This window comes from Streptomyces sp. ActVer (assembly GCF_027270795.1).
Lineage (GTDB): Bacteria > Actinomycetota > Actinomycetes > Streptomycetales > Streptomycetaceae > Streptomyces > Streptomyces umbrinus_A.
This window is the reverse complement of the sequence record NZ_JAPWHT010000014.1, coordinates 1-50364: the sequence shown is the minus strand read 5'-3', so window position 1 is coordinate 50364 and position 50364 is coordinate 1. Positions and strand designations below refer to the sequence as shown.

The 50364-nt window shown below is 69.4% G+C and carries 50 protein-coding genes; 19 read left to right on the top strand and 31 right to left on the bottom strand.

What is annotated here, in order from left to right:
* The 3 genes from O3Q52_RS04390 to O3Q52_RS04380 form a co-directional block, all read right to left on the bottom strand.
* On the bottom strand, positions 1-620 hold a 620-nt coding region (locus tag O3Q52_RS04390; RefSeq protein WP_269647449.1), incomplete at its 3' end, for an FAD:protein FMN transferase.
* Positions 621-643: 23 nt separating this feature from the next.
* Positions 644-1348: an FMN-binding protein gene (locus O3Q52_RS04385; RefSeq protein WP_269647447.1), complete on the bottom strand. Its 705-nt coding sequence runs from the start codon at positions 1346-1348 to the stop codon at positions 644-646.
* Positions 1349-1358: 10 nt separating this feature from the next.
* Positions 1359-2699, bottom strand: a complete 1341-nt coding sequence (locus O3Q52_RS04380; protein WP_269647446.1) for a ferredoxin reductase family protein — start codon at positions 2697-2699, stop codon at positions 1359-1361.
* 153 nt (positions 2700-2852) lie between these two features.
* On the opposite strand from O3Q52_RS04380, the gene O3Q52_RS04375 reads away from it, so the two are divergent.
* Together O3Q52_RS04375 and O3Q52_RS04370 are read left to right on the top strand one after the other, a co-directional pair.
* Complete coding sequence (locus O3Q52_RS04375) at positions 2853-3551, top strand: response regulator transcription factor (RefSeq protein WP_269647445.1); 699 nt, start codon at positions 2853-2855, stop codon at positions 3549-3551.
* Entirely contained in the window at positions 3548-4978 is a 1431-nt protein-coding gene (locus tag O3Q52_RS04370; RefSeq protein ID WP_269647444.1) for a HAMP domain-containing sensor histidine kinase, read from the top strand. The genes O3Q52_RS04375 and O3Q52_RS04370 overlap by 4 nt, the downstream gene beginning before the upstream one ends.
* Positions 4979-5048: 70 nt before the next feature.
* On the opposite strand, the gene O3Q52_RS04365 is transcribed toward O3Q52_RS04370, so the two are convergent.
* Both O3Q52_RS04365 and O3Q52_RS04360 read right to left on the bottom strand, forming a co-directional pair.
* Complete coding sequence (locus O3Q52_RS04365; protein WP_269647443.1) at positions 5049-6494, bottom strand: family 43 glycosylhydrolase; 1446 nt, start codon at positions 6492-6494, stop codon at positions 5049-5051.
* 51 nt (positions 6495-6545) lie between these two features.
* A complete protein-coding gene (locus O3Q52_RS04360) occupies positions 6546-7982 on the bottom strand; it encodes a family 43 glycosylhydrolase (RefSeq protein ID WP_269647448.1) in 1437 nt (478 codons plus the stop codon).
* A 402-nt stretch (positions 7983-8384) separates the two neighbouring features.
* Between O3Q52_RS04360 and O3Q52_RS04355 the strand changes: the two genes are divergently transcribed.
* Entirely contained in the window at positions 8385-13583 is a 5199-nt protein-coding gene (locus O3Q52_RS04355) for a family 43 glycosylhydrolase (protein ID WP_269647442.1), read from the top strand.
* 58 nt (positions 13584-13641) lie between these two features.
* Here the strand turns inward: O3Q52_RS04355 and O3Q52_RS04350 are convergent, their stop codons facing one another.
* Positions 13642-14094, bottom strand: a complete 453-nt coding sequence (locus tag O3Q52_RS04350) for a VOC family protein (RefSeq protein WP_269647441.1) — start codon at positions 14092-14094, stop codon at positions 13642-13644.
* A 103-nt stretch (positions 14095-14197) separates the two neighbouring features.
* Between O3Q52_RS04350 and O3Q52_RS04345 the strand changes: the two genes are divergently transcribed.
* Complete coding sequence (locus O3Q52_RS04345; RefSeq protein ID WP_269647440.1) at positions 14198-14782, top strand: TetR/AcrR family transcriptional regulator; 585 nt, start codon at positions 14198-14200, stop codon at positions 14780-14782.
* A 108-nt stretch (positions 14783-14890) separates the two neighbouring features.
* Here the strand turns inward: O3Q52_RS04345 and yjfF are convergent, their stop codons facing one another.
* From yjfF to O3Q52_RS04310, 7 genes are all read right to left on the bottom strand, one after another.
* The gene (gene yjfF, locus O3Q52_RS04340; protein ID WP_269647439.1) at positions 14891-15928 is read right to left on the bottom strand and encodes a galactofuranose ABC transporter, permease protein YjfF; all 1038 of its coding nucleotides are present in this window, start codon (positions 15926-15928) and stop codon (positions 14891-14893) included.
* Positions 15928-17019: an ABC transporter permease gene (locus tag O3Q52_RS04335; protein WP_269647438.1), complete on the bottom strand. Its 1092-nt coding sequence runs from the start codon at positions 17017-17019 to the stop codon at positions 15928-15930. Before O3Q52_RS04335 ends, yjfF begins: the two co-directional genes overlap by 1 nt.
* Positions 17016-18554, bottom strand: coding sequence for a sugar ABC transporter ATP-binding protein (locus O3Q52_RS04330; protein ID WP_269647437.1), 1539 nt, complete (start codon positions 18552-18554; stop codon positions 17016-17018). The genes O3Q52_RS04335 and O3Q52_RS04330 overlap by 4 nt, the downstream gene beginning before the upstream one ends.
* Positions 18555-18734: 180 nt before the next feature.
* On the bottom strand, positions 18735-19745 hold the full coding sequence (locus O3Q52_RS04325; RefSeq protein ID WP_269647436.1) for an ABC transporter substrate-binding protein: 1011 nt from the start codon (positions 19743-19745) through the stop codon (positions 18735-18737).
* A gap of 156 nt (positions 19746-19901) precedes the next feature.
* Positions 19902-20948 (bottom strand): LacI family DNA-binding transcriptional regulator, encoded by a 1047-nt coding sequence (locus O3Q52_RS04320; RefSeq protein WP_269647435.1) that lies wholly within the window; start codon positions 20946-20948, stop codon positions 19902-19904.
* A gap of 944 nt (positions 20949-21892) precedes the next feature.
* Positions 21893-23314: an IS3 family transposase gene (locus O3Q52_RS04315; protein WP_269647434.1), complete on the bottom strand. Its 1422-nt coding sequence runs from the start codon at positions 23312-23314 to the stop codon at positions 21893-21895.
* 17 nt (positions 23315-23331) lie between these two features.
* Positions 23332-23664: a transposase gene (locus O3Q52_RS04310; RefSeq protein ID WP_269647433.1), complete on the bottom strand. Its 333-nt coding sequence runs from the start codon at positions 23662-23664 to the stop codon at positions 23332-23334.
* Between the two features lie 75 nt (positions 23665-23739).
* Between O3Q52_RS04310 and O3Q52_RS04305 the strand changes: the two genes are divergently transcribed.
* The gene (locus O3Q52_RS04305) at positions 23740-24147 is read left to right on the top strand and encodes an NUDIX hydrolase (protein ID WP_269647432.1); all 408 of its coding nucleotides are present in this window, start codon (positions 23740-23742) and stop codon (positions 24145-24147) included.
* A 34-nt stretch (positions 24148-24181) separates the two neighbouring features.
* Complete coding sequence (locus O3Q52_RS04300) at positions 24182-24946, top strand: 3-deoxy-manno-octulosonate cytidylyltransferase (RefSeq protein WP_269647431.1); 765 nt, start codon at positions 24182-24184, stop codon at positions 24944-24946.
* 110 nt (positions 24947-25056) lie between these two features.
* Here O3Q52_RS04300 and O3Q52_RS04295 read toward each other — a convergent pair whose 3' ends face one another.
* From O3Q52_RS04295 to O3Q52_RS04285, 3 genes are read right to left on the bottom strand one after another with little or no spacing between them, the layout of a single operon-like run.
* A complete protein-coding gene (locus tag O3Q52_RS04295; RefSeq protein WP_269647430.1) occupies positions 25057-26292 on the bottom strand; it encodes an MFS transporter in 1236 nt (411 codons plus the stop codon).
* Between the two features lie 7 nt (positions 26293-26299).
* Entirely contained in the window at positions 26300-26764 is a 465-nt protein-coding gene (locus tag O3Q52_RS04290; protein ID WP_269647429.1) for an ArsI/CadI family heavy metal resistance metalloenzyme, read from the bottom strand.
* A 28-nt stretch (positions 26765-26792) separates the two neighbouring features.
* Complete coding sequence (locus O3Q52_RS04285; RefSeq protein WP_269647428.1) at positions 26793-28160, bottom strand: NAD(P)-binding domain-containing protein; 1368 nt, start codon at positions 28158-28160, stop codon at positions 26793-26795.
* 108 nt (positions 28161-28268) lie between these two features.
* Here O3Q52_RS04285 and O3Q52_RS04280 point away from each other — a divergent pair, with 108 nt between their 5' ends.
* Complete coding sequence (locus tag O3Q52_RS04280; protein WP_269647427.1) at positions 28269-29324, top strand: NAD(P)/FAD-dependent oxidoreductase; 1056 nt, start codon at positions 28269-28271, stop codon at positions 29322-29324.
* Between the two features lie 49 nt (positions 29325-29373).
* Complete coding sequence (locus O3Q52_RS04275; protein WP_269647426.1) at positions 29374-29751, top strand: helix-turn-helix transcriptional regulator; 378 nt, start codon at positions 29374-29376, stop codon at positions 29749-29751.
* A gap of 180 nt (positions 29752-29931) precedes the next feature.
* Here O3Q52_RS04275 and O3Q52_RS04270 read toward each other — a convergent pair whose 3' ends face one another.
* Complete coding sequence (locus O3Q52_RS04270; RefSeq protein WP_269647425.1) at positions 29932-30480, bottom strand: DinB family protein; 549 nt, start codon at positions 30478-30480, stop codon at positions 29932-29934.
* Between the two features lie 66 nt (positions 30481-30546).
* Positions 30547-31530 carry an organomercurial lyase gene (merB, locus tag O3Q52_RS04265; protein ID WP_269647424.1) on the bottom strand — a complete coding sequence of 328 codons (984 nt, stop codon included), beginning with the start codon at positions 31528-31530 and terminating at the stop codon, positions 30547-30549.
* 85 nt (positions 31531-31615) lie between these two features.
* Here merB and O3Q52_RS04260 point away from each other — a divergent pair, with 85 nt between their 5' ends.
* Positions 31616-32014, top strand: a complete 399-nt coding sequence (locus O3Q52_RS04260) for a heavy metal-responsive transcriptional regulator (RefSeq protein ID WP_269647423.1) — start codon at positions 31616-31618, stop codon at positions 32012-32014.
* Here the strand turns inward: O3Q52_RS04260 and O3Q52_RS04255 are convergent.
* From O3Q52_RS04255 to O3Q52_RS04225, 7 genes are all read right to left on the bottom strand, one after another.
* Positions 32001-32999: a bile acid:sodium symporter gene (locus O3Q52_RS04255; protein WP_269647422.1), complete on the bottom strand. Its 999-nt coding sequence runs from the start codon at positions 32997-32999 to the stop codon at positions 32001-32003. The two genes, O3Q52_RS04260 and O3Q52_RS04255, sit on opposite strands and share 14 nt — an antisense overlap.
* A gap of 63 nt (positions 33000-33062) precedes the next feature.
* Positions 33063-33368: a hypothetical protein gene (locus tag O3Q52_RS04250; protein WP_269647421.1), complete on the bottom strand. Its 306-nt coding sequence runs from the start codon at positions 33366-33368 to the stop codon at positions 33063-33065.
* The gene (locus tag O3Q52_RS04245; RefSeq protein ID WP_269647420.1) at positions 33365-34156 is read right to left on the bottom strand and encodes a MerR family transcriptional regulator; all 792 of its coding nucleotides are present in this window, start codon (positions 34154-34156) and stop codon (positions 33365-33367) included. Before O3Q52_RS04245 ends, O3Q52_RS04250 begins: the two co-directional genes overlap by 4 nt.
* 34 nt (positions 34157-34190) lie before the next feature.
* The gene (locus O3Q52_RS04240; protein WP_269647419.1) at positions 34191-35255 is read right to left on the bottom strand and encodes an ArsO family NAD(P)H-dependent flavin-containing monooxygenase; all 1065 of its coding nucleotides are present in this window, start codon (positions 35253-35255) and stop codon (positions 34191-34193) included.
* Positions 35252-35503 carry a DUF2180 family protein gene (locus tag O3Q52_RS04235; protein ID WP_269647418.1) on the bottom strand — a complete coding sequence of 84 codons (252 nt, stop codon included), beginning with the start codon at positions 35501-35503 and terminating at the stop codon, positions 35252-35254. Before O3Q52_RS04235 ends, O3Q52_RS04240 begins: the two co-directional genes overlap by 4 nt.
* Positions 35503-36612 carry an ACR3 family arsenite efflux transporter gene (gene arsB / locus O3Q52_RS04230; RefSeq protein WP_269647417.1) on the bottom strand — a complete coding sequence of 370 codons (1110 nt, stop codon included), beginning with the start codon at positions 36610-36612 and terminating at the stop codon, positions 35503-35505. Before arsB ends, O3Q52_RS04235 begins: the two co-directional genes overlap by 1 nt.
* Complete coding sequence (locus tag O3Q52_RS04225; protein ID WP_269647416.1) at positions 36609-36917, bottom strand: helix-turn-helix transcriptional regulator; 309 nt, start codon at positions 36915-36917, stop codon at positions 36609-36611. Before O3Q52_RS04225 ends, arsB begins: the two co-directional genes overlap by 4 nt.
* A gap of 92 nt (positions 36918-37009) precedes the next feature.
* On the opposite strand from O3Q52_RS04225, the gene O3Q52_RS04220 reads away from it, so the two are divergent.
* Genes O3Q52_RS04220 through trxA form a run of 3 tightly spaced genes read left to right on the top strand, consistent with a single transcriptional unit; the run spans position 37010 to position 38758 of the window.
* Positions 37010-37423, top strand: a complete 414-nt coding sequence (locus O3Q52_RS04220; RefSeq protein WP_269647415.1) for an arsenate reductase ArsC — start codon at positions 37010-37012, stop codon at positions 37421-37423.
* Positions 37420-38400, top strand: coding sequence for a thioredoxin-disulfide reductase (gene trxB, locus O3Q52_RS04215; protein ID WP_269647414.1), 981 nt, complete (start codon positions 37420-37422; stop codon positions 38398-38400). Before O3Q52_RS04220 ends, trxB begins: the two co-directional genes overlap by 4 nt.
* A gap of 34 nt (positions 38401-38434) precedes the next feature.
* Positions 38435-38758: a thioredoxin gene (gene trxA / locus O3Q52_RS04210; RefSeq protein ID WP_269647413.1), complete on the top strand. Its 324-nt coding sequence runs from the start codon at positions 38435-38437 to the stop codon at positions 38756-38758.
* Between the two features lie 90 nt (positions 38759-38848).
* Here trxA and O3Q52_RS04205 read toward each other — a convergent pair whose 3' ends face one another.
* From O3Q52_RS04205 to O3Q52_RS04180, 6 genes are all read right to left on the bottom strand, one after another.
* The gene (locus O3Q52_RS04205; protein WP_269647412.1) at positions 38849-38992 is read right to left on the bottom strand and encodes a hypothetical protein; all 144 of its coding nucleotides are present in this window, start codon (positions 38990-38992) and stop codon (positions 38849-38851) included.
* Between the two features lie 989 nt (positions 38993-39981).
* Positions 39982-40878, bottom strand: coding sequence for a DUF5655 domain-containing protein (locus tag O3Q52_RS04200; protein ID WP_269647411.1), 897 nt, complete (start codon positions 40876-40878; stop codon positions 39982-39984).
* Positions 40879-41146: 268 nt separating this feature from the next.
* Positions 41147-41779: an isoprenylcysteine carboxylmethyltransferase family protein gene (locus tag O3Q52_RS04195; RefSeq protein WP_269647410.1), complete on the bottom strand. Its 633-nt coding sequence runs from the start codon at positions 41777-41779 to the stop codon at positions 41147-41149.
* On the bottom strand, positions 41776-42510 hold the full coding sequence (locus tag O3Q52_RS04190) for a cation transporter (RefSeq protein ID WP_269647409.1): 735 nt from the start codon (positions 42508-42510) through the stop codon (positions 41776-41778). The genes O3Q52_RS04195 and O3Q52_RS04190 overlap by 4 nt, the downstream gene beginning before the upstream one ends.
* A complete protein-coding gene (locus O3Q52_RS04185) occupies positions 42510-42845 on the bottom strand; it encodes a helix-turn-helix transcriptional regulator (protein ID WP_269647408.1) in 336 nt (111 codons plus the stop codon). Before O3Q52_RS04185 ends, O3Q52_RS04190 begins: the two co-directional genes overlap by 1 nt.
* Positions 42846-42953: 108 nt before the next feature.
* On the bottom strand, positions 42954-43976 hold the full coding sequence (locus O3Q52_RS04180; RefSeq protein ID WP_269647407.1) for a cation diffusion facilitator family transporter: 1023 nt from the start codon (positions 43974-43976) through the stop codon (positions 42954-42956).
* 306 nt (positions 43977-44282) lie between these two features.
* Here O3Q52_RS04180 and O3Q52_RS04175 point away from each other — a divergent pair, with 306 nt between their 5' ends.
* The 7 genes from O3Q52_RS04175 to O3Q52_RS04145 all read left to right on the top strand — a co-directional run.
* Positions 44283-44954: a hypothetical protein gene (locus O3Q52_RS04175; protein ID WP_269647406.1), complete on the top strand. Its 672-nt coding sequence runs from the start codon at positions 44283-44285 to the stop codon at positions 44952-44954.
* An 85-nt stretch (positions 44955-45039) separates the two neighbouring features.
* Complete coding sequence (locus O3Q52_RS04170) at positions 45040-45627, top strand: copper resistance CopC family protein (RefSeq protein ID WP_269647405.1); 588 nt, start codon at positions 45040-45042, stop codon at positions 45625-45627.
* Complete coding sequence (locus O3Q52_RS04165) at positions 45617-47722, top strand: bifunctional copper resistance protein CopD/cytochrome c oxidase assembly protein (RefSeq protein ID WP_269647404.1); 2106 nt, start codon at positions 45617-45619, stop codon at positions 47720-47722. The genes O3Q52_RS04170 and O3Q52_RS04165 overlap by 11 nt, the downstream gene beginning before the upstream one ends.
* Positions 47719-48378 carry a thioredoxin domain-containing protein gene (locus O3Q52_RS04160; protein ID WP_269647403.1) on the top strand — a complete coding sequence of 220 codons (660 nt, stop codon included), beginning with the start codon at positions 47719-47721 and terminating at the stop codon, positions 48376-48378. The genes O3Q52_RS04165 and O3Q52_RS04160 overlap by 4 nt, the downstream gene beginning before the upstream one ends.
* Before the next feature lie 19 nt (positions 48379-48397).
* Positions 48398-48970, top strand: coding sequence for a carbonic anhydrase (locus O3Q52_RS04155; RefSeq protein ID WP_269647402.1), 573 nt, complete (start codon positions 48398-48400; stop codon positions 48968-48970).
* Between the two features lie 42 nt (positions 48971-49012).
* On the top strand, positions 49013-49477 hold the full coding sequence (locus O3Q52_RS04150) for a DUF3093 domain-containing protein (RefSeq protein WP_269647401.1): 465 nt from the start codon (positions 49013-49015) through the stop codon (positions 49475-49477).
* Between the two features lie 78 nt (positions 49478-49555).
* On the top strand, positions 49556-50364 hold an 809-nt coding region (locus O3Q52_RS04145; protein ID WP_269647400.1), incomplete at its 3' end, for a hypothetical protein.

Below are 50364 nucleotides of genomic sequence, written 5' to 3'. Positions count from 1 at the left end.
GCGAACGCCGCGGTCGCCGTCGCGTCCGCCTCGGTCAGGGAGGGGGCCACGACGGTCAGACTGAGCAGTCCGGTCGCCGGACGGCCGGTGCGGCCGTCGAGGATGTGGTCACCCCGCTCGTACCGCCCGGAGGTCGCCACCGCGCCGTCGGTGATCTCCAGGACCGCGCACAGCCGGTCGGCCTGTTCCGGGTGGCGCACGCCCACCCGCCACGGACGGCCGGCGGAGACCACATCGCCGCCGGCGTTCAGGCAGAACGTCGTCACGCCCTCGGCGAGCAGCAACTCGGCGGCCCGCTGCACCGCCCAGCCCTTGACCATCGCGCAGGGGTCGAGGCCACGGCCGGGCAGCCGCACCTGGAACGCGCCCCCGCTGGCGACCCGGTACTCCTCGCACAGGTCGAGCACCTCGACGAGGTCCGGGCTCAGCTCGTGGGCTTCGAGCTCTCCCCGGCCCAGCCGGGACACCTCGCTGTCGGCGATGAACGGGCTGAACCGCGCGTCGACCTCGCGCAGCCACGCGAACACCCGGTCCGCGGCCACGGACGCGCTCCCGTCGGGGTCGGCGTCGTCGATCCGCAGGGAGATCGGCAGCCCCATGATGTGCTCGACGCGACGCACTTCCTCAGCCGTTGACATCGCGATCAGCCCTTCGCGTCTATGGCGGCCTGGAGGGACTCGACGTACCCCTCGCTCGTGATCGTGGCGCCCGAGACCGCGTCGATGTCGGAACTCTGGGCCTCCAGCGTCTCCGCTATCAGCTTCGGCACGGCGGCCTTCGTCTGCGGGTGGTTCGGCTGCTGCAGCATCCGTACCGCGTCGATCTTGTCGCCCTCGAAGGTCACCTCCACCTGCACGGTGCCCTTCTCGGTGCCGACGGCCGAACCCGCGACGACCTGGGAGGCGGCGGCCGAGGCGGACGGCGAGGAGGAGGACGAGGAAGACGCCGGCTTCGCGTCGATGGCCGCCTGGAGGGACTCGACGTACCCCTCACTGGTGATCGTGGCGCCGGACACCGCGTCGATGTCGGCGCTCTGCGCGGTGAGCGTCTCCGCTATCAGCTTCGGGACCGCGGCCTTGGTCTGCGGGTGGTTCGGCTGCTGCAGCATCCGTACGGAGCTGATCTTGTCGCCGTCGAAGGTCACCTCGACCTGGACGGGACCCTTCTCGGTCTTGATGGTCGAACCCGCGACGACCTGGTTCGAGGCACCGCCCGACGAGGACGTTGAAGGTGCCGAGGCGGGTTCGGCGACCTCCGTGGTGGACGACGTGTCGGTCGAGGGCGCGTAGCGCCACACCGGGATCAGACCCGCGACGGTCAGGACCAGGACAGGAATGGCTCGTTTCACGGTGTCTCTCTCATCCCGCCAGGCTGAAGCGCTCGAAGTGGATCTGCTGCTTGGGCACGTTCAGCTCGCGCAGACTGCCCAGCACCGCGTTCATCATCGGAGGCGGCCCGCACAGGAAGACGTCCCGGTCGCCGATGTCCGGCACGAGCCGTACGAGCTCGTTCGGCGCCAGCTTGTCGGGGCTGACCGGCCCGGACACCAGGTGCAGCTCGGCGCCCTTGGCCTGGGCGAGCTCCCGCAGCTCGTCGTAGAGAACCGCGTCCCGGTCCGTGGACACCCGGTAGATGACCACCGCGTGCCCTTGCACCTCCTCCAGCAGGGCCCTGATGGGGGTGACACCCACACCACCGGCGATGAGCACGGACTCCGGCCGGGTGCGGTGCATCGCGGTGAAGGCGCCGTACGGGCCCTCGGCGAAGACCCGCGTACCGACCTTCAGGTGCCGCAGGCCCGCGGTGCCGTCACCCGCCGTCTTGGCGGTGAGCCGCAGCGTCCGGCCGTCCGGCGCCGCCGACAGCGAGAACGGGTTGGCCTGCCACCACCGGTCCCTGGTCAGGAACCGCCACAGGAAGAACTGGCCCGCGCGCGCCGGCAACCGGTCCAGGTCGCGCCCCGTCATGTAGATCGACACGACACTGTCGGACTCGGGGACCACGGCCGAGACCCGCAGCTGGTGGCGCATGTTCCGCCACAGCGGCAGCACCAGCCGGCCCAGGACGACCGCGCCGAGCGCCACGCCCCACACGCCGTACCAGTACGCCGTGGCGAAGGAGGACGCGGTGAAGGTCGTCCCCACCGCCACCTGGTGCGTGAAGGCCAGCACGACCGCGACGTACGTGTAGAGGTGGATGAAGTGCCACGTCTCATAGGCCAGCCTTCGGCGGGCGTAGCGGGCCGAGACGCCGCCGATCACGAGGATCAGCACCAGCGCGACGACGGCGCGCAGCACGCCCTCGACGGTCTCGGCGAGATCCACGAGCTGACTCACCGGGTCCATGCCGGAGGAGTCGGCGTAGCCGAAGGTGATGAACACGGCGTGGCCCAGCAGCGTCCAGAGCAGGCCGAAGCCGACCCAGCGGTGCCAGGAGGTCAGCCGGTCCATGCCGATGCGGCGGTCGAGCCACGGCAGCCGGGCGACCAGCAGCAGCTGGAAGGCCATCAGGAGCGCGCCGTACAGGCCGAGGAGCCGGCCCATGACGATGAGGGCGTTCGAGGCGAACCCGGCCTGGACGAAGAACACGGTCACCACGGCTACGTTCACGGCCAGCACGCCGCACAGGCCGGCGCGGGCCACCACCTTGGGGCGCACGGCCGCGGGAGGTGGCGGAACGGTCGTCTGGACAGTAGTCACGGGGTCGGCAACTCCTTGATCGGGTCCTGGGACTCCGAGCCTGCCTGGCGGGAGCTGTCGTTTTCCTGTCGGTCAACTTTCAAGTTTTTATCGATGTGGAGTCGGGGGGCCCGCGACTATGGCGTCATGAGGCACGTGAAGCACTATGGGCACGTGGAAAAAGTACGACTTCTCGTCGTGGACGACGACCCGCCCATCGCCGACCTGGTCGCGACGGTCGCCCGCTACGAGGGCTGGGAGGCGGTGACCGCGAACTCCGGCGAGGAGGCGCTGCACCGTGCCGCGGACTTCCATCCGGACATCGTGGTGCTCGACCTCATGCTGCCCGGGCTCGACGGCTTCGCCGTGCTCGACCGGCTGCGGCTGTCCGGGACGATGGTGCCCGTGGTGTTCCTGACCGCCCGGGACGGCGTGGCCGACCGGGTCGCGGGCCTGACCAGGGGCGGCGACGACTACCTGGTGAAGCCGTTCGCGGTGGAGGAGCTCATGGCCCGGCTGCGGACCGTGCTGCGCCGCAGCGCGGGACCGGCCTTCCAGCGGTCGGTGCTGAGTGTCGCGGACCTGACCATGGACGAGGACACCCGCGAGGTGCGCCGCGGCGACCGGCTGCTGACGCTCACCCCGACCGAGTACGAGGTGCTCCGCTATCTGATGCGGAAGTCTCCGACCGTGCTCACCAAGGCGCAGATCCTCGACCATGTCTGGGAGTACGGCTTCGGCGGCCGGTCGAACGTGGTGGAGCTGGTCATCAGCCGGCTGCGCCGCAAGCTCGACGGCATCGACGAGGACGGGGCGCCGCTCATCCACACCGTGCGGGGCGTCGGATACGTGGTGCGACAGGTCGCCGAGTGATCCGCCGCTTCAGGGAGACCTACCGCAGGCTGCGGCTGGGCACCCGGCTGGCCCTCGGCATGGGCGTGCTCTCACTGGTCGTGTTCGCCGTCGTCGGGGCGTCGCTGTCGATGTACATGCGGGGCTATCTGGAACGCCAGCTCAACGACCAGATGAAGCTCGTCCAGATCACCCAGTCCAAGGACGTCACGGCGTACGGCACCGTGCAGGGCAAGCCGTACTACGGCTGGTACACCGCCTCGTACGAGGTGTCGGCCGGCTCTGCCGTCCTCCGCAAGCCCGCGGACGTACCGGCGGACGCCGACGAGCTCGCCACCGTCGCCGAGGCGCTGCAGGCCTCGGGCCACGACCCGCTCTTCCGCACCGCGCACATCAAGGGGAAGGGAACGTACCGGCTGCGTGCCTGCGAGGCCGAACCCGGGGTGGTCCTGGTCACCGCGGCGCCCATGGACGGCATCGAGGACACCATGGACCAGCTGGCCACGGTCCAGGTCGTCGCGTTCGCCCTCGCGCTGGTCGGGCTCGTGGTGTTCGGCCGCGCGGTGCTGCGGCGGGGCCTGAAGCCGCTCAGCGACATGGCGCACACGGCCCGCGGCATCACCTCGCACGACTTCACCGACTCGGCGCGGCTTCCGGTGCGCGCCGACCGCGGGAACGGCGGCCCTGAGGTCGAGGAGCTGCGCACCGCGTTCAACACCATGCTGGAGCACATCGACGACTCGCTGGCCGTCCGCACGGAGGCGGAACAGCGGCTGCGCCGGTTCGTCGCGGACGCCTCGCACGAGCTGCGAACGCCCCTGATGTCGGTACGCGGCTACGCGGACCTCTTCCAGTACGCGGCGGCCAACGAGCCCGAGGAGCGGGAGAAGCACCTGGCCCGGCTGCGTGCCGAGGCGGCCAGGATGGGTGTGCTCCTGGACGACCTGCTGCTGCTCGCCCGGCTGGACGCCGCCGAGGTGGAGGCACCGGTGCGGCTGGAGGACGCGGATCTGGCGGAGCTGGTGCGCCAGGCCGCGGAGGCCTTCCGCGCGGCCCGCCCGGACCATCCGCTGACCGTGGCCACCGGTCCCGGTCCGGTGCGGCTGCGCCTCGACGCCCTGCGCATCCGGCAGGTCCTGGACAACCTCCTCACCAACGCCGCCGTCCACACCCCTGCCGGTACGAAGGTGTCCGTCGAGGTGTCGGTCGTGGCCGACGCGGCGGTCGTCCGCGTCACCGACTCCGGTCCCGGCATCCCGGCCGCCGACCAGGAGCACGTCTTCGACCGCTTCTTCCGCATCGACAAGGCCCGCAGCCGCGACCGAGGAGGCAGCGGCCTGGGCCTCGCGGTCGCCCGCTCCCTGGCCCAGGCCCACGCCGGCACGATCACCCTGACAAGCGGCCCGGGCGCGACGACCTTCACAATGAGGCTTCCCTTGGCCCCCTAAGGGGCGCGGGGAACTGCGCGACCAGCCACGAACGGCCCGCACCCGGCGCCCCACGAACGAGCCCCCCGGCCTACTCGGCGTAGAACGTGGCGTCCGCCTTCGCCGTCGTCGTATCGGCCGGCTGCGTCACCAGCAGATAGTTGTAGTGCCGGACATAGCTGCCCGCCACGTTGTACGACTCGAAAGAGACGCCCGCCGACGCGTCGGCCAGCCCCGCCCGCCGATAGAAGCTCGCGTCACCCTTGAAGGCCGTACTCCCGTCACTCTTGTCCACCCACACCTCACCGTTGCTCCGGTGACGGAGGTAGTACCCCGGGAAGTTCGCCGATTCCAGGGAGACGGTCCCCGTGCCGGCAAGCCCGGTCACGACACGGAACTGCGAGTCCGCGAGGTTGGTGACGTTCGGCTCGATCTTCGCCCGGTACTCCCAGTGCCGGATGAACCGGTCGGGGAAGTTGTACGAGGAGAAGCGGACCGGCGTGACACCGTCGGCCACGGGGATGCCGAGGTTGGGCGTGCCGTCGGCGTTCCAGTACAGCTTCTGGTAGCGGGTACGGCGGTTGGGGTCGTTGAGCGGGTCGCCGCTGATGTCCTTGTAGTTGCGGTCGTGGTAGACGAGGATGTCGGACTTTCCGTCCTCGGACGTGGTGAAGGTGTTGTGGCCCGGACCGTACTGGCCGGTCGCGTCGTTGCTCTTGAAGACCGGAGTCTGGGTCTTCGTCCAGGAGGCCGGGTTCATCAGGTCGGCCGTGCTGTTGGCGGTCAGCAGGCCGAGGCAGTAGTTGGCGTCGGTGGCGCTGGCCGAGAAGGTCATGAAGACCTTGCCGTTCCGCTGGATGACGGCCGGTCCTTCGTTGACACGTTGGCCGACGGTCTCCCAGGAGAGCGTCGGGGTGGAGATTCGCGCCGGGGTGCCGCTGATGGTCCAGGGGTTGGACATCGGGGCGAGATAGATGCTGGTTCCGGTGCCGACCGCCGGGTCGTTCTGCGCCCAGCTCAGATAGCGGGTGCCGCCGACGGTGAAGGTCGTCGCGTCGAGCGAGAAGGTGTCCAGCGGCAGGGCGATACGGCCCTTCTCGGTCCAGGTCCCGGTCAGCGGATTGGCGGCGCTGGTCTCCAGGACGTACGGCCGGATCTTCCAGATGTCGTTGGAAGCACCGGCGGCGAAGTAGACGTACCACTTGCCGTCGATGAAGTGAATCTCCGGCGCCCAGATGTGCGCGCCCATCTCACCGCTGGCGTGCTTCGTCCAGATCGTCGTCTCGGCGGCGGTGGACAGGCCCTGGAGCGTGGTGGCCCGCCGCATGACGATCCTGTCGTACGCGGGCACGGTGGCGGTGAAGTAGTAGTAGCCGTCGGTGTGTTTGAAGATGTGCGGATCGGCGCGCTGTTCGGCGATCGGATTGGTGAAGGTGACGGCGGGCGAGGCGGGGGCGGCGGCCTCGGCGATGCCGGAGGCCAGGGCGGCCAGGGTGACGAGCAGCGCCGTGACCACCCTTGCGATCGTGCGTCTCACTGAGTTCCTCTCGATCACGTCGAATGCGTCACATCACGTCGAACGCGCCGGTCATGTCGTCGGCTTGAACTGCCACTGCTGGCAGGTGTTGTTGAGCCAGGACCACTGGCGCACGTCGACGCCGTCGGCCGTGCCGCAGTTGGCGACGTCGGCGACCTTGCCGGTGCTCTCGTTGACGATCCGCACGTAGTCGCCGGTGGCCGTGTGGACGAGGCGGTACTTCTGGCAGTTGTTGTTCAGCCAGGACCACTGGGCGATGTCGGTTCCGTCGGCGGCGGCGCAGCCTGCGGTGTCCATGACCTTGCCGGTGGCCACGTTCACCAGCCGGCTGGTGTCGTTGCCCTGGTCCTCGATCCGCCACTTCTGGTTGGCGCCGCCGGTGCAGGTCCACTGGAAGATGTTGGCGCCGTCCGCGGTGCTGCCACCGGCCACGTCCAGGCACTTGCCGCTGTTGCGGTTCACGAGGGTGTACGCCGTCGGGGTCGCCGCGGTCTCGGCGGACGGGCAGGGAAGGGTGGTTCCGAGGGCGACGGGGGTGCCGAAGTTGGGTGTGCCGTCCGCGTTCCAGGTGAACTTCTGGGCGCGGGTGGTCCGGCCGTTGCCGCAGCCGCCGTTCGCGGTGTTGTTGCCGTGGTAGACGATCCAGTTCTCGGTGCCGTCGGGCGAGGTGAAGAAGCCGTTGTGGCCGGGGCCGTAGACACCCGCCGCGTCGTTGCGCTGGAAGACGGGGGTCTGCTTCTTCGTCCAGGAGGACGCCGACAGCGGGTTGGTGCCGGTCAGTTCGAGCTGGCCGAGCTTGTAGTCCGCGGTCTGGCAGTGGCTGGCGGAGAAGGTGAGGAAGGTGCGGCCGTCGTGGTACAGCGGCTCGGGCCCCTCGTTGACAGCGCCGCCCGAGGTCTCCCAGCTCAGCGTCGGGCTGGAGATGACGCTGAAGGTGGAACTGCTCAGCGTGTACGGGTTGCTCATCGGCGCGATGACCAGGCTCTGCGTACTGCCGTTGATGAATCCGCTGCCGACCAGGTACAGGCTGTTGCCCTGCTTCAGCACACTGGCGTCGATGAGCCAGCCGCCCGGAGTGAGGTTGGAGCCGGTGAGCTGGTTCTTGAAGGTGTACGGGCCCATCGGGTCGGTGCCCGCGCTCTCCAGGACGTAGGTGCGCTGGGAGTCGCAGCAGGCGACGCCGCTCTGCCCGGCGGAGTAGTACAGGTACCAGCGCCCGTCGAAGAAGTGCAGTTCCGGGGCCCAGAAGTTGGTGTTCCGGGTGGAGGTGGTGTCACTCCACACCTGGACGCTGGGGGCCACGGACAGACCGGCCAGGGTCGGCGACTTCCGCATGGTCAGCACACCGGTGAACGACGTGGTGACCAGGTAGTAGTTGCCGTTGTAGTACTCCAGCCAGGGGTCGGCGCCCTTCTGCGCCTTGACGGGGTTCGTGTACGGCCGCCCCTCCACGGCCGTGGCGGGCTGCGTGGCGACGGAGGCGAGCATCACGATCAGCGCTGCCACGAGGGTGCACCAGTGACGGGCACGGAACACGGCGGATCCCCTTCCGATGAGCACTACGTTCGTGGCGTTCGAAATCCCGTACAGCGTGCGTAACTTCGACCAGAAGATAAGTACGCACGAGGTAAGCGTCAACGCTTCTGACACGTTTGATTCCGGTCGGCTTTCCGTGACGTAAAACCACGAACGTCACGCGGACCTACGGGTGTTACGCAAAGCCTCCAGCTGTTCGACCTGCCGGACATTGTTCGGAACCCCTTGACGCCCCCGTTCACACCGCTTCACACTCTCGCAACGCGACGTCACACACGCGAAACGGCACGAGCCCGCTGCTGAGACCTCGCGGTCCTTTCCTTCCGGCATGTCTCAGCAGAGGAAGTTGAAACGATGCGACTCGCGAGACCCCGTAGCCGTACAAGACGTTGGGCAGGAGGGCTCGCCGGACTGACCACGGCCTCACTGCTCCTCGGACTCGCCGGGCCCGTCGCCCCCGCCAACGCGGCCGAGAGCGCGGACATCACCGACGGCCTGGCCCTCTGGTACAAGCTCGACGCCGCCTCCGGCACCACGGTCGCCGACGCCTCCGGCAACGGCCGGACCGGCACGGTGAACGGCACCGCCACCTGGTCCGACACCGGCGAGGGGCTCTCGTTCAACGGCTCCGACACCTACGTCAAGGTGCCGGACAACATCATGAGCGGCATGAACTCGATCTCCGTCTCGATGGACGTGAAGGTCGACTCCGCGCAGAACACCCCGTACTTCATCTACGGCTTCGGCAACACGAGCGGCTCCGCGGGCAACGGCTACCTCTTCACCACCGGCAGCACCTTCCGGACCTCCATCGCCTCCGGCAACTGGTCGACGGAACAGACCACCCAGCCCTCCCCCGCCCGCGCCATGACCCGTGCCGTGTGGAAGCAGGTCACGTACACCCAGACGGGCAACACCGGTGTCCTGTACGAGGACGGCGTCGAGGTGGCTCGCAACACCGCGGTCACCATCACGCCCGGCTCCATCGGCTCCGGCACCACGACCGCCAACTACATCGGCAAGTCGGTGTACCCGGGCGACAAACTCTTCAAGGGCAGCATCCGCGACTTCCGGGTCTACGACCGGGCGTTGGCCGGCTCGGAGGTCGAGCAGCTCTCCCTCCCCGTCGCCACCCGGGGCGTCGCCGACGACAAGGCCGCCCTCGCCCTCGGCGACACGAGCGCCGTCGTCGCGGACCTGACCCTGCCCACCACCGGCACGGCGGGCGGCTCCTCGATCAGCTGGAAGAGCGACACCCCCACGGTGGTGTCGGACTCCGGTGCCGTAACCCGCCCCGCCGCAGGTGAGCCGGACGGTCACGCGAAGCTCACCGCGACCCTGAAGAAGGGTTCGGTGACGGACACCAGGACCTTCGACGTCACGGTCCCGGCCGCTTTCGACGACGACACGGCCACCGAGCAGGCCGCCGAGGCGCTGAAGGTCGACAACCTCGACGACGTGCGCGGCAACATCACTCTGCCGTCGACCGGTTCGTACGGCACGAAGGTCGGCTGGACCTCCGCGAAGCCGGACGTCGTCTCCGCCGACGGCATCGTCCGCCGCCCGGCACACGGCGACGGCGGTACGACCGTCGAGCTGACCGCGACCGTCACCAAGGGCGACGCGCAGGCGACCCGTGTCCTCACCGCGAAGGTGCCCGAACTCCCCGCCGAGGCGCCCCTCAAGGGCTATATGTTCAGCTACTTCACCGGCGAGGGCACCTCGGACGGCGAGCAGCTGTACGCGGCCCTGAGCAAGGGCGACGACCCGTTGAAATGGCGGGAGTTGAACGAGGGCAAGCCCGTCCTGACCTCCACGCTCGGTGAGAAGGGCCTGCGCGACCCGTTCATCATCCGCTCCCCCGAGGGCGACAAGTTCTACCAGATAGCCACCGACCTGAGGATCTACGGCAACGGCAACTGGGACGCGTCCCAGCGCACCGGCAGCAAGTCCATCATGGTCTGGGAGTCCACCGACCTGGTCCACTGGACCGACCAACGCCTGGTCAAGGTCTCCCCCGACTCGGCCGGCAACACCTGGGCACCCGAGGCGTTCTACGACGAGAAGCTCGGCTCGTACGTCGTCTTCTGGGCGTCGAAGCTGTACGACAACGCCGAGCACTCGGGCGACACGTACAACCGCATGATGTACGCGACCACCCGCGACTTCCGTACCTTCAGCGAGCCCAAGGTGTGGATCGACCGCGGCTACTCGGTCATCGACTCCACGATGATCAAGCAGGGCGACACCTACTACCGGCTGTCGAAGGACGAGCGGAACAACTCCTCGTCGACCCCGAACAGCAAGTTCATCTTCCAGGAGAAGAGCGACTCGATCCTCGACGAGTCCTGGGACTTCGTGGCCGAGGGCATCGGCAAGGGCGCGATGAGCGCCGCCGAGGGACCGCTGGTGTTCAAGTCCAACACCGAGGAGAAGTGGTACGCGTTCCTCGACGAGTTCGGCGGCCGCGGCTACATCCCCTTCGAGACGACGAACCTCGCCTCCGGCAGCTGGACCCCGTCCACCGGATATGACCTTCCGTCAAAACCACGCCACGGCACGGTACTTCCGGTCACGCAGGCCGAGTACGACCGGCTGCTGAAGGCGTACCAGCCGGACCAGGTCGTCGAGTCGGTCGAGGACGTCAAGGTGACTACGGGCATCGGTGAAGCCCCGGTTCTGCCGGGGACGGTCATCGCCGACTACGCCGACGGCGTCAAGCGGCCCGTCTCCGTCACCTGGGACGACGTCCCCGCCTCGGAGTACGCGCAGGCCGGCACCTTCACCGTGAAGGGCAGCCTGCCCGACGGCGCCGCGCTCAGGGTCGAGGCCGAGGTCACGGTCTCGGCTCAGGGCCCCGACGTCCCCGCAGACCTGGTCCTGCGCTACGGCTTCGACGAGACGGACGGAAGCATCGCGCGTGACTCCAGCGGCCGCGGCTACCACGGCACATACGTCCGTACGCCCGACTTCGGGACCGGCGTGGACGGCGGCTCGTTCAAGATGTCCGGCGGTTCGAGCAGTTCGACCACCTCTCCGTACGTCAGGATCCCCAACGGCGTGCTGAAGGGTGCCGACAGCGCCACCGTCTCCACGTACGCGAAGTGGAAGGGCGGGGACAACTTCCAGTGGCTCTTCGGTCTTGGCCCGGACAGCGACAAATACCTCTTCGCCAGTCCGTCCAACGGCGGCGGCAAGCTCTTCTCCGCGATCACCAAGGCCACTTGGTCGGGCGAGAAGCAGATGACCGGCGGCTCGCAGCTCACCCCCGGGAAGTGGCAGCACGTCACCGTGACCGTGAACGGCGCGACCGAGACCGCGATCCTCTACGTGGACGGCGTCGAAGCGGCCCGGGCGACCGGCGTCACCATCAAGCCGTCCGAGCTGTACGACGCGTCGAAGGGCTACTCCGGCTACATCGGCAAGTCGCTCTACTCCCCCGACCCGTACTTCGGCGGCGAGGTCGACGACTTCCGCGTCTACAACCGGGCGCTGTCGCCCACCGAGGTCCTGGAACTGAGCGGGAACACGACCGGGATCGCCACGGCGACCCACCCCGCTCTCAAGGTCGACGCGATCATCGACGACGCGGCCGGCAAGGTCACTCTCCCGCTCGCCGAGGGCAGTGATCTCACCGCCCTGGCACCGGAGTTCGGCCTCGCCCACGGGGCGTCCATCAGCCCCGCGTCCGGCTCGCTCCACGACTTCACCCAGCCCGTGAAATACGAGGTCACCGGCTCGGACGGCAAGAAGCGCACCTGGACGGTCCGGGCCCTGGAGATGAAGAGCCCGGTGCTGCCGGGGCTCAACGCCGACCCGAACATCACGAGGTTCGGCGACACCTTCTACATCTACCCGACCACGGACGGCTTCCCGGGCTGGAGCGGCACGCAGTTCAAGGCGTACTCGTCGAAGGACCTGGTGCGCTGGGAGGACCACGGCGTCGTCCTCGACCTGGGTCCGGACGTCAGCTGGGCCGACAGCAGGGCCTGGGCCCCGGCGATCGAGGAGCGGAACGGCAAGTACTACTTCTACTTCTGCGCCGACGCGAACATCGGTGTCGCGGTGTCCGACTCGCCCACCGGCCCGTTCAAGGACGCGCTGGGCAAGCCACTGCTGAAGGCGGGCCAGTATCCGGGCCAGATGATCGACCCGGCGGTGTTCACGGACGACGACGGCACGCCGTACCTGTACTGGGGCAACGGCAGGGCGTACGCCGTCCCGCTGAACGACGACATGGTCTCCTTCGACGCGTCGAAGGTCACCGACATGACTCCCAGCGGCTACAACGAGGGCACCTTCGTCGTCAAGCGCAAGGGCACCTACTACTTCATGTGGTCGGAGAACGACACCCGGGACGAGAACTACCGCGTCGCCTACGCGACCGGCTCCTCGCCCACGGGCCCCTGGACCAAGCGGGGCGTGATCCTGGAGAAGGACCTGTCCCTGGGCATCAAGGGCCCCGGCCACCACTCGGTGGTCAAGGTGCCGAACACCGACGACTGGTACATCGCCTACCACCGTTTCGCCATCCCGGGCGGTGACGGCACGAACCGCGAAACCACCATCGACAAGCTGGAGTTCGACGCCGACGGGCTGATCAAGAAGGTCGTCCCGACATTGTCGAGCGTCGACCCGGTGACCATCGTCCGGGCCGGTCCGGACGCGATGGGCACCGAGGGGAGCGCGATCCCGGTCACCGGCACGATCTCCGGAGCGGGCAAGCCCCGGTGGACGGCCGAGAGCGGAGCGCCCTGCACCTTCGCCGACCCCGACGCCGTCCTCACCTCGGTCACCTGCGCCGACGACGGCACGTACGAGGTGACGCTGACCGGGGGCCGCAGCAGTGACACGCTCACCGTGACCGTCGACAACGCGGCGCCGGTGATCACGTCGGCGACGGGGCCCGCCTCGGCGGTGTCCGTCGGTAAGAGTGCGTCCGTGAAGGCCGCGTTCACCGACCTGGGGTCCGACGACACCCAGACGTGCGAGGTCGACTGGAAGGACGGCACCGAGCCGTCCACGGGCACCGTCACGAATGCGGGCTGCGCGGCCACGCACACGTACAAGAAGGCGGGCATCCACCGTCCGGTGGTCACCGTCACCGACGACGACGGCGGCAAGGACAGCACCCAGCTGCCCGAACTGGTCGTCTACGACCGTGCGGCAGGTCCGATCGCGGGCGTCGGAGTCATCTCCTCCCCGGCGGGCGCCTACCCGGCGAAGCCCTCACTGACCGGTCTTGCGGGCTTCTCCTTCGGCGCCGCATACAAGAAGGCGAAGGACACCGTGCCGAGCGGCAACGCGACCTTCGACTTCGCGGCCGGCAAGGTGAAGTTCCGCTCCACCGGCTCGGACTGGCTGGTCGTCACCCGCTCCGAAGCCCAGTACCAGGGCTCGGGCACGGTCAACGGCACCGGCGGCTACGCCTTCCGCATCACCATCACCGACTCCCCCGACACCTACCGCATCAGGATCTGGAAGAAGTCCACGGGCGACGTCGTCTACGACAACCGCACGGGCTCGAAGGCTTACGGCATCGTGTTCGGCTGACGGCTGACGCACCACCCTCACCAGCAGAGGCGCTCGGGGCTCTTGGCCCCGGGCGCCTCTATTCGGCTCGGCCGGGAACGTACTGGGCCGCGTACTCCCCGGTGGCCGGGACGGTGGTGATGACGTCGACCATGACGCCGTCGGGTGCCCCGACGATGAAGTGACGCTGCCCGAACTCCTCCGTGCGCAGCGTGAGGAGCACGGGCAGGCCCGCCTCCTCGACCAGTCGCTGGTGTTCGGCGTCGACGTCCTCGACCTCGAAGTTGAGCAGGAGCCCGCCCCGGACGGGGACGCGATGCCCTTCGGGGAGGGTCGGGTGGGTGTGGTCGAGCAGTGCGAGCTCGTACTGCGGGGCCTCGGTGTGCCTGAGGCTCACGTACCAGTCTGCCTCGAAGGTCGCCTCGAAGCCGAAGTGACGGACGTAGAAGTCGCGCGACGCGGTGACGTCACGGGTGGCGATCACCGGGTAGAAGCCGCTGAGCCGGGTCTTCATGGCATCTCTCTCTTTCATGACAGCTCTCCTCCGCTCGCACACCCCGTTTCACATACCCAGGGTATGTGAAAAAGGACGTTAGCATACCCGGGGTATGCGAACTCGAGGAGGTGGAGCGCTGATGGCTGTCACGAGGGCCGAGCAGCGGGCGGCGACCCGACGGGCGCTGTTGGCCGAGGGGCGTCGGCGATTCTCCGCCGACGGCTACCACGACGTGGTGCTCGCGGAGGTGGCCCGGGCCGTCGGGGTCACGAAGGGCGCTGCCTACCACCACTTCGAGAGCAAGGCGGGGCTCTTCCGGGCCGTGGTCGCCGAGGTACAGCGCGAACTCGGCGAGAGGGTCGCGGAGTCCGCCGAGCGGTACGACGACCCGTGGGAGCGGCTACGGGCCGGTTGCCGGACCTTCCTGGCCGCCGGGTCAGACGCGGCCGTGCGCCGGATCCTGCTGGTGGACGCCCCGACCGCGCTCGGCTGGGACGAGTGGCGCGCCATGGACGAGGAGTCCTCCGCCCGGCATCTGGGCGAGGCGCTGGAGGCCCTGGTGGAGGCCGGGATCATCACCGAGCAGCCGGTGGAGCCGCTGGCCCGTCTGCTGTCGGGAGCGATGAACGAGGCCGCGCTGTGGCTGGCCCGCGTGGCGGACCCGGAGGCGCAGGCTCGGACCGAACAGGCCCTGGACCGGCTGCTGAACGGGCTGCGGGCCTGAGGCCCCGACCGAACTCACCGTATCCGCAGCCCTGTTGGCGACGGTCAACGGCGAGGGGCCACCTCCCCTGAGGTGGCCCCTCGCCGCGCCGCGGACGGGAGAGAGCCGTCAGGTTCCCCCCGCCACGGCTTTCTTGCGGCTCGTCATCGCGCGCTGGATCAGGATGAACGCGCAAAGAAGCACGCCCGTCGCGATCTTCGTCCACCACGAGCTCAGTGTGCCCTCGAACTGGATGAGGCTCTTGATGAGGCCGAGGACGAGGACGCCGAAGAGGGTGCCGATCACATAGCCGGAGCCGCCCGTGAGGAGCGTGCCGCCGATGACGACCGCGGCGATCGCGTCGAGTTCCATGCCGGTGGCGTGCAGGGGGTCACCGGACTGGATGTAGAGGGTGAAGAGGAGTCCGGCGAGCGCCGAGCAGAAGCCGCTCATCGTGTACACGGCGATCTTGGTGCCGCCCTGCGGAAGGCCCATCAGCAGGGCCGACTGCTCGTTGCCGCCGATGGCGTACACCCGGCGTCCGAAGCGCGTGTAGTGCAGGACGTAGAACGCCGCGGCCAGTACCACCAGCGCCACGATGGCCCCGATGGAGAGGAAGGCCCCGCCCAGTGACACCTGTGTCTGGGCCATGCTGCTCACGGAGGAGTCGCCGATGGAGATGGACTCCTTGCTGATGACCAGGCACAGGCCCCGGAAGAGGAAGAGGCCGGCCAGGGTCACGATGAAGGGCTGGATCTCGAAGTTCTGGATCACATAGCCCATCAGGAAGCCGCCGAAGGCTCCCACGGCGAGCGCCATGGGGATGACGACCACGATCGGCAGGCCCTGACGTTCCACCAGCCATGCCGTGAACATGGTCGTGAAGCCGATGACGGAGCCGACCGAGAGGTCGATGCCGCCGGACAGGATGACGAAGGTGGCGCCGACGGCGGCGACCAGCAGATAGCTGTTGTCGATGAACAGGTTGAGGAAGACCTGCGCTTCGGCGAACCCGTAGTTCTGGTACCGGCTCAGGCCGACGCCGTACATCACGAGGAAGAGACCGGCCGTCACCAGGACGGGCAGCCGCCGGTCGCCGAGTACGCGCGCGGCCTTGCCGGCCGTACGGCTGTCCGCCGCCGTCGGCCGCTGGGTGGTCGTGCTCATCACGACACCTCCATCTTGGGAGAGGCCTCGGCCGCCGGGGCGGTCTCCGCCGGTGCCGGTGCCGCGGCCTGCTTGCCGCCGAGCCTCGCGCCGAACACCTTGGCGCGGAACTTCGGCGACTGCATCAGGCAGACGATGATGACGACGGCGGCCTTGAAGACCAGGTTGGTCTGGGTCGGCACGCCGATGGTGTAGATCGTGGTGGTCAGGGTCTGGATGACGAGGGCGCCGACGACCGTGCCGCCGATGGAGAACCGGCCGCCGAGCAGCGGCGTACCGCCGATGACCACGGCGAGGATCGCGTCGAGCTCGATCCACAGACCGGCGTTGTTGCCGTCCGCGGCGGAGGTGTTGGAGCTGATCATCAGTCCCGCGATACCGGCGCACAGCGCGCAGAACACGTACACCATGATCTTGATGCGCATGGACCTGATGCCGACCAGGCGGCTGGCCTCGGCGTTGCCGCCGACGGACTCGACGAGCAGGCCGAGGGCCGTGCGGCGGGTGAGCACCACGGTGACGGCCACGACGGCGGCCACGATGAAGATGGAGAAGGGCAGCGTCAGCCAGTAGCCGCCGCCGATCAGCTTGTACGGCTCGCTGTTGACGGTGATGATCTGCCCGTCGGTGATGAGCTGGGCGACACCGCGGCCGGCGACCATGATGATCAGCGTGGCGATGATCGGCTGGATGCCCATCCTGGCGACCAGGAAGCCGTTCCAGAGGCCGCAGACGATGGCGGCCGCCAGTCCGATGCCCAGGGCCAGGAACACCCCGGACAGGGCGCTCTGGTCGGCCTGGTCGCTGATGTACGAACAGGTCAGGGCGCCGGTGATGGCGACCACGGCGCCGACGGAGAGGTCGATGCCGCCGGTGGCGATGACCAGGGTCATGCCGACCGCGACCAGGATGAGGGGCGAGCCGAACAGGACGATCGAGACGAGGCTCCCGTAGAGGTGGCCGTCCGTCATCTTGATGGCGAAGAAGTCGGGTGTGAAGGGAACGTTGACGAGCAGCAGGATGACCAGCACGGCGACCGGCCAGAACAGGTGATGGTGCGTCAGCGCTCGCCATCGGGGAGTGGTGGTCACTGGTGCTCTCCGCTCGCGATGGTCTCCAGGATCCGGGTGGTGGTGATCTCGGGCCCGTTGGCGAGCTGCGCCACCAGCTTGCGGTCGCGCAGCACTCCGATGGTGTGGCTGAGCCGCAGGACCTCCTCCAGCTCGGCCGCGATGTACAGCACGGCCATGCCCTCCTCGGAGAGCGAGACCACCAGTTTCTGGATCTCGGCCTTCGCGCCGATGTCGATGCCGCGCGTCGGCTCGTCCAGGATCAGCAGTTTCGGCTGGGTGATCAGCCAGCGGGCGAGCAGCACCTTCTGCTGGTTGCCGCCGCTGAGCTGGCCGACCCTGGCCTCGGGGTTGGCGGGCCTGATGTCCAGGGCCTTGATGTACTTGGCGACGAGTTCGTCGCGCTGGGCGACCGGGATGGGCCGGGTCCAGCCGCGGGATGCCTGCAGGGCGAGGATGATGTTCTCCCGCACCGTCAGGTCCGGTACGAGGCCCTCGGTCTTGCGGTTCTCCGAGCAGAACGCGACGCCCGCGGCGATCGCGTCGTTCGGGGCGGTCATCGAGACCTGCTTGCCGCCGATGGTGAGCTTGCCGCTGTCGGGGTGGTCGGCGCCGAAGAGCAGCCGGGCGAGTTCGGTGCGGCCGGATCCGAGGAGTCCGGCGAGTCCGATGACCTCACCCTTCTTGATCTCCAGGTCGAAGGGGGCGATGCCGCCGACGCGGCCGAGGCCGTCCGCCTTGAGCAGCAACTCCCCCACGTCGGAGTGGAGTTGCTGGTCGTGCAGCTCCTCCAGCTGGTCAAGGGCCTTGCCGATCATCAGCTGGACGAGGCCGACCTGGTCGAGGTCGCGGACCATGTGCTCGCCGACCAGGGTGCCGTTGCGCAGGACGGTCATCCGGTCGCAGACCTCGTAGATCTGGTCGAGGAAGTGCGACACGAAGAGGATCGCGACGCCCTCGTCCTTCAACCGCCGCATCAGGGCGAAGAGTTCGAGGACCTCGTCGCGGTCGAGGCTGGAGGTCGGCTCGTCGAGGATGAGCACCTTGGTGCCCGCCCCCTGGCCGTCGGCGTCCCCGGTGCCCACCGACCGTACGACCGCGACCAGTTGCTGCACGGCCAGGGGGTACGAGGACAGGGGCGCGGTGACGTCGATGTCGAGGCCGAGCCGGTCGACCAGCTCGGCGGCCTCGCGGCGCAGCCGCTTCCACTGGATGCGGCCGAAGCGGGTGGGTTCGCGTCCGATGAAGATGTTCTCCGCCACCGACAGGTTGGGGCAGAGGTTGACCTCCTGGTAGACCGTGCTGACGCCGGCCTGCTGCGCCTGCGACGGGCTGGCGAACCGTACGTTCGTGCCGTTGAGGGTGATGGTGCCGCCGTCCAGGGAGTGGACCCCGGTCAGCACCTTGATGAGGGTGGACTTGCCGGCGCCGTTCTCGCCGAGCAGTGCGTGGATCTCGCCGGGGAAGAGCCGGAAGTCGACACCCGACAGAGCCCGTACCCCCGGAAACTCTTTGACTATGCCCGCCATCTCCAGGACGGGCAGCGGCTCTGCCATGGCAGCGCTCCTCATGGATTTCGTTCAGGCCCGCAGGGAGCCCCCTGAGCCGAGGTGTTCGGCCGGACGGAGGCTCCCTGGCGGTGGGTGCGGTCGGTCAGTACGCGCGAGTCGACGCCCGCGGATCAGTACCTGCGGATCGGCACCCGCGGATCAGTACCTGCGGGTCGAGCCCGAAGGTCAGTACTTGCGGGTGGGGAGCGCGTCCTTGGCCTGGTCCTGCATGAAGTCGCCCTCCTTGGTCTTGATCCAGCGGTCGACCGTCTCGCCGTCCTTGACCTTCTGCACGACCTCCATCAGCTGGGGGCCGAGCAGCGGGTTGCACTCGACGATGGCGTTGATCTTGCCCTCGGACATGGCGACGAAGCCGTCCTTCACGCCGTCGACCGTGACGATCAGGATGTCCTTGCCGGGCTTCTTGCCGGCCGCCTCGATGGCCTGGATGGCGCCGATGCCCATGTCGTCGTTGTGCGCGAACAGCACGTCGATGTCCGGGTTGGACTGCAGGAAGGCCGCCATGACCTGCTTGCCGCCGGCGCGGGTGAAGTCACCGGTCTGGCTGACGACGATCTTCCAGTCGTCCTTGTGGTCGGCGTCCATGACCTCCTTGAAGCCCTTGGCACGCTCGATCGCGGGGGCGGCACCGGTGGTGCCCTCCAGCTGTGCGATCTTGACGTTGCCCTTGCGGCCGGCCTTCTCGAGGACCTTCTCCAGGATCTTGGCCGCGCGCCTGCCCTCGTCCGTGAAGTCGGAGCCGACCAGGGTCACGTACAGGGACTCGTCGGAGGTCTCGACGGAGCGGTCGGTGAGGACGACCGGGATCTTCTTGGCCTTGGCCTCCTTGAGCACCGCGTCCCAGCCGGTGACGACCACCGGCGAGAAGGCTATGACGTCCACCTTCTGGGCGATGAAGCTGCGGATCGCGGAGATCTGGTTCTCCTGCTTCTGCTGCGCGTCGGAGAACTTGAGGGTGTAGCCCGCCTCCTTGGCCGACGCCTTCACCGAGTCGGTGTTGGCGGTGCGCCAGCCGCTCTCCGAGCCGACCTGGGAGAAGCCGAGGGTGAGCTTCTTGCCGCCGCTGCCACCGTCAGAGGAACTCGACGAGCCCTCGTCCTCCTTGGCACAGGCCGCCAGGCCACCCGCCGCCGCCACGCCGACCGCCGCGGTGAGGAAGTTCCTTCTGTTGAGCATGTGTCTTCTCCTTTGAAGAGCCGGTCCCTGGGGGACCTGCTGGTACGCCTTGCCACTCGCCGGGACAGGCTGCACTCGTCCAGCCTGTCGATCATTGTTCGATATATCGGCCATGCTGATGCGGTGAAAATCGGCCGTCGGGTGCTGTGCGCGGTGTCAGGTGGGGGCTGCGCCCGGGTCCGCGGTGTACGGGAAGGTGCTTGCGCGGACCACGAGTTGGGGCTCGATGGCGAACCGGGGTGTCCCGGCCGGGTCACGGCCCTCGATCAGGTCCAGGAGCAGGGCGATGCTCCGTTTGCCCACCGCCGAGAAGTCCTGCCGGACGGTGGTGAGCGGTGGGGCGAAGAACTCCGACTCCGGTATGTCGTCGAAGCCGACCACCGCGACGTCCTGGGGAGTTCGCACGCCCGCTTCCCGAAGGGCCCGCAACACCCCCAGTGCCATCTGGTCGTTGGCGACGAAGACCGCGGTCAGACCCCGGCCCACCCAGCCTGCCAGTTCCTGGCCCGCCCGGTAGCCCGACAGCGGACTCCAGTCCCCGCGCAGGGACATCGGCGGCTCGACACCGGCCTCTTCGAGGGTCGCCCGCCAGCCTGCGGCCCGGTCGGCCGCCTCCTGCCAGTCCTCGGGTCCGGCGAGGTGCCAGACCGTACGGTGGCCGGCGGCCAGCAGATGACCGGTGGCCAGCCGTGCGCCCATGTGCTGGTCCACGTTGACGCAGGGGATGCCCACGCCGGGTCCGCTGCCCACGGTCACCACCGGGAACGGGTGGCGGAGTTCGGCGAGCGCCTCGACCGCCGACCGCTGCGGGGCGATGGCGACGACTCCCTCCACCCCGCCCTCACTGAGGTGGTCCAGGGCTTCGGACAGCGTCTCGACGGTCAGCTTGCGCAGGCTGACCGTGGAGACGAGGTAGCCCTCGGCGCGCGCGGCCTCTTCGAGTGCGAAGAGGGTGCTGGCCGGACCGTAGAGCGTCGTGTCGGAGGCGACGACTCCCAGGGTCCGAGTGCGTCGGGTGACCAGGGCTCGTGCGGAGGAGTTGCGGCGGTAGCCCATTTCCTCGATCGCGTGCAGCACCCTGGCCCGTGTCTCGTCCCGCACGTTGGGGTGATCCCCCAGCACACGGGAAACAGTCTGGTGGGACACGCCCGCCAGTCGCGCGACATCGGCCATGGTGGGCGGCCGAAGCTGCGATTGTGCCATGGCCGCACCTCCTTGGCGGTCGTATTCCGGAAGATTTCTGTGACACCCGTGGACGCCTCCGGGCGGTGGGGCCCGGCCCGCAACAACGGCAACCGGTCCGCCGGACAGCCGGGTAACTCTCCGGGCGGGAGCTCCACGACCACGGCAGTTGCCACGGAGGCGAGTTGAGGCGTCGCGAACGCCATGTCGTACCTCCCTGGAAGTCGGCCGGTGATTGCGGAGGTCATTGTGAGCGCTAACAATTCATGCCGGTCAAGGGGTGCAACAGCAGGAGGACGTCACGTTTGAGTAACGCGGCGGAAGCATGCGGTGTCGGGCCGGCGGCCCACAACACGGGTTCACGGCAAGGGTCTTGACGCGCTTCCGGCACGGCTCTATTTTCAGCACCGAAACTTCGAACCACGAACGAAATATCGGACGTTGATGATGACCGGTTCCAGCCAGAGGCACGCGCCTCTCCCCCGCCGATGCTGAGCACCGGCACAACACCCGCACGCGGAAAGGGCCCTCACAGGCTCTCGCCTGCGAAGACCCTTCGCTCTGTCGGGACGACAGGATTTGAACCTGCGACCCCTTGACCCCCAGGAGTGCGGGCTACCGGGATTATCTGGATGAACCGGCTATTTCAAGGGCAGATACCGTGCGCTTCGCGGTATGAAGTTCGGCACCGCGCATGCCGTTTGGTCCCCAACTGGTCCCCAGAACGCAGACCAGGTCCAGCCCCACAGCCGAGCGCGGACCGATAACCGCTCGCTCGGTCGTGACGGCTCCGGGGGCTCTGTCAGTGGTCGACGCCACCGTGAGAGATGAGCCAGATCGGCTCGTGGCCTCGGAGGGTGGCAGGCGTGGGTGACGTGGAATGGCCGAAGGATCCTGGGGCCTACGAACAGGCCGTCGCCGTCCTGCTCAGCTGCATGCACCCGCAGCTTGTGCGCGTTGATGGATCAGGCGGCGATGGCGGGAGAGACGCACAGCTCACGGCCCCCGACGGACTCCACGTCTTCGAGATGAAATCCTTCACCGGCCGGATGACAAAGGGGCGCCGGGACAAGGTCGAGAAGTCCTTGGGTCGGGCCGCGCTGCTGAACCCCGTCAGCTGGGACGTCATCGTGCCGATCGACCTCAACCCGACCGAGGAGAAGTGGTTCAGCGGCCTTCAGCAGAGGTTCTCGTTCCCGCTTTCGTGGCGCGGGGCCACCTGGATCAAGGCCCGACTGGCCGAGCACCCGGCCGTGCGCCGGTTCTATTTCGCCGACCATCACGCGGAGCTGGGGCACCTGCTTCAGGAGATCGCCCGGAGTCACATCTCGCCCATTGACACGGCGGCCGACGCAGCCGCGCGGCTCCGACAGCTGTGCGACCGTCTGGCCGAGCTGGACCCGCACTACACCTTCCGCATCACCGCCGGCCCGGGGCCCCGCACCGACATTGAAGTTCTCCCCGCCTATCCGGGAGCCGATCGTGTCAATCCCCTCGCAGTGTGGAGACGATCTATGCGGCCAGTCCCTCGGCGAGGGTGGCTCGGTACTCGCGTTCGTAGTCGATCGGGCTCTTGAACCCGCATACGCTGTGTAGCCGCCTGGTGTTGTAGGAGTCGGTGATCCAGGTGGCGATCCTGATCCGGGCCTCGGTGCGGGTGGCGAAGGTTGCCGGTGGACGTACTCGACCTTGAGCACACTGTTGAAAGCCTCGCTCACGGCGTTGTCGAAACAAGATCCGACTCTGCCCATGGACTGGGTCACGCCCAGTCGCCGGCAGGCCCGGCGAAAGCGCCGCGAGCAGTACTCGCTGCCCCTGTCCGTGTGCATGATCACGCCGCGGACGTTGCCGCCCCGGGTGGCTGCGGCCATGTTGAGTGAGGCCACCACCAGCTCGGCGTCGTGACGGACGCCCATCGCGTAGCCGAGCAGCCGCCGGGAGAACAGATCGATGACGGTGGCGAGGTAGAGCTTGCCTCCGCCGGTGTCGATCTCGGTCATGTCGCCCGCCCAGACAAGGTCCGGTTCCTCGGCGGTGAAGTCCCGGTGCACGAAGTCCGGGGCCGCCGCCCGCTGGCCCCGGCGCCTTCGGATCTCCCGTCCGGCCAGGCCGATTTCGGCCATGAGCTTGGCGACGGTGTTCACCGACACCCGCCAGCCCCGGCGGATCAACTCGATGAATACCTTAGGCGAGCCGTAGGTGCCGCCCGAGCTGCGGAAGATCTCCTCGATCTCCTCCGCCAGACGCTGCCGGCGCATCTCCCGCGCCGTGGGCGGGCGGTCGCGCCACTTGTAGAACCACGACTCCGACACCCCAAGTGCCCGACATGCAGTGCGGTACGGAATCTTCTGCCCGGCCTTGCAGCTGCTGATCACCCCGACCGCCACGGCCGGGTCCGCGTCAGCTACTTCACCCACAAGGCCACGAATCGCTTGCACACATCACGCTCCATCTCCAGCTCGCGGATGCGCTTGTCCTTCTCCCTGGCCTCGGCCCGCAGCCGGTCCAGCTCCGCGCGCTCACTCTCCCGCAGCCGACCACCGGGCGACGCCTCGGCCACCCGCCGGTCCGACGACGGTGACCCGTTATGCCTCGCCCGCGACACCCAGCTGCGCAGTGTCCCGGAATGGATGCCCAGATCCGCGGCCACCTCCGGGACCGACTTCCCGGTCTCCATCACGATCCGTACCGCCCCCTCGCGGAACTCCGCATCGTAGAGGCGCTTCTTGGATGCCATGACCCCAACTATCCCTCCGGTCACGGTCTCCACAGTAGGAGGGGAACCTCAAACCGCAAGACGTTCCCCGCCCACGTGACATGCGGTGCCATCGTCATCAACGGCGCCCGGCATGTGCTGCACATCGTGCACAAGGCGTTCGGGAAGCTGCTGGCGCCCGGCGGCCACAACGAACTGGAGGACCGGCACCTGCGCGACGCCGCCCTGCGTGAGCTGCACGAGGAGGCAGGCATACCGCCCAGCGCCGTCGTTCCCCCCTCCGGCTTCGAAGACGTTCCCCTCGACATCGACGTGCACACCATCGACGCGAATCCCTCGAAGGACGAGCCGGCCCACCACCACGTGGACTTCCGCTGGGTCTTCCGTCTCGGCGCAGAGCACGCGGTGACCCTCCAGGAAGAGGAGGTCGACGGCTACGAATGGCGGCCGTTCACGAGCGCCGCCTCGCCCACCGTCCGGTCCAAGCTTGCTCTGCTGCCCTGAAGGCCCGCCCGTACTCGACCATCAGGAGGACGCCGTGGCCGCCACCACAGCTCTAGCTCCCGACGCCACACGGCGCCAGCACGTCGCCGTCATACCCTGCCGTTGGGGCGCTTCGCGCTTTCCCGGTAAACCGTTGGCCCGCCTCGGCGACAAGCCGCTGCTCTGGCACGTCCACCAGCGGTGCCTTGAGGCCAAACGTCTCGACGGCGCCGTCGTGGCGACCGACGACGAACGCATCGAAGCGACGTGCCGCCAGCTGGGCATCGAGTGCATCCGCACCGGAGAGCACCTCACGGGCACCGATCGGGTCGCGGAGGTCGCCGAGCGCCTGCCGGCCGAGGCGTACATCAACGTCCAGGGCGACGAGCCGTTCATCTCGCCGACCGCCATCGACGCCATCTCCGAGGCCCTGGCGTACCTGCCGCCGGGCGCGCTCGCCGTGAACGCGTACACCGAACTGGCCGACGTCGGCGCCGTCCTGGACCACAACGTCGTCAAGGTCGTTGCCTCGGCCCAAGGGGAGGCCCTGATGTTCTCGCGCCAGCCCATCCCTTATCCGAAGGGCGAACGACCGAAGTACCTCCGCCAACTGGGCCTCTACGGCTTCACCGGCCCAGCTCTCCAACGCTTCCGACAGCTCCAGCAAGGGCCCTTGGAGCGCGCCGAAGGAGTGGAGATGCTGCGCTTCGTCGAACACGGCCACGCCGTGCAGATGATCCCTGTCGAGGACTACGGCGTAGCGGTGGACACCCCTGAGGATCTCGCGCGAGCCGAGAGCCTCCTCGCCCAGTACGCATGATTGACCGCTTCCACGACGGGGCGGCCTGTCGGCCCTTGAGGTGAGAACGACTTCCTTCCGCCGCAGGAACTGACGGCCGACGCGCAGGACAGTTTCGATGCGCGGGTCTGTCAGCGGAGTGGCGCTCCGGACGGGTTGTCGTCAGCAGGAGCGGTCCAGGGCGCGGTGACTGCGGTGGCCATGGAGATGACGGCGAGGAGCACGAAGAGGTGGCTGTATCCGCCGAGTGGCGCGGCGAGCATGGCCGCGGCGAAGGGGGCCAGGGCTGCGGCGGTGGTTGCTGGCGCGGCGAGCAGGCCGGAGAGGCGCCCGTAGTGGGTGGCGCCCCAGCGGTCGGTGATGGCGGTGGCTTGGAGCAGGGTGAGGTTGCCGCGGACCATGCCGGCCGCGAGCGACACGACAATGAGCAGGGCGTATGGCCCGGGTACGGCGGCGAAGGCAGCGGTGGTGATGCCGCCGACGGCGATCAGGGTCGTAGTACGGGTGGCCACGGCGGTGCGTCGGGCGAGAGTGGCGTACAGGGTGCGGCCGAGGGTTTGTCCGGCGCCACCGAGTCCGAGCGCCCATGCTGCCTGGCTCGTGGTGTATCCGCGTTCCAGGAGGAGCGGTACGAGGGCGACGACGACGGCGTACATCGCGAAGGCCGACAGGGCGAAGACGGCCGCGAGCAGCAGGAACGGCCGACTGCGCGCCACCGGGGCCGCGCCCACGGCGTGTGCAGGGCTGCATGGGGCGTTGGGCCAGGGTGCTCGCAGCGCGAGGGCGTGGGCGGGGAGGGTGACGGCGGTGAGGATCCCGGCCAGCACGAGATAGGTGTGCCGCCAGGACAAGTGGTCGGCGAGCAGGGCCGTCAGCGGCGCGAAGACGGTAGAGGCCAGGCCGCCGGCGAGGGTGACGATCGTCAGGGCCCGGACGTGGTCCGGGGCCCACCAGCGGGTGAGGGCGGCGAACGCGGGCTGGTAGAACGTGGCGGCCATCGCGACTCCGGCCAGCGCCCAACCGGCGAAGAACATGGGCAGGTTGGGGGCCGTAGCCACCACGAGCAGGCTGGCGGCGCCGAGGGCTGATCCTGCTGTCATGACGGCGCGCGGGCCGCGCCGGTCGAGGATCCTCCCGACCCGGATACCGGCGAGCGCGGAGATGACCAGGCCGAGCGAGAACGCCGCGGTGGTCGCTCCTGCCGACCAGTTTGTCGCCTGCGTGATCTCGGGGTTCAGGACGGGGAACGCGTAGTAGACGATTCCCCAGCTAGTGATCTGGGTGGCGCACAGGGCGGGCAACGCGGCGCGGGGCCGTGACCGGTCCCCCGTCCCGGTCACGGCCCCGCTGGTGTGGAGGTCGGTCATCGGCGGATCAGCAGCAGCCGCCTGCGGCGACCGGTTCCTTCGAGCCGGTGTCGGCCGAGGCCACGCCCGTGCAACAGGTGCTGCCCTGCTGCTTGGCCAGGGAGTCGGCATCGGCCTTGACGACGTACACCTCCCAGGGTTCCTGGCCGGGGCCGTGGACCCAGACCTTGTCCTGCAGGGCGTAACAACAGGTGGTGTCGTTCTCCACGTCGGTGGTCAGTCCGGCCTCGCCCAGGCGGGCGGTGGCGGCGTGCACCGCCTGGGTCGTCATGACCTCGACGCCGAGGTGGTCTATGCGGGTTGCCTCATCTGTGGTGCCTTCGATGAGGACGAGCTTGAGCGGCGGCTCGTCAATGGCGAAGTTGGCGTAGCCGTCGCGGAGCTTGGCGGGCTCGGTGCCGAACAGCTTGCTGTAGAAGGCGACGGACGCATTGAGGTCGGGAACGCGCAGGGCGAGCTGTACGCGGGACATGGCGAACCTCCTGGGAAAGGTGGGGAGTTCAGCAGCCGCCGGACGCGGTTGCGGGGGTGCCGATGCCAATCTGGAGGGTGGCCGGGGCGTCGCAGCAGCCGCCGCCCTCACTGCTCTGAGCAGCGTCGGGGTCGTCGAACAGGCCCGCGCCGCCGCAGACGCCGGTCTCCGGCAGGGTCAGCTCGACGCGCTCGGCGGCCTCGCGGTCGCCGGCGAGGGCTGCGGTGATGGAGCGGACCTGCTCGTAGCCGGTCATGGCGAGGAACGTCGGGGCGCGGCCGTAGGACTTCATGCCGACCAGGTAGACGCCCTGCTCCGGGTGGGAGAGCTCGTTGACGCCGTGCGGGTAGACCGTGCCGCAGGAGTGGACGTTCGGGTCGATGAGCGGGGCGAGCGCGGTGGGGGCCTGGAGGCGCTCGTCGAGGCCGAGGCGGAGCTCGGAGAGGAAGGACAGGTCGGGGCGGAAGCCTGTCAGGACGATGACCTCGTCGACCGGGTCGAGGCGGCGCCCGTCCTCGGCGACGAGGACGAGCTGGTCGCCGTCGCGTTCCACAGCCTGGGTACGGAAGCCGGTGACCGCGCTCGCGTGGCCAGCCTCGACGGCTGCCTTGGCGCGCAGGCCCAGCGCGCCGCGCGCGGGCAGCTCGTCCGCCTCGCCGCCGCCGTACGTGCTCGCGCCGATGCCGCGGCGCAGGATCCACGCGGCGTGGGTCCCGTCCGCCTCCTTAGCGAGATCGGCGAGGTAGGCGAGGGCGGTAAAGGCGGATGCACCCGAACCGATCACGGCGGTGCGCTTGCCCGCGTACCGGGCGTGTGCGGCCGGGTCGCCCAGGTCGGGGACCTTGTAGGAGATGTGGTCGGCGGCTGTCTTCTCGCCGAGGGCTGGCAGGCCGTCGGCGCCCATCGGGCTGGGGGTGGACCAGGTGCCGGAGGCGTCGATGACGGCGCGGGCGGCAAGAAGCTCCTCGCGGCCGTCGGTGAGCTGGATGTGGACGGTGAAGGGCTGCTCGTCGCGGCCGGAGTCGACGATGCGGTCCCGGCCCGCGCGGGCGACACCGGTGACCGTGGCGCCGTAGCGGACCTTGTCGCCGAGGACGTCGGCGAGCGGCTGCAGGTAGTGCTCGGCCCAGTCGCCGCCCGTGGGGTAGGCGGTCCCATCGGGGCGGACCCAGCCGGTCGGGGCAAGGAGCTTCTCCGCGGCCGGGTCACTGACCTCAGCCCAGGGGGAGAACAACCGCACGTGCGACCAGGCCCGTACTGCGGTGCCGGCGGACGGCCCGGCCTCCAGGACGAGCGGTTCGAGGCCGCGCTCGATGAGGCGGGCGGCGGCGGCCAGGCCGATCGGGCCGGCTCCGACGACCACGACGGGCAGCTGGTCGGTGGTGGGCGCGTTCACGAGATTCCCCTTTGCTTCGACATTCGTCGATGGCTTGCGCGACCCAGCATGGCACCTGTATTGATGAACGTCAACATAGACATCCATCGAAACCAGGGGCTTTGGACTGTGGAGCAGGTCGACGTCGCGGTGATCGGAGGCGGCCGGTCCGGGCTGGCCGCCGCGCACGCCCTTCGCGCACAGGGGCTTCAGCCGGTGGTACTGGAGGCGTCGGAGCAGGCGGCAGGGTCGTGGCCGCACTACTACGACAGCCTCACCCTCTTCTCACCGGCCCGGTACAGCTCCCTGCCCGCTCTGCCGTTCGGCGGCGACCCGGACCGCTACCCGCACCGCGACGAGGTCGTCGCCCACCTGCGGCGCTGCGCCGAGCGGCTGGAGACCGAGATCCGTACCCGGACCCGGGTGCGGGAAGTCCGCTTCGGGGACGGCGCGTTCAGGCTGAGCCTGGAAGGCGGCGGACGGCTGGTGGCGCGCGCCGTAATCGCGGCGACCGGCACCTTCCGCCACCCCCACCAGCCGGACCTCCCAGGGCTGGAGACCTACACCGGAACCCTGCTGCACGGCGCCGATTACCGCGCACCCGAGCCGTTCGACGGACAGCGGGTCATGGTCGTCGGCGCCGGGAACTCCGCGGTGCAGATCGCCGCCGAGCTCGCCGAGCGGGCTCGGGTGACGCTCGCGGCGCGGCATCCGGTGCGGTTCGCCCGGCAGCGCATCCTGGGCCGGGACCTGCACTGGTGGCTGGCCCGCACCGGGCTCGACACACTGCCCGTCGGCCGCTTCCTTTCCGCGCCGCCGACCCAGCTGGTCATCGACGACGGCCACTACCGGGCCGCCGTCACCTCCGGGAGGCCGGACCGGCGCCCGGTGTTTACCGGGATCGACGGCACGAAGGTCACTTGGGCAGACGGAAGCACGGAGGAGGTGGACGCGATCGTGCTGGCCACCGGCTACCGTCCCGACCTGGGCTACCTCGCCCCGCTCGGCGCCCTCGATGTCACAGGGCATCCTCGCCACCGGGAAGAAATGTCGCTGACGCACCCGGGGCTGGCCTACGTCGGGCTGGAGTGGCAGCGAAGCCTGTCGTCGAACTCCCTGCGCGGGGCCGGGAGGGATGCCACCCGGGCTGCTCAGCACATCGCCGCCCACCTGTCCCGCATCTGAGGCCGTTCAGCCCTCGCCTCACTGGTTCGACATGTGTCAACATAGATACATGTCGAATACGAAGGTGCTGCCGCTTTTGGACCCCGCTGATGGTCAGGCCGTAGCACCGTGCTGCCCGCCGCTCACCGAGCGCCCGTTCACCGCGGAGGAGGCCGAGACCGCCGCGCGGATGTTCAAGGCACTGGGCGACCCGGTGCGCCTGCGGCTGTTCTCAGCAGTGGCCTCGCACGAGGGTGGTGAGGCGTGCGTGTGCGACATCTCCGACGTCGGGGTATCCCAGCCGACCGTCTCTCACCACCTGAAGAAGCTCAAGGAGGCCGGGCTGCTGACCTCCGAGCGGCGCGGGACCTGGGTCTACTACCGGGTCGAGCCTTCCGTGCTGGCCGCGATGGGCAAGCTGCTGACCATCGCGCCGGTCCCGGCCTGAGCGTGATCAAGGGCCGCGGCGAAGGCCGCCGTGTCCAGCCCGACCCCGGCTGAAGCATCCCGGGTAATCGTCGTACCGATGGCGGTCGATCTTGGCGTGGACGCGCGTGGAGCGGTGCTCGGCTGGATGCTGCCACGAGCGGGCGCGGGGTGATCGTGCTGGACCGCCGCAGTCCGCGCGTCAGCCGGGCGCGCTCTCGCTGCCGAGGGTGAGTTGACGGTGGTGGAAGTCGAAGTGCTGGGTCGGGTAGCAGTAGATGTCCGCGAGGGTCATGAAGTCTTCGAAGAAGGGATCCCAGCGGACCGGGTAGTGCATGCCGCGAGCGAGGTCCGTCTCGGACTCGGTGGCAAGCTGTCGCTGCAGGGATCCTGTGACGCGGTCGAAGGCGGTGCCCATGCGGTGCGAGCTGAAGACCGTCACGGCCCCGCACGGACCGAGGTAGTTGACCAGGTCGAACGCCACTGTGGCCGCGTTGAGCACCCGCGCGAACATTTTGCTCGCCCTGCGGGGCAGCCGCCCGAACACGCGCACCAGGATGAGCAGGGCCCGGACGACCATGTAGCCGAAGAGCATGTGCCACAGCAGCTGCTGGTTGGTCCACTTGGTGCCGCGGGTGGGCCGGGCGAGATCATCCTTCGACGCGTCGGCGAGGAGTTGGTGGAAGGTTTCGCGGGCGCGCGCGTAGTCGTCGCACACGGCTTGGCGGTCCGTCGGTTCCGCGTTCGTCATGGCCTGCTCGTTCTCGGTCTCCGCTCCGCCCTCGGAACTGCGATGATGCCGCCCCGGTCGGATCTGTCACCGCTCGCCGCCGTGTTCCTTGTGGAGGATCGGGCCGAAGGTCTGCTGCCCGATCCGCAGGGCCCGGTCCTGGCTGACGATCTGGCCGCTGATCTCTGGGTGGGCTTGCTGCCACTGCCGGGCGGAGGCGCGGCTGGTGAAGAAGTTCAGTGCGTCGCAGCACACCGTGGCGGCCGGTCCGTCGGCTTCGCGGCGGCCGATAAACACGACCGCGTCCGTCGGCTCCCAGTGTGTGCTGCCGGCGGTGAAGGTGATGGTCACCGGCTGGTCGTTGACCGGGTCGGAGGAGGAGATCCGTACGTCCTGGCCGCCGAGCATGGCGGAGATGCCGAGGGCGTCGACGGCGCACATCGACCACACCTGCGCTCCGCTCGCCAGCCTCACCCGGTGGCGGGTTCCGACCGCCGAGAACGGGTATGCCGCACGGATCCGCCCGGCGGCGTCGAGGGTCAGGAAGTCCTCGCGGTCCAGCTCGGCGAGGACTTCGGCCGCAGTCCTGCCCGCGACGGCGGCTATCGGATCGAGTGCGGTGATATCCGGTGCCGCGCCTTCGGCAGCGAAGTGCCGCAGCACCGCCTGGTGGGCGGCGCGTAGCCCGCGCTCGGCCGGGGCTCGCCGGCCACGGCCGAACCGTCCGACGGGATCCAGCAGATCCGCTGTGCAGCACTCCTGTTCCTCGGCGGCCTGGACGCCCAGCGCCTGGCACAGGGCCTGGATGCTCGGGGCCCCGTCCGCGCGGCCGTCCGCGTCCCGGTAAAGGCGGCAGGACACACTCGCCGGGGCCCCGGCCATCGCGAACGGGTCGACGCCGTCGAGCAGGACGGTGGGTGAGCCCGTCATGCCCCAGCGGGCGGCCTCGGCCTCCTCGCGCACCTCGACGAGCTCCACCTGGGCGCTCCGGCCAGCCAGCGCCGCGGTGATCCGCTCCCGTACGACCGGCACGTTCGGGCAGTCCGGTACCGCGAGGATGGTGATCCGCATATCCGCTGTCCTCCCAGTCCACGGCCACTCGCCCCGACCGTAGACCTTCCAGCGCACTGGAAGGTCAAGCCGCTAGCGTGGAGGTATGCGTATCGGCGAGCTGGCGGCCGCGGGCGGGCTGACCACCAAGACCATCCGGTTCTACGAGCAGGCCGGACTGCTGCCCGCGCCCCCGCGTACCGCCGGCGGCTACCGCGACTATCCGCGGCACACGGTCTCCAGGCTGGGCTTCATCCGTGACGCCCAGGCCGCCGGGCTCACCCTCGCCGAGATCCGCTCCGTGCTCGCTCTGCGCGACAGCGGGCAGGCTCCCTGTGCCCAGGTCGGTGCGCTGATCCACCAGCATCTGGCGGAGATCGACCGGCGGATGGCCGAACTGCGCGAGGCCCGTACCGCGCTGCGGGAGCTGGCCCGGCGGGCAGCGGTGACCGATCCCGATGCGTGTGCCGAGGGCGAGATCTGCACCATCCTCAGCCGGCCATGACCGACGTCCGGTCCGGGGCCGGTACGAGGCGGGGGATGAGGCGTACGTAGGCGACCATGCCGATGACCTCGACGAGGGTCTGGGTGACCACGACGACCGCGGCGACGGCCAGGTCGTCGGGCAGGGCGAGGGCGAGGGGCAGGACAACCAGCGAGTTGCGGGTGGCGCCGGTGAAGACGACGGCCCGGGACGCGGGGGCGTCGAGCCGGAAGAGACGTGCCAACACACGCCCGGCGAAGGCCATGACGATCAGGAAGACGGCGTAGACGGGGATGACGGCCGCCACGTCGCCGAGGCGGCCATCCAGCTTGGGGACCTGGGAGGCGACGACCGTGATCAGGGTGGCGGCCATCAGCGGCACCATGGTGGTGGTCGCGGCGCCGGAGACCTTCTGGCCGGCTGGACGGCGCGCGGCCCACGCCTGCAGGACCCAGGCCAGGGCGAGCGGGATGACGATCAGGAAGAGGAAGGCTTGCAGGAACGGGCCCGCCTTGACGATGTTCCCCAGGTCCGGGCCCATGAACAGGTACAGGAAGCCGGGCAGGAGCAGCATCTGCGCGACGAGCAGGAGCGGGGTGGCGGCCAGCAGACGGCGGCTGTCGCCGCCGGCCAGTCCACTGAAGACGATCACGTAGTCCACGCACGGGCACAGCAGCACCAGCAGGACGCCGACCCGGACCGCCTGGTCGGCGGGCAGGAACGTGAACAGGGCCGCCACGACGAGGGGCACGACCACGAAGTTCACGGTCATCGCGGCGGACAGGAACCGGCCGTCGCGCAGCGAGCGGAGCAGATCCGAGGCCGGGACCTGGAGGAAGGTGACGAACAGCAGTGCGCCGAGGACGGGGTTGATGGCGTGCTCCAGGCCGGGGCCTGCGGCGGGCGCCGCCCAGCCGAGGAGGCCGCCCAGGGCCATGGCTCCGAGGTAGATCGCGACCTGGTGGTCTTCCATCCGTTCGACCAGGCCGTGCTGTTCCTGCGACACCGTGTCCGACTCCTTTTGCTGCTCGTGCTGATCCGTGTGGTTGAGCCCCTTGTTGGGCGTGGTTCATTGTGGCAAGCGGTCGGGGCCGGGGCCGTGCGGGACCCGGGTGGGCATGCCCACATCGACGGGGCCAGGGCCCGTCTGGCAGGCGGACGTCCGCTTTCTGCGGCGGTGCACCCATACGGCCGCCGAGGCGGCGAGGACCGCGACGACGGCCAGGGCCGGTATCCAGATCGCGCCGATGACGGAAGCGGCTCCGATGCCGCCCAGCACGGCCAGCAGGGGTCCCACGCAGCACACCGCGCAGGCGGCCACCGCGAAGAGCCCCATGCTCATGACGGACTTGCCGGAGGAACGGGGGGTGGTCACGAGGCGGCTCCGAAGAGGTCGGCCAGCAGGGATCCGGCGGCCTCGGGGGCGCGCACGGTCAACGCCAGCGAGGCAGGGGTCAGGTGCAGGGAGAAGTCGAAGAAGGCGCAGCAGCCCTGCTCGGCCGCCGCCAGCGCGGCGAGTTCGGCCGCCAGCGCGGGGATGCTGGGAAAGGTCAGGCACACACCGTCCGCGACCTCCTCACGCCCCGTGGCCCGGGCGATCAGAGCCCGCCACTGCTCCGTCCGCTCACCGAGCTCATCACCGCCCAGGGTGCAGGCCACCGGCGCCTCCCGCCACGACTCACCGGCCCTGGCCGGCGCCGATGACGTGGCGGGCGGACGGGTGGGTGACAGCTCCACCAACACGGCGCCCGGCGCCCCGCCCTCACTGGTGCAGCCGCAGTCCGGACCGCAGGCACCCGAAGGAGCCGGACCGGCCAGCCGCTCGTGCACGTCGGCGAGCCGGGCGGAGAACGCCGTCAGCTCAGCCGCACGCCGGTCCGCGTCCGCGATCCGGTCGGCGACCAGGGGCACCATCCGGGCCCGTACCGCCGCGCACACCCCGTCGTCCCGTACGTCGAGCAGGTCGCGGATGTCTTCGAGTGCGAGCCCCAGCAGCTTGGCGGAGGAGATGAAGGCCAGGCGCTCCACCGACTCCTCGTCGTAGGCGCGGTAGCCGGACGCGGTGCGCTCGGCCGGCAGGAGCCCGGCCGTCTCGTAGAACCGCAGCGTGGACGCCGGAACGCCGGAGCGTTCGGCCAGCTGGGATATCCGCAGAGTGCTCATGCCTCGAACGTAAACCTTCGAGTCGACTGGAAGGTCAAGCCCGCAGCATGCCCGCGACCTCACGGGCCGCGTCCCGGGCCGGGCGGCCCACACCGATGAGGGTCGCCGAGGCGGGTCCGGTCCAGTCGCCGTAGCCGAGCAGGTGCAGACGCGGCTCGTCCACTGCGCGCGTGCCGTGGGTGTCGATGTGGCCGCGTCGGCCACGGAGCTGGAGCGGGGCAAGGTGGGAGAGGGCCGGGCGAAAGCCCGTGCACCAGATGATCGCGTCGGCCTCGGCCTGGGTGCCGTCGGCCCATTCGACGCCGCCGGGGACGAGGCGGCTGAACATCGGGGCGGCCTTCAGCAGTCCGCGGTCGCGGGCTTCGCGGACGGGTGGTACGGCGACGATGTCACCGAGCGAGGCGACGCCTCCCGTGTCGGTGCGGCCCTCGTCGAGGGCGCGGCGGCGGGCGGAAGCGGCATCGAAGAGGGCACGGCCGTCGATGTCGTCGGCCAGATAGCGCGGCGGGCGCTGGGTGGCCCACGTCAGCTGGGTGTCGTAGGCGAGGTCGGCGGCGATCTGGGCGCCGGAGTTGCCGCCGCCGACCACGACGACGCGGCGGCCGGCGAAGTCCTGCGGTCGCCGGTACTCGACGGTGTGCAGCTGCTGTCCGCCGAAGTCCTCTCGGCCGGGGACGGCGGGGAGGAAGGGCCGCCACCAGGTGCCGGTCGCGCTGATCACGGCTCGGGCGTGCCATGCGCCGGAATCGGTCTCCACCCGCAGAAGCCCGCCTTCGCGGTGCACCCCGGAGACGCGTACCGGTCGCTCCATGGGCAGCTCGTAGCGCTTTTCGTAGTCCCGCAGGTAGGCCACCACATGTCCGGCGTCCGGATACTCCTGCCCCGGCTGCGGGGGCATGAGCCGCCCGGGCAGGGAGGAGAAGGCAGCCGGGGAGAACAGGTGGAGCGAGTCCCAGGTGTGCTGCCAGGCGCCGCCGGGCGAGGGCTGGGCGTCGAGGATGACGAAGTCCACGCCCAGGCGGCGCAGGTGGTAGCCGGCGGCGAGGCCGGACTGGCCGCCGCCGACGATCACCACCTGCGTGCGCCGGGCGCTCGTCATGAGGTGCGGGCCGTGTGGGCGGTCTGCGGGCGGCACGCCGCGTGGGCGCGGTGTGCCGCGGCGCAGGTGGCGCACAGCAGCCGGCGCACCGGCGGCTCGATGGCCACCGGGCGGGAGACCGGCTTCGTACAGGTCAGGAACTGCTCGGACGTCTCGGAGTGGACGGGGCAGACGGCGGCTCCGCACTGGGCGCAGACACCGACCGCGGCGACCTGCGCCCCGAGCCCGGAGCAGTCCAGACAGTGCATCAGCTCTCCTGCGACACGGCCGTCAGCTGCCGTCCGTCGCTGAACTTCCTGCGCCAGGCCAGAGCGACGTAGACCAGGCCGATCAGGACGGGGACTTCGATGAGCGGGCCGACGACACCGGACAGTGCCTGGCCGGAAGTGACGCCGAAGGTGGCGATGGCGACCGCGATGGCCAGCTCGAAGTTGTTGCCCGCGGCCGTGAACGCGAGCGTCGCGGTGCGGTCGTAGGCGAGGCCGAGGGCCTTGCCGAGGGCGAAGGTGCCGAAGAACATCACGGCGAAGTAGACCAGGAGCGGCAGCGCGATGCGGACGACGTCGAGCGGCTGCGAGGTGATCGTCTTTCCCTGCAGGGCGAAGAGGATGACGATCGTGAAGAGCAGGCCGTAGAGCGCCCAAGGGCCGATCTTCGGCAGGAAGTTCGACTCGTACTTCTCCCGGCCGAGCTTCTGCTCGCCGATCCGGCGGGTCAGGAATCCGGCCAGCAGCGGGACGCCGAGGAAAATGACGACGTTCAGGGCGATCTTCCACATGGAGATGTCGAGGTGCTCGCCGTCGCCCAGGCCGAGCCAGCCCGGCAGCAGGTCGAGGTAGAACCAGCCCAGTAGGCCGAACGCGATGACCTGGAAGACCGAGTTGAGGGCGACAAGAACGGCCGCCGCCTCACGGTCGCCGCAGGCGAGGTCGTTCCAGATGATGACCATGGCGATGCAGCGGGCGAGGCCGACGATGATCAGGCCGGTGCGGTACTCGGGCAGGTCCGGCAGGAAGATCCAGGCCAGCGCGAACATGATCGCCGGGCCGACGATCCAGTTGATGACCAGCGACGAGACCATCAGCTTGCGGTCGCCGGTGACGGCGTCGAGCTTGTCGTAACGGACCTTGGCCAGCACCGGGTACATCATGATCAGCAGTCCGACGGCGATCGGCAGCGAGATGCCGCCAATCTCGACCTTGGCCAGGGCGTCGTTCAGGCCCGGGATGGCGCGGCCGAGGCCGAGGCCGAGGGCCATGGCGAGCAGGATCCAGACGGCGAGGAAGCGGTCGAGCGTCGACAGCTTCGCGACGACCGAGGACTCCTCGGTGGTCGCGGCTGCTTCAGTGGGGGTCACGGGCAGGCCCTCTTGTTCTCGGCGGCATTGCGAGCGGACTCGGCCAGGTCGGCGAACTGGCCTGCGAGCTGGGCGATGACGTCAGGGCGCAGCTTGTAGTACGTGTACCGGCCGCACGGTTCTGTCTCGACCACCCCGGCCTCGCGCAGCACTCTCAAATGGTTGGAGAGGTTGGTCTGCTTCGCACCGGTCTCTTCGATCAGGTGCGTGGAGCAGAGCGTTTCCTGGGCGAGCAGGGTGACGATCTGGAGGCGGAGCGGGTCGGCGAGGACTCGCATCAGATCAGTGTCGACTGACGTCATCATGGACTGATATTGTCACATCAGTGGTGGCTGACACCACCGGGTGCTGAATTCATTCGGGCCTGATGTCGTCGCGAGACAAGAGAGACCTCCAGATGTCCGAGAAGCCCTCCGTGCTGTTCGTCTGTGTCCACAACGCCGGCCGTTCCCAGATGGCCGCCGCGTGGCTGACCCACCTGGCCGGGGACCGTGTCGAGGTCCGCTCCGCCGGCTCCAACCCGGGCGCAGGCGTCAACCCGGCCGCCGTCGAGGCCATGGCCGAGGTCGGCATCGACATCTCCGCCGAGGTGCCGAAGACGCTCACCGTGGACGCGGTGAAGGAGTCGGACGTCTGCATCACCATGGGCTGCGGCGACACCTGCCCCGTCTTCCCCGGCAAGCGGTACCTGGACTGGCAGCTGGAGGACCCGGCGGGCCAGGGCGTCGAGGCCGTCCGTCCGATCCGTGACGAGATCAAGGTGCTGGTCGAGGGTCTCATCAAGGAGATCGCGCCGGAGCCGACCGCATGAGCATCAGCACGGATGTCCGCGAGGTCATCGTCATAGGCTCCGGACCCGCCGGATACACCGCCGCCCTCTACACCGCCCGCGCCGAACTCGAGCCGCTCGTCTTCGGCGGCGCCATCTTCGTCGGCGGCGCGCTGACCACGACCACCGAGGTCGAGAACTTCCCCGGCTTCCCCGAGGGCGTCGACGGACCGGTCCTCATGGAGAACATGCGGGCCCAGGCCGAACGGTTCGGCGCCGAGATGATCGACGACGACATCGTCGAGGTCGACCTGACCGGCGACATCAAGACCGTCACCGACACCGCCGGCGCCGTGCACCGCGCGAAGACGGTGATCGTCGCGACCGGCTCCGGCTACCGCAAGCTCGGGCTGCCGCGCGAGGACGAACTGTCCGGCCGGGGCGTGTCCTGGTGCGCTACGTGCGACGGCTTCTTCTTCCGCGACCGCGACATCGTCGTGGTCGGCGGCGGCGACACCGCCATGGAGGAAGCCACCTTCCTCACCCGGTTCGCCAAATCGGTCACTGTCGTGCACCGCCGCTCGACTCTGCGCGCCTCCCAGGTCATGCAGAACCGCGCCTTCGCCGACGACAAGATCTCTTTCGCCTTCGACAGCGAGATCGCGGAGATCAAGGAAGAGGACGGCAAGCTCTCCGGAGTCGCGCTGCGCGACGTCTTCACCGACAAGACCCGCGACCTCGACGTGACGGGCCTGTTCATCGCGATCGGCCACGACCCGCGCACCGAACTCTTCAAGGGCCAGCTGGAATTGGACTCCGAGGGCTACCTGAAGGTCGCCTCGCCCTCGACGCGCACGAACATCCCGGGCGTCTTCGGCGCCGGCGACGTCGTCGACCACACCTACCGCCAGGCCATCACCGCGGCCGGTTCCGGCTGCGCGGCGGCACTGGACGCTGAGCGGTACCTCGCCGCCCTCGCCGACGCACCCGCCGCGGCTGCGGCCCTCGCCGCCGTCTGACGGCACCCGTCCCGCCCCCTACGAGGAGACCCTCATGGCCCTCAAGAACGTCACCGACGCATCTTTCGAGCAGGACGTCCTGGGCAGCGACAAGCCCGTGTTCGTCGACTTCTGGGCGGCCTGGTGCGGCCGGTGCCGCCAACTCACCCCTTCCCTGGAGGCGATCGCGGCCGAGCACGGCGACGCCATCGAGATCGTCAAGCTCAACATCGACGAGAACCCGGACACCGCCGTGAAGTACGGCGTGATGTCGATCCCGACGATGAACGTCTACAAGGGCGGCGAGGTCGTGCAGACGATCGTCGGCGCCACGCCGAAGGCCGCGCTGGAGCGTGAACTGGCCGACCACCTCGGCTGAGTGGCCGCAAAAGTAGGACCGGTCCCTTGACGGGCCGGTCCTTTGCTGTACGACAGCGCAAATGGCGGCTGCAGCCGTGGCGCCCTGCGGCTACACCCGGTCGAGGGCCTGGGCCGCCAGTGCTCCGACCGACGGCTGCAGGATCGCGCGCACCTTGTTGAGGCCGTCGTAGTTGACCGAGTACCAGGACCAGGTGCCGCAGCGTTCGCGGTTCAGAAGGCCCGCCTCGGTCATGATCTTGAGGTGGTTAGCGGCGCTCCTCCAGTTCCAGAATGCAGCCGTGCTTGTTGCCGATGCGAGGGTTGGCCTCGTCCGGGCGCCGCCCAGCACTCGGGCGAGACGACCGGGGCGACTGCCGAGAACCCTGGGTCGCGCTGGCCGGACGGAGACCAGCCCACTCCACGGCGCCTGGTACCTCTCGGCTCCACAACCTTCAGCCAAGTATGAGGGCTTGCCAGGAGAAGCCGGGCGGTTGAGAGCAGCGCGACGTCGGGAAGCACGGCGACGAGCCTGGGGGCGGTGTATCCGGCTCTGGAGCCGACCTGCTCCGCGGACGCCGCGCTGATCAGCCTCATCCAAAGACGCTCAGCTCTGGACCGAGAGGAGGAACACCACCCAGGCATCTCGACCGGAGCGGCCGCGATCGGCATGTCGGAGGCCGGCCGTCCAAAACGTGCCCTCGATCATGTGTCCTGCCCGGGCTCAGGAGTGGGAACCTCCAGCATCCCTGGCACACGCGCACTGCACTCGCTGCCCGTCCTCCCAGGTACCGCTGTCACGACCCAGAGATCCTGAACATTTCAACGTGCCAAGGAAGCCCTTGGCTGCCAGCATCAGAAGCCGAATCCCCCGGCAGTCGCTCGGAGAAGCCCCCCCCCACACACCCCGAGTTCGCTGCTGGCCGATCTCTCCGAAACCCTCGCCCACGAAACCGGCCTTCGCCGCCCGCAGACCGCGGGCCCCGAACGCAGGACGACCCTCTTCACCAGCCCACCAGCCCACCAGCCGCTCCGGCGGTCACGGCCGGTCCCGCTGCCAGCCGTTCACACTGATCATCGGCACGCGAGAGCGGGGCAACATAGCGCGGGATCGCCGGTTAGCCAAACCGGCGATCCCGCGCACCATTGATAGGCCACCGCCACGCCCTGCCCGCACGTCGAAAGGCACCACCCAACGACCACAGAGCAGCCACAAAGCAAGCACAGCCAAGAGGCCACAGGCGATTACGCTGCTGCGTAGCTCGCCTGGAACAGATCCTGCGCCCGCTCCACGTCCTTCGGCGTACGCAGCTGCACCTCCAGATCACCCGTCCCGTGGTGACCGAGACCCGACACGTCACGGGTGAAACCCGGAACGAGGTCGACGTCCTGCGGGTCGACCTTCAGGTAGACCAGCAGCTTGCTCCGCTGCGGCGGACACAGGCAGGCGAAGTTCCGCAGCCGCTGATACGCCCGGTACTGCTTGCGCTCAACACGGTTCACACCGTCCCCGAGCCCGAGCAGTGCCTCGTCGACCACGCCCGCCAGCTCCATCATCGACGCGCCCTGGACGTCAACTGCTGCCCGAGCAACCGCCTGGCGACGCACCCGGCGGGCCACCTGCATGCCGCCGTTCACGGACGCCACGGTCTCAATCCCGAGTAGGTCGCTGCCGAAGAATCGGTAGCGGACCAAGTCGATCGACCGCCGGTGCTCGCGAACGGCATGCACGTCGTATCGCGTGAAGTCACCAGCGATACAGATCAGGCGCGGGCCACTCCACAGCACCTGGGACGCGGCCGTCACCCCGAGCCGGTCGCGGACCAGGCGCTCGAACTCGGCCCGGTGGTCCATCAACCACGCCAGGTAGAACAGGCCCTGGTTGATGACGCCGGCATCGACGCCGCGCTTGTACTCGACGATCACCGGCGATCCGTTCTCGTCCAGCCCGAGCGAATCGATCCGGCCCCCGTGGACCGGTCCCGTGCCGTACTCGCTCGCCAGGAACCGAACGCCCAACAGCGTCTCCATGTGCTCCTCGACGAGGCCCTGCACATCTGCCTCGACCTCAGCAAGACGCGGCGTGACCTCGGTCACGCCGCTCTTCGTTGTGCCCGTACGGAACAGCTTCAAGCCGACCACCCCCCGTCATCGCATCGGAGATCGACAACGTCGGGTGGGCAGAGATTTGTTTCCGCAACGCGCGTTAATCATGTGAAGAACGTGTGCTTGGGGCCCAATCGACTGGGGTTAGTAGCGGGCGGCTGCCGTCGGCACCCCCGATCCAGTTCTGGCCCGCCACTCGTTCACGCCGTGGGCGAGTGCGCCGGCCCGCTGGCGGAGTCGGGAGTGTTACCGCTGGTCAAGGTGGCCCCGGTCCTTTCGCCTGTGGTGTGGCATCGGAGCGTGGCTAGGGACTGGCGTCCGTGGCGTTGGTCCGGTGTCGTCCGGCGCCAGGTATGAAGCGGCCTGCCCCCGCCGCGTAGTCGAGGTAGGCAGAGCCGTGCATCGCCCGGAGATACGGCTCCTCGACCACACGTACCTGCAGCTCCACGGCGATGATCAGCGCGGCGAGGGAGGCGATCGCCAGGACGTTGGGGACCATCAACGTGAGTCCGAGTCCGGTGACGGCCATCGCGGTGAAGATCGGGTTGCGGACGCGGGCGAACGGGCCGCGGCTCACGAGAGTGGTGCGTTCTTCCTGGTCCACGCCCACGCGCCAGGACGCCCCCATGGCCCGCTGAGCGATCAGAGTGCCGACAACTCCGACCACGGCGATCGCCGTACCGGCCCCATGCACAGCAGGGGCATCGCCACCAAGGACGGGCAGGCCCACCAGTGTCGCGATGGGCGCGGCGGCAGCGCCGAGCAGGGCGACGACGAACAGCACCCCGGCCCACCAGGAGGCCGAGCCCGGCGTGCCCGAAAGACCGCGGAAACCCGAGTCGCCGGTACGGCGGAGCTGGATCACCGTGCGCACGCCGAAGGCGGTCACCAGCCAGAACCCGTACAGCGCCAGTGCTGCCCAGCCCCAGGCGGTCATCGGGCGTCCGCCTCCTTGGCCGGGGTGCAGCAGGCGCAGCCCGGGGCACAGCCGCACCCGTCCTGGTCCGCCGCTTCCGTGAGACCTCCGAGGGGCACGGCACAGCAGTTGTCGCCGCGCCATGTCTCGCGGCCTTCCTTGACCGCGACGACGGCGATCACGAGGGCGGCGAGCGGGTCGGCCCAGGTCCAGCCGAACAGGGAGTTGGCGAGCAGGCCGATGAGGAGGACGGCTGACAGGTAGGTGCACAGCAGGGTCTGCTTGGAGTCGGCGACGGCCGAGGCGGAGCCCAGTTCGCGTCCGGCGCGGCGCTGGGCGGCGGACAGGAACGGCATGACTGCCAGGGAGAGGGCGGCCAGCACGATTCCGGGCGTGGAGTGCTGTGCCTCGCCGCTGCCGGTCAGCGCGCGGACGGAGTCGACGGTGACGTAGGCGGCGAGCACGAAGAAGGACAGCGCGATGATGCGCAGCGCGGTCTTCTCCCGGGCCTCGCGAACGGTGTGGTCGGTGGCGGAGAACTGCCAGGCGACCGCGGCGGCGGAGGAGACCTCGATGACCGAGTCCAGACCGAAACCGATCAGGGCGGTCGAGGAGGCGAGGGTGCCGGCGGTGATCGCGACGACCGCCTCGATGACGTTGTAGGTGATGGTGGCGGCGACCAGCAGGCGTATGCGGCGGGCCAGTTGGGCTCGGCGGTCCGGCGTGGGGCCGAGGGATATCGTGGTGGTCATCAGCAGCAGCCCTTGTCTTCGGCGTCCGGGCAGGTGCGGTCGGCTTCGACGGCAAGGACCGCGCCGAGCAGGTCGTCCAGGGCGTGACCGAGGCGGGCGTCGGCCAGTTCGTAGCGCACGCGCCGCCCTTCAGGAGCGGCGACGACGATGCCGCAGTCGCGCAGGCAGGCGAGGTGGTTCGACAGCCGGGTGCGGGAGATCTCCAGCGCGTCGGCCAGATCGGCCGGGTGTGCGGGCGCCTTCCGCAGGGCGAGGAGGATGCGGCAGCGGATCGGGTCGGCGAGCGCGCGGCCGAAGCGGGCCAGGGCGTCGATGTCGGAGGCGATGGTCAGCACCCCACAACGGTACACAAATTCCTGGATTCAGGAAACCGTGGATTATCTGCTGAGGGGGTGGGGAGAGTGACCAGCCGTCCGTTTCGCAGCCCGGGAACAGCCAGGGCCTCAGTGCTGGTGCGGCCCGTCCCGGTGGACCGGCCCGTGCGGGTCCTCGCAGTGCGACGCGTCGTCGTTCGTGCCGCCGCCCAGCGCCACCTGCAGCACCGGGTCGGGGATGTGGTCGACCTGGAGCGTGGTGTGGGTGATGCCATAGTCGCGCTGGAGGAGTTCCTCCAGGTCGCGGCGCATGGCATGGCAGTCGCCGCCCGGCTCGACCAGAACATGCGCGGACAGCGCGGACTGACCGGAGGTGATCTGCCAGACGTGTAGGTCGTGGACCTCGACGACGGTCGGCTGGGCGACGAGCATGTCGCCCAGCGCGTCCGGGTCGATGTCGGCGGGGGCGGCCTCCAGGAAGATGCGGCCGGACTCGCGCAGCAGTCCGTACCCGGCCTTGAACATGAGGGCGACGACCACGAGCGTGGCGATGGCGTCGGCGCGGGCGAACCCGGTGAGCAGCACGATCAGACCGGCCACCGCGGTGCCGATGAAGGCGAACAGGTCGTTGAGGATGTGCTGGTAGGCGCCCTCGACGTTGAGAGAGGACCGGTTGGCCTTGGAAATGCACCAGGCTGCCGCGATGTTCACCACGATCCCGGCGAGGGCGGTGCCGAACACCAGTCCGCCTTCCACCTCCGGCGGATCGATGAGGCGGTGCACGGCCTCGTACGCCAGCCAGGCGCCGAGCAGCAGCAGCGTCAGCCCGTTGGCCTGCGCGGAGAGGATTTCCGCGCGCTTGAGCCCGTACGTGAAGACGCCGCGGGCCGGGCGGGCGGCCAGCCGCATGGCGATCAGCGCGAACACGATCGACACGGCGTCGGTCAGCATGTGCGCCGCGTCCGAGATCAGGGCGAGGGACTGAGCGGCTATGCCGATGACGACCTCGCCCGCCATGAATGTGGTGATCAGGGCGAGCGCGATCCCCAGCCAGCGCCGGTCGGCGTCCGCCGCGACGCCGTGGGAGTGCCCGGCGTGCCCGCCCCCTCCGTGCTCGTGCCCCGGGCCGTGCTCGTGGCTGTGATCGCTCATCGGTACGTCTTCCCCCTCGCGACGAATGCCTTGCCCTGAGTGAAACGCACACCACCGCGAATCGCCAAAGGCTGCATCGGTGACCGTTGTCATGTCGGTTAAATAGCCTCTGACCTGCACAAATTCAACGACCGGCGGAAGCGCCCGAGCGGGGCGCGTCACGAGCTCCACCCTGTCGTGAACCGGTGGGCGGGGTAGTCGGTACGCTGCCAGGGTGTACGGGCCTCGCGGTTGCGTTCCGTACCCCGCCCCGTCACCCGCCGCCCCATCGCTCCCCGCGAGGGACTTCCTGAAGGCCCCGATCTGATGCGCACGCACTGTCTCCGAGGACCCGGCTCGCCGGCGTCCGGTGCGGTGCGCGGGCTGCGGGCCGGGGTTCTGGCGGTGCTGTGTGTGTTGCTGCCGCTGGCCGGGCATGTGCTGTCGCAAGGGCACACGCCCCGGTGGATCATCGTGGCCGCGATGGCAGCGGTCGTCGTACCCGGCGCGGCAGTCCTGACGCGGCAGCGGCTGACCGACACCCAGTTGCTGGGCGTGCTCGCGGTCGCGCAGCTCGCTTACCACGGCGCCTACTCCCTGCCGGGAGCCTGCGCGGCGGTGACCGGCCAGGACGGCATCCTCGGTGGTCTGTCCTGGCTGATGGAACATGACGCGATCGCCGGGCCGCCGCCCGGTGTGCTGCTGGCCGGGCACCTGGTCACGCTGTTGCTCGCCGCCCGTCTGCTGGGCATCACGGAGCGGCTGCTGTGGCAGAGCAAGCCTCTGCTGGCCGCCGTGGGAAGTCTGCTGCTGTTCGTCTGGCCGCTCCTGAACGGTCGTCACGACACCGGGCCGCAGGCAGCGTTCGCCGAGAGCACCTCGCCGCTGGTGTCGGCGCTGCTGGTGCGGCTGCACGAGGGCAGGGCGCCCCCGCGCCACGGGCACAGTTCGTTCGCCCTTTTCCGGCCGACGCCGATCGGCGTTCCCTGCATGCCTTGACGGGCCTGACGCGAGGACCGCCCGGCGGGCCGGTTCCTCCCACCCCGTAGACCGAGTCGCCGGGGGATACAGAGAGTCCCGCGTCATGAACGTCATCGACCGGCGTGCCGTCCGCACGGCGGCCCGCACCCTCGTCGTACCCGCCGCCCTGGCGGTTCTGGCCGTCACCGCTCCACAGGCCGCCGCCCACACCGAACTCGAGACCAGCAGTCCGGGCGCGAACGCCGCGCTCGCCGGACTGTCCCCGCGCGTCACGCTGACCTTCAGCGACGCGATGACCCAGAAGTACGCCAAGATCGCCGTCACCGCGCCGGACGGCGAGTCGGCCGCGACGGGCGAGCCCCAAGTCTCGGGCAAGACGGTCACGCTCGCCCTCGACACCGGCTCCCCTGCCGGGCGCTACACGGTGGGATACCGGGTCGTCTCGGCCGACGGCCATCCCGTCTCGGGCTCGTACACCTTCACCGTCCAGGGGACGGGCAGTTCCAGTCCGTCGCCGCGTTCGACGGAGGCGGCCAATGCGCCGGCTCGGGAGACCGCGGCGGACGAGGCTGCTGGGGAGTCTTCCGACGCGGGCGTCACCATGCTGATCGGTGCCGGTGTGCTGGCCGTGGCTGTGGCGGCCGCGGGCGGGTACGTGGCGCGGCGGAGGCGGGCCGGTCATGGCCACTGAGACCACCAAGACCAGGCGGCTGCCGCAGCTGCCCCTCGTGCTGGCCGCATCGGTCGGCGTCGCCGTCGCGGTGACGGCCGTTGCCGTGTGGGCCGGTGGCGGCGCGGCGGTCGAGATCCCCGGCATTCCGGACGCCGGGGCGGTGACTGCATGGGGCCTGCCCGTTGCCCGGACGGTCGCGGACACAGCCGCGGTGGCCACGATCGGTGCGTTGCTGTTGATCGTCGTCCTGCTGCCGGGCGGTAAGAAGCTCAGCGACACGCAGCTGCGCTACCTCAACTGGGCTGCGGCAGCGGCGGCCTTGTGGGCGGCCGCATCGGCCGCCGCGCTGGTGTTCACGCTCTCGGACCTGTTCGCCCAGCCCGTCACAGAGGTCGCTTCCGCAGCGGTCCTGGCGGACTTCGTCACGACCGACGCCCAGGGACGCTCGTACGCCCTGATGACGGCCGCCGCCGGAACGATCGCAACGCTGTGCGTGGGGATCAGCACGGCGCGCTGGGCCCGCCTGGCCCTCCTGGTCGCGCTCGCCGGACTGCTGCCGCCGGTCTTCACCGGGCACTCCTCGGCAGCCGGCAACCACGACGCGGCGGTCACCAGCCTTGCCCTGCATCTGGTGGGCGTGGCCGTGTGGGTCGGCGGCTTGGTCTTCGTCCTCGTGGTCGCCGCGCGCCGCGAGGACGAGGCGGCGGACGCGGCCCGGCGCTTCAGCCCGCTCGCCGCCTGGGCGCTTCTCGCAGTCGCGGCCAGCGGGATCGTCAACGCCGCCGTCCGGCTCCCGGCCGTAAGTGACGTGTTCACCAGCCGGTACGGGTTGATGATCATCGGCAAGACGGTGGCGCTCGCCGCACTGGGCGGCATCGGCTGGTGGCACCGCCAGCGCACCCTGCCCGCTCTGAAGGACGGCAGGCGGCGGGCGTTCGTCCGGCTCGCGGCCGGTGAACTGCTGCTCATGGCCGCCGCGATGGGGCTCGCGGTGGGCCTGTCGCGTACCCCGGCACCCGGCGCCGGCGGCGCCTCGCTCTCGCCCACCGAGGAACTGCTGGGCTTCCCCATGCCCCCGCCGCTCGGCGACTTCCCCTGGACGCCGCTGTTCACGCAGTGGCACTTCGACCCCGTGTTCGCCTTCGGCACCGCGGCGGCTGCACTGCTCTACCTGGCGGGCGTGGCCAAGCTGCGGGCTCGGGGCGACAAGTGGCCCGTCGGGCGCACCATTTCGTGGCTGCTGGGCCTGGCAGTGACCGTGCTGGCGACCATGAGCGGGCTCGCGGTCTACGGCAAGGTGCTGTTCAGCGTGCACATGGGCCAGCACATGATCCTCGCGATGACGGTGCCGATCCTGCTCGTCCTGGGCGCCCCCGCCACGCTCGCCCTGCGGGCGCTGCCCCCCGCCCCGAAGGGGGAGCCGGACGGGCCGCGAGAGATGCTGATGAAGCTGCTGCACAGCCGCTACGTGGCGGTGATCTCGCATCCGGTGGTGGCGAGCGTGCTGTTCATCGCCAGCGCCTTCGTCGTCTACTACAGCTCGCTTTTCGAGACCCTGATGCGCAGCCACCTCGGGCATATGTTCATGCTGGTGCATTTCCTGGCCGTCGGGCTGCTGTTCTTCTGGGTCGTCATCGGCATCGACCCCGGGCCGCGGCGCCCGCCTCATCTGGGACGGCTGTTCGCGCTGATTCTGACAATGCCGTTCCACTCCTGGTTCAGCATCTCGCTGATGAGCTCGTCCGCGCTGATAGGCGAGGGATGGTGGTCGGCGCTCGACCGGCCCTGGGTCGAGTACGCGATGGACGACCAGTACAACGCCGGGGCCATCGCCTGGGCCACCGGCGACATCCCCGTACTGATCACCACGATCATCCTGTCGATCCAGTGGGTGCGCTCGGACCAGCGCGAAGCCCGCCGCGTCGACCGGAAGATCGACCGTGGCGATGCCAACGACCCGCTGGCCGCCTACAACGCCTACCTGGCGAGCCTGCACGCCCGCGACCGCCGCCCCGCCCGGGCGACGCCACCACCGCGTACCCCGGAAAGCACCGGCGAGACCGCGGCTCCTCCCGCCCGCCCCGTCCCTACCGACCCCGGCAAGGAATCATGAAGAAGCATCTGTTCGTCGCCGCGGTGATCGTGGCCGCGTTCGCCGCCGCCCTCGGCGCCTTCCTGCTCGTCTCCCCCGACGACCGCGACTCGGGCGGCCTGGACGTGAAGCCCGCCGCCGAAGCGCTGCCCCTACGCGACACCAGCCACCGCCTCACCGACCCGAAAAAGAGCGAGCTGACCCTCGTGGAGTTCCTGGACTTCGAGTGCGAGGGGTGCGGGGCGATGTACCCGATCGTGGAGAAGCTGCGCGAGGAGTACGGGGACCGGGTCACCTTCGTCGCCCGCTACTTTCCGATGCCCGGGCACCGCAACGGCGAGCTCGCCGCGCGGACCGCCGAAGCCGCCGCCCGGCAGGGGAAGTTCGAGGAGATGTACACCAAGCTCTTCACGACCCAGAAGGAGTGGGGCGAGGCACAGGAGTCCAAGCAGGACGTCTTCCGCGGGTTCGCGAAGCAACTCGGCCTGGACCTGAAGCAGTTCGACGCCGATCTGAAGAATCCGAAGGTGGCGGCACGCGTGCAAGCTGACCAGCGCGACGGCCTCGGGCTGAACGTCCAGGGCACCCCGACCTTCTTCCTCGACGGAGAAATGGTCGCCACTCCCGGCTCGTACGAGGCGTTCAAGGCGCTCATCGACACCCGTCTGTCCGACTGACGCAGCGGAAAGGGCACGCATGCAGTACCTCATCGATCAGGCCCGCGTCTTCCGCGCCCGCGCGGCCGCGCACGGCATGGACCTCGGCGACCTCGCGGACGGCCACCGGCCGCGTGCGCTCTTCGTCTCGTGCTCAGACGCTCGTCTTATCCCCGCCCTGCTCACCGGCGCCCAGCCCGGGGACCTCTTCGAACTGCGCACCTACGGCGGGCAGGTCCCCCGGTGTGACACCCAAGCCCTGTCGGGCGAAACGCGCACGATCGAGTACGTCGTCGAGGAACTGAAGGTCTCGGACGTCATCGTGTGCGGCCACTCGCGGTGCGACGTCGCCAGTGATGCCGTACGCCGGGCCGGGACGTTGCCGGCGAACGACATGTCATGGCCGGACGATTCGGCCCTCACACTGGCCGGAGACGACACGGCCGCCGGCCAGTGGCACACCCTGGCCCAACTCGACGCCCTCAGCGGCTACCCGTCCGTCATACCCCGGCTCGCCGACCGAACGCTGCGCTTGCACGCCTGGTTCTACGACGTCGACACCGGTGCCGTATGCCAGTACTACCCGCGCGCCAGCGCCTTCCTCCCCCTGTGAACTCCCCTGAACAGCCCCGCCGGCCCCGACATATTCGACAAGGTGACCGCCGTGCCCCTCGACAAGACCCTCAGGTACGACGAACGCCTCACGGCACCCAAAGCCTGGTGGGTCATCGCCGCACTCTTCGGCCTCTCCATGGCCCTGATCTTCCTGCCATACGGCCTGATCGCCGCCCTCATCGCCCTGGTGGCGGGCACCTGCCTCGCCGGGTTCTACGTCAGCGGGCAGGGCTCAATGCGGATCCGGGTCACCGGCGAACTGCTGGTTGCCGGTGACGCCCGCATCCCCCTGAAAGCACTGGGTGACGCGGAGGTGCTGGAAGGCGAGGAGGCCCGCGCCTGGCGCACGTACAAGGCCGACCTGCGGGCCTTCATGCTGATGCGCAGCTACATCACCACCGCGGTACGCGTCGACGTCGTCGACCCCGACGACCCCACCCCCTACCTCTACCTCTCCACCCGCTCCCCCGACCGGCTCGCCGAGGCGATCAGTGCGCGAGCCTGATCGTGCGGCGTCGCACGGCTGTTCCCAAGACGGCCGCCAACTGGTAGTTGGTGATGGGCGACCGTGCCTCGTGATCACGTGACCGGAGACGAGCGGCGTACCGGAACAGGCAGGACCAGCCGCGCGGGCGCGTACGCGCGGGCCGGTCTGTTCGCCGTGCTCGGCACCGTGCTCGCGACCTTCGGTCACCACGCAATCGCCGAAGGCACAGTGCCCTGGCGGCTGGCGGGCACGGCGATCGTGGCCCAATTCGTAGCGGTCTGGCCGCTGACAAGGCACCGCTACGCGCCGACCGCGACCGTGGTGTTCACGTTGGCGACGCAGGGGATGCTGCATCTCGCGCTGTCCTTCACGGACGGCGACACGCAGGCGGCCGTGCCGGAGCACGCGATGCACGCCGGGCACGGCGCTACCGCTGCGGCGGACGGTCACGCCTGGCACCACGCCGGGGCGACGATGACGACCGTGCACGCGGTCGCCGCGCTGGTCGTGGCCTGGCTGCTGCACCGGGCGGACGCGCGGATGACAGCTGCGCTCGGCGCGCTCCGCACGCTCGCCGGGGCGGCCGCGGCCGCCCTGGCCCATGTACTGCCGCGCCCGGTCTGCGGCACCGGAAGGGCGTTGTTCGCGCTGCCCGATCGGCGGCTGTACGCCTCCTTCGAGGTGGCGATACAAGCGGGGGACGATGTACTGGAGTACGCGGTGGTGCGCAGAGGGCCACCGCGCGGGGAGCACCTTCGGTCCGTCACCGGCCCCGGTGTCTGTGGGGCCGGTTCTTCCCGTATCAGCAAGGAGTTCTCCTGTGTCCATGTCCCACCACGCGGTGGCCCGTGCGGGCCGCCGTGTCGCGCTCGCCGGTGCCGCCGCGCTGACGGCCACGCTCGCCC

Bases quoted from the DNA above. Each gene is read 5' to 3' on its own strand.
- O3Q52_RS04360 (WP_269647448.1), bottom strand. From the start codon at position 7,982: ATGCTCGCCTCCGTCGCCACGCAGCCCGCCACGGCCGTGGAGGGGCGG.
- O3Q52_RS04355 (WP_269647442.1), top strand. From the start codon at position 8,385: ATGCGACTCGCGAGACCCCGTAGCCGTACAAGACGTTGGGCAGGAGGG.
- O3Q52_RS04350 (WP_269647441.1), bottom strand. From the start codon at position 14,094: ATGAAAGAGAGAGATGCCATGAAGACCCGGCTCAGCGGCTTCTACCCG.
- O3Q52_RS04345 (WP_269647440.1), top strand. From the start codon at position 14,198: ATGGCTGTCACGAGGGCCGAGCAGCGGGCGGCGACCCGACGGGCGCTG.
- yjfF (WP_269647439.1), bottom strand. From the start codon at position 15,928: ATGAGCACGACCACCCAGCGGCCGACGGCGGCGGACAGCCGTACGGCC.
- O3Q52_RS04330 (WP_269647437.1), bottom strand. From the start codon at position 18,554: ATGGCAGAGCCGCTGCCCGTCCTGGAGATGGCGGGCATAGTCAAAGAG.
- O3Q52_RS04325 (WP_269647436.1), bottom strand. From the start codon at position 19,745: ATGCTCAACAGAAGGAACTTCCTCACCGCGGCGGTCGGCGTGGCGGCG.
- O3Q52_RS04320 (WP_269647435.1), bottom strand. From the start codon at position 20,948: ATGGCACAATCGCAGCTTCGGCCGCCCACCATGGCCGATGTCGCGCGA.
- O3Q52_RS04310 (WP_269647433.1), bottom strand. From the start codon at position 23,664: ATGGCATCCAAGAAGCGCCTCTACGATGCGGAGTTCCGCGAGGGGGCG.
- O3Q52_RS04295 (WP_269647430.1), bottom strand. From the start codon at position 26,292: ATGACCGACCTCCACACCAGCGGGGCCGTGACCGGGACGGGGGACCGG.
- O3Q52_RS04290 (WP_269647429.1), bottom strand. From the start codon at position 26,764: ATGTCCCGCGTACAGCTCGCCCTGCGCGTTCCCGACCTCAATGCGTCC.
- O3Q52_RS04275 (WP_269647426.1), top strand. From the start codon at position 29,374: ATGTCGAATACGAAGGTGCTGCCGCTTTTGGACCCCGCTGATGGTCAG.
- O3Q52_RS04270 (WP_269647425.1), bottom strand. From the start codon at position 30,480: ATGACGAACGCGGAACCGACGGACCGCCAAGCCGTGTGCGACGACTAC.
- merB (WP_269647424.1), bottom strand. From the start codon at position 31,530: ATGCGGATCACCATCCTCGCGGTACCGGACTGCCCGAACGTGCCGGTC.
- O3Q52_RS04260 (WP_269647423.1), top strand. From the start codon at position 31,616: ATGCGTATCGGCGAGCTGGCGGCCGCGGGCGGGCTGACCACCAAGACC.
- O3Q52_RS04245 (WP_269647420.1), bottom strand. From the start codon at position 34,156: ATGAGCACTCTGCGGATATCCCAGCTGGCCGAACGCTCCGGCGTTCCG.
- O3Q52_RS04240 (WP_269647419.1), bottom strand. From the start codon at position 35,255: ATGACGAGCGCCCGGCGCACGCAGGTGGTGATCGTCGGCGGCGGCCAG.
- O3Q52_RS04235 (WP_269647418.1), bottom strand. From the start codon at position 35,503: ATGCACTGTCTGGACTGCTCCGGGCTCGGGGCGCAGGTCGCCGCGGTC.
- O3Q52_RS04225 (WP_269647416.1), bottom strand. From the start codon at position 36,917: ATGATGACGTCAGTCGACACTGATCTGATGCGAGTCCTCGCCGACCCG.
- O3Q52_RS04220 (WP_269647415.1), top strand. From the start codon at position 37,010: ATGTCCGAGAAGCCCTCCGTGCTGTTCGTCTGTGTCCACAACGCCGGC.
- trxB (WP_269647414.1), top strand. From the start codon at position 37,420: ATGAGCATCAGCACGGATGTCCGCGAGGTCATCGTCATAGGCTCCGGA.
- trxA (WP_269647413.1), top strand. From the start codon at position 38,435: ATGGCCCTCAAGAACGTCACCGACGCATCTTTCGAGCAGGACGTCCTG.
- O3Q52_RS04205 (WP_269647412.1), bottom strand. From the start codon at position 38,992: ATGACCGAGGCGGGCCTTCTGAACCGCGAACGCTGCGGCACCTGGTCC.
- O3Q52_RS04195 (WP_269647410.1), bottom strand. From the start codon at position 41,779: ATGACCGCCTGGGGCTGGGCAGCACTGGCGCTGTACGGGTTCTGGCTG.
- O3Q52_RS04190 (WP_269647409.1), bottom strand. From the start codon at position 42,510: ATGACCACCACGATATCCCTCGGCCCCACGCCGGACCGCCGAGCCCAA.
- O3Q52_RS04180 (WP_269647407.1), bottom strand. From the start codon at position 43,976: ATGAGCGATCACAGCCACGAGCACGGCCCGGGGCACGAGCACGGAGGG.
- O3Q52_RS04175 (WP_269647406.1), top strand. From the start codon at position 44,283: ATGCGCACGCACTGTCTCCGAGGACCCGGCTCGCCGGCGTCCGGTGCG.
- O3Q52_RS04170 (WP_269647405.1), top strand. From the start codon at position 45,040: ATGAACGTCATCGACCGGCGTGCCGTCCGCACGGCGGCCCGCACCCTC.
- O3Q52_RS04165 (WP_269647404.1), top strand. From the start codon at position 45,617: ATGGCCACTGAGACCACCAAGACCAGGCGGCTGCCGCAGCTGCCCCTC.
- O3Q52_RS04160 (WP_269647403.1), top strand. From the start codon at position 47,719: ATGAAGAAGCATCTGTTCGTCGCCGCGGTGATCGTGGCCGCGTTCGCC.
- O3Q52_RS04155 (WP_269647402.1), top strand. From the start codon at position 48,398: ATGCAGTACCTCATCGATCAGGCCCGCGTCTTCCGCGCCCGCGCGGCC.